The organism is Diplocloster agilis (genome assembly GCF_019042275.1).
In the GTDB taxonomy this organism is placed as follows: Bacteria; Bacillota; Clostridia; order Lachnospirales; family Lachnospiraceae; genus Diplocloster; species Diplocloster agilis.
Genome location: NZ_JAHQCW010000012.1, coordinates 1 through 57671, shown reverse-complemented (window position 1 = coordinate 57671; position 57671 = coordinate 1). Strand labels below are relative to the sequence as shown.

General features: G+C 50.2%; 56 protein-coding genes and 2 tRNA genes (1 of these 58 running past the window's edge). 43 read left to right on the top strand and 15 right to left on the bottom strand.

The window, feature by feature from the left end; all coding sequences use genetic code 11:
- From KTH89_RS09105 to KTH89_RS09030, 16 genes are all read left to right on the top strand, one after another.
- On the top strand, positions 1 to 810 hold the 3' portion of the coding sequence (locus KTH89_RS09105; protein ID WP_158345653.1) for an ArsA family ATPase. 354 nt of this gene lie to the left of the window's left edge; the window shows 810 of its 1164 coding nt (coding positions 355-1164); its start codon lies beyond the left edge, outside the window; the stop codon is at positions 808 to 810.
- A 164-nt stretch (positions 811 to 974) separates the two neighbouring features.
- On the top strand, positions 975 to 3260 hold the full coding sequence (locus tag KTH89_RS09100) for a hydratase (RefSeq protein ID WP_158345652.1): 2286 nt from the start codon (positions 975 to 977) through the stop codon (positions 3258 to 3260).
- 299 nt (positions 3261 to 3559) lie between these two features.
- Positions 3560 to 3633, top strand: a tRNA-Met gene (locus KTH89_RS09095).
- A 162-nt stretch (positions 3634 to 3795) separates the two neighbouring features.
- Entirely contained in the window at positions 3796 to 4671 is an 876-nt protein-coding gene (gene srtB / locus KTH89_RS09090) for a class B sortase (protein ID WP_238721440.1), read from the top strand.
- A 30-nt stretch (positions 4672 to 4701) separates the two neighbouring features.
- Positions 4702 to 5433 (top strand): NAD-dependent protein deacylase, encoded by a 732-nt coding sequence (locus tag KTH89_RS09085; protein ID WP_330656665.1) that lies wholly within the window; start codon positions 4702 to 4704, stop codon positions 5431 to 5433.
- Complete coding sequence (locus tag KTH89_RS09080) at positions 5434 to 5616, top strand: DUF951 domain-containing protein (protein ID WP_158351244.1); 183 nt, start codon at positions 5434 to 5436, stop codon at positions 5614 to 5616. It begins immediately after the preceding gene.
- A gap of 127 nt (positions 5617 to 5743) precedes the next feature.
- The gene (gene rpsF, locus KTH89_RS09075) at positions 5744 to 6031 is read left to right on the top strand and encodes a 30S ribosomal protein S6 (RefSeq protein ID WP_158345649.1); all 288 of its coding nucleotides are present in this window, start codon (positions 5744 to 5746) and stop codon (positions 6029 to 6031) included.
- 30 nt (positions 6032 to 6061) lie between these two features.
- On the top strand, positions 6062 to 6517 hold the full coding sequence (locus KTH89_RS09070; protein ID WP_158345648.1) for a single-stranded DNA-binding protein: 456 nt from the start codon (positions 6062 to 6064) through the stop codon (positions 6515 to 6517).
- A 41-nt stretch (positions 6518 to 6558) separates the two neighbouring features.
- Positions 6559 to 6822, top strand: a complete 264-nt coding sequence (gene rpsR, locus KTH89_RS09065) for a 30S ribosomal protein S18 (protein ID WP_158345647.1) — start codon at positions 6559 to 6561, stop codon at positions 6820 to 6822.
- 310 nt (positions 6823 to 7132) lie between these two features.
- The gene (locus KTH89_RS09060) at positions 7133 to 9181 is read left to right on the top strand and encodes a DHH family phosphoesterase (protein ID WP_158345646.1); all 2049 of its coding nucleotides are present in this window, start codon (positions 7133 to 7135) and stop codon (positions 9179 to 9181) included.
- Positions 9182 to 9628, top strand: a complete 447-nt coding sequence (rplI, locus tag KTH89_RS09055) for a 50S ribosomal protein L9 (protein WP_238721439.1) — start codon at positions 9182 to 9184, stop codon at positions 9626 to 9628.
- Between the two features lie 12 nt (positions 9629 to 9640).
- Positions 9641 to 10972, top strand: a complete 1332-nt coding sequence (gene dnaB / locus KTH89_RS09050; protein WP_158345644.1) for a replicative DNA helicase — start codon at positions 9641 to 9643, stop codon at positions 10970 to 10972.
- Positions 10973 to 11272: 300 nt separating this feature from the next.
- Positions 11273 to 11344: transfer RNA gene (locus tag KTH89_RS09045), tRNA-Gln, on the top strand.
- A 125-nt stretch (positions 11345 to 11469) separates the two neighbouring features.
- Positions 11470 to 12174: an acyl-[acyl-carrier-protein] thioesterase gene (locus tag KTH89_RS09040; protein ID WP_158345643.1), complete on the top strand. Its 705-nt coding sequence runs from the start codon at positions 11470 to 11472 to the stop codon at positions 12172 to 12174.
- An 89-nt stretch (positions 12175 to 12263) separates the two neighbouring features.
- The gene (locus KTH89_RS09035; protein WP_238721438.1) at positions 12264 to 13097 is read left to right on the top strand and encodes a CvfB family protein; all 834 of its coding nucleotides are present in this window, start codon (positions 12264 to 12266) and stop codon (positions 13095 to 13097) included.
- 99 nt (positions 13098 to 13196) lie between these two features.
- On the top strand, positions 13197 to 13430 hold the full coding sequence (locus KTH89_RS09030) for a polya polymerase (protein WP_158345641.1): 234 nt from the start codon (positions 13197 to 13199) through the stop codon (positions 13428 to 13430).
- Positions 13431 to 13620: 190 nt separating this feature from the next.
- On the opposite strand, the gene KTH89_RS09025 is transcribed toward KTH89_RS09030, so the two are convergent.
- Complete coding sequence (locus KTH89_RS09025) at positions 13621 to 14484, bottom strand: MurR/RpiR family transcriptional regulator (protein ID WP_158345640.1); 864 nt, start codon at positions 14482 to 14484, stop codon at positions 13621 to 13623.
- Positions 14485 to 14530: 46 nt separating this feature from the next.
- Positions 14531 to 15400 (bottom strand): ketose-bisphosphate aldolase, encoded by an 870-nt coding sequence (locus KTH89_RS09020; RefSeq protein WP_158345639.1) that lies wholly within the window; start codon positions 15398 to 15400, stop codon positions 14531 to 14533.
- A gap of 297 nt (positions 15401 to 15697) precedes the next feature.
- Between KTH89_RS09020 and KTH89_RS09015 the strand changes: the two genes are divergently transcribed.
- The 5 genes from KTH89_RS09015 (at position 15698) to dhaL (ending at position 20012) form a co-directional block, all read left to right on the top strand.
- Positions 15698 to 16891 (top strand): hypothetical protein, encoded by a 1194-nt coding sequence (locus KTH89_RS09015; RefSeq protein ID WP_238721437.1) that lies wholly within the window; start codon positions 15698 to 15700, stop codon positions 16889 to 16891.
- Positions 16892 to 16956: 65 nt separating this feature from the next.
- Positions 16957 to 17814, top strand: coding sequence for a sugar phosphate isomerase/epimerase family protein (locus KTH89_RS09010; RefSeq protein ID WP_158345637.1), 858 nt, complete (start codon positions 16957 to 16959; stop codon positions 17812 to 17814).
- A gap of 39 nt (positions 17815 to 17853) precedes the next feature.
- Positions 17854 to 18345 (top strand): ribose 5-phosphate isomerase B, encoded by a 492-nt coding sequence (gene rpiB, locus KTH89_RS09005; RefSeq protein WP_238721436.1) that lies wholly within the window; start codon positions 17854 to 17856, stop codon positions 18343 to 18345.
- 8 nt (positions 18346 to 18353) lie between these two features.
- Positions 18354 to 19352, top strand: coding sequence for a dihydroxyacetone kinase subunit DhaK (locus KTH89_RS09000; RefSeq protein ID WP_238721435.1), 999 nt, complete (start codon positions 18354 to 18356; stop codon positions 19350 to 19352).
- 15 nt (positions 19353 to 19367) lie between these two features.
- Positions 19368 to 20012, top strand: coding sequence for a dihydroxyacetone kinase subunit DhaL (gene dhaL / locus KTH89_RS08995; RefSeq protein ID WP_238721434.1), 645 nt, complete (start codon positions 19368 to 19370; stop codon positions 20010 to 20012).
- A gap of 144 nt (positions 20013 to 20156) precedes the next feature.
- On the opposite strand, the gene KTH89_RS08990 is transcribed toward dhaL, so the two are convergent.
- The 5 genes from KTH89_RS08990 to KTH89_RS08970 all read right to left on the bottom strand — a co-directional run bounded on the left by KTH89_RS08990 (position 20157) and on the right by KTH89_RS08970 (position 26690).
- On the bottom strand, positions 20157 to 21236 hold the full coding sequence (locus tag KTH89_RS08990) for a substrate-binding domain-containing protein (protein ID WP_158345633.1): 1080 nt from the start codon (positions 21234 to 21236) through the stop codon (positions 20157 to 20159).
- A 73-nt stretch (positions 21237 to 21309) separates the two neighbouring features.
- Positions 21310 to 22290, bottom strand: coding sequence for an ABC transporter permease (locus tag KTH89_RS08985; RefSeq protein WP_158345632.1), 981 nt, complete (start codon positions 22288 to 22290; stop codon positions 21310 to 21312).
- Between the two features lie 12 nt (positions 22291 to 22302).
- On the bottom strand, positions 22303 to 23814 hold the full coding sequence (locus tag KTH89_RS08980; RefSeq protein WP_238721433.1) for a sugar ABC transporter ATP-binding protein: 1512 nt from the start codon (positions 23812 to 23814) through the stop codon (positions 22303 to 22305).
- 26 nt (positions 23815 to 23840) lie between these two features.
- The gene (gene xylB / locus KTH89_RS08975; protein ID WP_238721432.1) at positions 23841 to 25349 is read right to left on the bottom strand and encodes a xylulokinase; all 1509 of its coding nucleotides are present in this window, start codon (positions 25347 to 25349) and stop codon (positions 23841 to 23843) included.
- 18 nt (positions 25350 to 25367) lie between these two features.
- Positions 25368 to 26690, bottom strand: a complete 1323-nt coding sequence (locus KTH89_RS08970) for an ADP-dependent glucokinase/phosphofructokinase (RefSeq protein WP_238721431.1) — start codon at positions 26688 to 26690, stop codon at positions 25368 to 25370.
- 430 nt (positions 26691 to 27120) lie between these two features.
- On the opposite strand from KTH89_RS08970, the gene KTH89_RS08965 reads away from it, so the two are divergent.
- Positions 27121 to 27813 carry a zinc ribbon domain-containing protein gene (locus KTH89_RS08965; RefSeq protein WP_238721430.1) on the top strand — a complete coding sequence of 231 codons (693 nt, stop codon included), beginning with the start codon at positions 27121 to 27123 and terminating at the stop codon, positions 27811 to 27813.
- A 128-nt stretch (positions 27814 to 27941) separates the two neighbouring features.
- Positions 27942 to 28529 carry a class I SAM-dependent methyltransferase gene (locus KTH89_RS08960; protein WP_238721429.1) on the top strand — a complete coding sequence of 196 codons (588 nt, stop codon included), beginning with the start codon at positions 27942 to 27944 and terminating at the stop codon, positions 28527 to 28529.
- A 104-nt stretch (positions 28530 to 28633) separates the two neighbouring features.
- Here the strand turns inward: KTH89_RS08960 and KTH89_RS08955 are convergent, their stop codons facing one another.
- The gene (locus KTH89_RS08955; RefSeq protein WP_238721428.1) at positions 28634 to 30643 is read right to left on the bottom strand and encodes a BglG family transcription antiterminator; all 2010 of its coding nucleotides are present in this window, start codon (positions 30641 to 30643) and stop codon (positions 28634 to 28636) included.
- A gap of 369 nt (positions 30644 to 31012) precedes the next feature.
- Here KTH89_RS08955 and KTH89_RS08950 point away from each other — a divergent pair, with 369 nt between their 5' ends.
- Genes KTH89_RS08950 through ptsP form a run of 6 tightly spaced genes read left to right on the top strand, consistent with a single transcriptional unit; the run spans position 31013 to position 35707 of the window.
- Positions 31013 to 31732 (top strand): ribulose-phosphate 3-epimerase, encoded by a 720-nt coding sequence (locus KTH89_RS08950; RefSeq protein WP_158345625.1) that lies wholly within the window; start codon positions 31013 to 31015, stop codon positions 31730 to 31732.
- Positions 31733 to 31772: 40 nt separating this feature from the next.
- Complete coding sequence (locus tag KTH89_RS08945) at positions 31773 to 32246, top strand: PTS sugar transporter subunit IIA (RefSeq protein ID WP_238721427.1); 474 nt, start codon at positions 31773 to 31775, stop codon at positions 32244 to 32246.
- Positions 32247 to 32250: 4 nt separating this feature from the next.
- Positions 32251 to 33348: a PTS fructose transporter subunit IIC gene (locus KTH89_RS08940; RefSeq protein WP_238721426.1), complete on the top strand. Its 1098-nt coding sequence runs from the start codon at positions 32251 to 32253 to the stop codon at positions 33346 to 33348.
- Positions 33349 to 33378: 30 nt separating this feature from the next.
- Positions 33379 to 33714 (top strand): PTS fructose transporter subunit IIB, encoded by a 336-nt coding sequence (locus KTH89_RS08935; protein WP_238721425.1) that lies wholly within the window; start codon positions 33379 to 33381, stop codon positions 33712 to 33714.
- A 14-nt stretch (positions 33715 to 33728) separates the two neighbouring features.
- Positions 33729 to 34010 carry an HPr family phosphocarrier protein gene (locus KTH89_RS08930; RefSeq protein ID WP_158345621.1) on the top strand — a complete coding sequence of 94 codons (282 nt, stop codon included), beginning with the start codon at positions 33729 to 33731 and terminating at the stop codon, positions 34008 to 34010.
- Complete coding sequence (gene ptsP, locus KTH89_RS08925; protein WP_238721424.1) at positions 34007 to 35707, top strand: phosphoenolpyruvate--protein phosphotransferase; 1701 nt, start codon at positions 34007 to 34009, stop codon at positions 35705 to 35707. Before KTH89_RS08930 ends, ptsP begins: the two co-directional genes overlap by 4 nt.
- 109 nt (positions 35708 to 35816) lie before the next feature.
- Here ptsP and KTH89_RS08920 read toward each other — a convergent pair whose 3' ends face one another.
- The 6 genes from KTH89_RS08920 to alsK all read right to left on the bottom strand — a co-directional run bounded on the left by KTH89_RS08920 (position 35817) and on the right by alsK (position 41538).
- Entirely contained in the window at positions 35817 to 36839 is a 1023-nt protein-coding gene (locus KTH89_RS08920) for a hypothetical protein (RefSeq protein WP_238721423.1), read from the bottom strand.
- Positions 36829 to 37389, bottom strand: coding sequence for an RNA polymerase sigma factor (locus tag KTH89_RS08915; RefSeq protein ID WP_158345618.1), 561 nt, complete (start codon positions 37387 to 37389; stop codon positions 36829 to 36831). The genes KTH89_RS08920 and KTH89_RS08915 overlap by 11 nt, the downstream gene beginning before the upstream one ends.
- 135 nt (positions 37390 to 37524) lie before the next feature.
- Positions 37525 to 38595 carry a LacI family DNA-binding transcriptional regulator gene (locus KTH89_RS08910; protein ID WP_158345617.1) on the bottom strand — a complete coding sequence of 357 codons (1071 nt, stop codon included), beginning with the start codon at positions 38593 to 38595 and terminating at the stop codon, positions 37525 to 37527.
- A 384-nt stretch (positions 38596 to 38979) separates the two neighbouring features.
- Positions 38980 to 39798, bottom strand: coding sequence for a glucose-6-phosphate isomerase family protein (locus KTH89_RS08905; RefSeq protein ID WP_238721422.1), 819 nt, complete (start codon positions 39796 to 39798; stop codon positions 38980 to 38982).
- Between the two features lie 15 nt (positions 39799 to 39813).
- Positions 39814 to 40470, bottom strand: a complete 657-nt coding sequence (gene rpe / locus KTH89_RS08900; RefSeq protein ID WP_158345615.1) for a ribulose-phosphate 3-epimerase — start codon at positions 40468 to 40470, stop codon at positions 39814 to 39816.
- 147 nt (positions 40471 to 40617) lie between these two features.
- Positions 40618 to 41538, bottom strand: a complete 921-nt coding sequence (gene alsK, locus KTH89_RS08895) for an allose kinase (RefSeq protein ID WP_238721421.1) — start codon at positions 41536 to 41538, stop codon at positions 40618 to 40620.
- A gap of 341 nt (positions 41539 to 41879) precedes the next feature.
- Here alsK and KTH89_RS08890 point away from each other — a divergent pair, with 341 nt between their 5' ends.
- The 14 genes from KTH89_RS08890 to KTH89_RS08825 all read left to right on the top strand — a co-directional run bounded on the left by KTH89_RS08890 (position 41880) and on the right by KTH89_RS08825 (position 56736).
- On the top strand, positions 41880 to 42860 hold the full coding sequence (locus tag KTH89_RS08890) for a 1-phosphofructokinase family hexose kinase (protein ID WP_158345613.1): 981 nt from the start codon (positions 41880 to 41882) through the stop codon (positions 42858 to 42860).
- A 24-nt stretch (positions 42861 to 42884) separates the two neighbouring features.
- On the top strand, positions 42885 to 43943 hold the full coding sequence (locus KTH89_RS08885; protein ID WP_158345612.1) for a sugar ABC transporter substrate-binding protein: 1059 nt from the start codon (positions 42885 to 42887) through the stop codon (positions 43941 to 43943).
- Positions 43944 to 44176: 233 nt separating this feature from the next.
- Positions 44177 to 45145 carry an ABC transporter permease gene (locus KTH89_RS08880; RefSeq protein ID WP_158345611.1) on the top strand — a complete coding sequence of 323 codons (969 nt, stop codon included), beginning with the start codon at positions 44177 to 44179 and terminating at the stop codon, positions 45143 to 45145.
- A 31-nt stretch (positions 45146 to 45176) separates the two neighbouring features.
- On the top strand, positions 45177 to 46688 hold the full coding sequence (locus KTH89_RS08875) for a sugar ABC transporter ATP-binding protein (RefSeq protein WP_238721420.1): 1512 nt from the start codon (positions 45177 to 45179) through the stop codon (positions 46686 to 46688).
- On the top strand, positions 46688 to 47668 hold the full coding sequence (locus KTH89_RS08870) for an ABC transporter permease (protein ID WP_158345609.1): 981 nt from the start codon (positions 46688 to 46690) through the stop codon (positions 47666 to 47668). Before KTH89_RS08875 ends, KTH89_RS08870 begins: the two co-directional genes overlap by 1 nt.
- Positions 47669 to 47724: 56 nt before the next feature.
- Entirely contained in the window at positions 47725 to 48519 is a 795-nt protein-coding gene (locus tag KTH89_RS08865; RefSeq protein ID WP_158345608.1) for a DeoR/GlpR family DNA-binding transcription regulator, read from the top strand.
- A gap of 34 nt (positions 48520 to 48553) precedes the next feature.
- Entirely contained in the window at positions 48554 to 50032 is a 1479-nt protein-coding gene (locus KTH89_RS08860) for a rhamnulokinase (RefSeq protein ID WP_238721419.1), read from the top strand.
- 207 nt (positions 50033 to 50239) lie between these two features.
- Entirely contained in the window at positions 50240 to 51214 is a 975-nt protein-coding gene (locus tag KTH89_RS08855) for a sugar phosphate isomerase/epimerase family protein (protein WP_158345606.1), read from the top strand.
- A 20-nt stretch (positions 51215 to 51234) separates the two neighbouring features.
- A complete protein-coding gene (locus KTH89_RS08850; protein WP_238721454.1) occupies positions 51235 to 52320 on the top strand; it encodes a M24 family metallopeptidase in 1086 nt (361 codons plus the stop codon).
- A 50-nt stretch (positions 52321 to 52370) separates the two neighbouring features.
- Positions 52371 to 53231, top strand: a complete 861-nt coding sequence (aroE, locus tag KTH89_RS08845) for a shikimate dehydrogenase (RefSeq protein ID WP_158345604.1) — start codon at positions 52371 to 52373, stop codon at positions 53229 to 53231.
- Between the two features lie 18 nt (positions 53232 to 53249).
- A complete protein-coding gene (gene rpiB, locus KTH89_RS08840) occupies positions 53250 to 53705 on the top strand; it encodes a ribose 5-phosphate isomerase B (RefSeq protein ID WP_158345603.1) in 456 nt (151 codons plus the stop codon).
- A gap of 47 nt (positions 53706 to 53752) precedes the next feature.
- Positions 53753 to 54418: a class II aldolase/adducin family protein gene (locus KTH89_RS08835; protein WP_238721418.1), complete on the top strand. Its 666-nt coding sequence runs from the start codon at positions 53753 to 53755 to the stop codon at positions 54416 to 54418.
- A gap of 22 nt (positions 54419 to 54440) precedes the next feature.
- The gene (locus KTH89_RS08830; protein ID WP_238721417.1) at positions 54441 to 55694 is read left to right on the top strand and encodes an L-rhamnose isomerase; all 1254 of its coding nucleotides are present in this window, start codon (positions 54441 to 54443) and stop codon (positions 55692 to 55694) included.
- Between the two features lie 214 nt (positions 55695 to 55908).
- Entirely contained in the window at positions 55909 to 56736 is an 828-nt protein-coding gene (locus KTH89_RS08825) for an aldo/keto reductase (RefSeq protein WP_158345601.1), read from the top strand.
- A 16-nt stretch (positions 56737 to 56752) separates the two neighbouring features.
- Here the strand turns inward: KTH89_RS08825 and KTH89_RS08820 are convergent, their stop codons facing one another.
- Positions 56753 to 57376, bottom strand: a complete 624-nt coding sequence (locus KTH89_RS08820) for a thiamine diphosphokinase (RefSeq protein ID WP_238721416.1) — start codon at positions 57374 to 57376, stop codon at positions 56753 to 56755.
- Positions 57377 to 57671 lie beyond the last annotated feature (295 nt).

Genomic DNA, 57671 nt, shown 5'->3' with positions numbered 1-57671 from the left:
ATTTACGAACAAAAAAGCTGGGATGTCCTGATCGTAGACTGCGCGCCTACAGGAGAGACCCTTTCCCTTCTCAAATATCCCGAGATGCTGTCCGGCTTTATGGAAAAAATCCTCCCCTTTAAGCGTAAAAGCGCCAAAATCGCCGGACCGGCTATAGAAAAAATAACGAAAATTCCAATGCCCGCGGACAATGTATTTGACGATATCGAATATGTGATGGACAAAATGCAGCGTCTTCAGGCTCTGCTGTCGGACAAAGACACGCTCAGCATCCGCCTGGTAACCACGCCCGAAAAGATAGTCATTCAGGAGACCAGGCGGACCTTCACCTGCCTGTACCTGTTCGGCTACAATGTAGATGCCGTCATCATCAACAGAATCTATCCCGCCAGGGCTATGGAAGGTTACTTCAGCAAATGGATCGAACGCCAGGAAGACGGGCTGCGGGAAATCCGGGAAAGCTTCTCGGAAATCCCCCGCTTCTATCTGGAGCTGCAGACTCAGGAGGCCCGCGCCGTTCCCCAGCTTCTGGCCCTTGGCCGTCAGTTGTTCAGGGACACCGATCCCTCCGCTATTCTTTTTAAAAAAGAAATCTTTCATCTTCAAAAAGAGCCGGGCTGTCTAACCATAAAAATCTTCCTGCCTTTTGCGGACAAAGGGGATCTGGATCTGAAACAAAGCGAGGAAGAATTAATCTTAAGCGTAAGAAACGAGACACGAAGATTTCCGCTTCCGCTGGAATGCCGTCATCAGCCCATCCTTTCGGCGCAATATAATGAAGTTTACTTTGTGATTAAATTCGAGGCTTAAGGCTTGGAGGAAGGCCGGGATTATTTTTTTGATGCGTTTTAAAGGAGAATGATGTATAATGTTAGATGGCTGTGGAGCCAAAATGGCGATAAGGCATGCCTTAAGCTGTTTTTAGCATTTTGAAACTAAGCGTTTATTAACGTGTTGAAGGAGGATATGTTTTTATGGTAAAACTTTATGACAGCGGAGTATATCTGGTTCACGGGACGGAACTGGTTGAGGACGGCCCGCAGGCCGCAGCGGTTCTGCAGAATAAGTACGGACAGACGGCGACCAGGGAAGAAGCGGCCAAAAACACCATGGCTTATGGTATTTTGAAGGATCATAATACTTCGGGAAATATGGAAAAGCTGCAGGTTAAGTTTGATAAGCTGACTTCACATGATATTACTTTTGTGGGAATCATTCAGACGGCGAGAGCTTCCGGTCTTGAGAAGTTCCCGGTGCCTTACGTGCTGACCAACTGCCATAACAGCCTGTGCGCGGTGGGCGGTACGATTAATGAGGATGACCACATGTTTGGCCTGACCTGCGCTAAGAAATACGGCGGCGTCTATGTACCCCCTCACCAGGCGGTTATCCATCAGTATGCCAGAGAGATGCTTTCCGGCGGCGGAAAGATGATTCTGGGTTCGGACAGCCATACCCGTTATGGCGCGCTTGGCACCATGGCTATGGGAGAAGGCGGACCGGAGCTTGTGAAACAGCTTTTGAACAAGACTTATGATATCAATATGCCGGGAGTCGTGGCGGTATATCTGACGGGGACGCCGGATAAAGGCGTCGGTCCCCAGGACGTGGCGCTGGCCATCATCGGGGAAGTGTTCGGCAACGGCTATGTGAATAACAAGGTGATGGAATTCGTCGGGCCCGGCGTGGATCAGCTGAGCGTGGACTTCCGGATCGGCATCGATGTGATGACCACGGAAACGACCTGCCTGTCCTCGATCTGGAAGACGGATGAGAAGGTAAAAGAATATTATGACATCCATGGACGGGTGGAGGAATACAAGGAGCTGAATCCCGGAGCCGTAACTTACTACGATGGGTGCGTCTATGTGGATTTGAGCCAGGTGAAGCCGATGATCGCCATGCCGTTCCATCCGAGCAACACCTATACGATAGAGGAATTAAACGCGAACCTGATGGATATCCTGGAGGAATGTGAGAAGAAGGCGCTGGTCAGCCTGGACGGCGCTGTGGATTTCAAATTAAGGGATAAGGTAAGAAACGGAAAACTGTATGTGGACCAGGGTATCATCGCGGGATGCGCCGGCGGAGGCTTTGAGAATATCTGTGACGCAGCGGACATTGTCCGGGGCAGAAGCATTGGGGCCGATGAATTTACGCTGAGCGTATATCCGGCCAGCACCCCGATCTATATGGAGCTGGTGAGAAACGGCTGTATAGCCGACCTGATGGAGACCGGCGCCATAGTGAAAACCGCGTTCTGCGGGCCCTGCTTCGGTGCGGGCGACACGCCCTGCAACAACGGATTTTCCATTCGCCATACCACCCGGAACTTCCCTAACAGGGAGGGTTCCAAGCTGCAGAGCGGACAGATCTCTTCCGTAGCGCTGATGGATGCCCGTTCCATCGCCGCCACGGCGGCCAATCAGGGTTACCTGACCGCGGCCACCGATCTGGATGTGGAATACCGCGGCCCGAAATATCATTTTGACAAGACAATTTACCAAAACAGAATCTTTGACAGCCATGGAGTGGCAGATCCGTCCGTAGAGATCAAGTTCGGCCCCAACATTAAGGACTGGCCGGCCATGTCCGCGCTGCCTGAGAATATGGTTTTAAAAGTGGTTTCCGAAATCCACGATCCCGTAACAACCACCGATGAGCTGATCCCCTCCGGAGAGACCTCATCCTACCGTTCCAACCCTCTGGGTCTGGCTGAGTTCACGCTTTCCAGAAAAGATCCCGCCTACGTGGGACGCGCCAAGGAAGTTCAGAAGGCGCAAAAAGCCATCGAAGCCGGCACCTGTCCGCTGGACGTTCTGGAAGAGTTAAAACCCGTCTTCCAGGCGATCCACACCCAATATCCGGAAGTGGGCGAAGGAAATGTGGGGATCGGAAGCACCATCTTTGCCGTGAAACCCGGCGACGGCTCCGCCAGAGAGCAGGCGGCATCCTGTCAGAAGGTACTGGGCGGATGGGCTAACATCGCCAACGAATACGCGACCAAGAGATACCGTTCCAACCTGATCAACTGGGGTATGCTGCCCTTCCTGATCGAAAAAGGGGATCTCCCCTTCAAAAACGGGGACTATCTGTTCATCCCGGGCATCCGTGAAGTGATCGAGCAGAAGAAGGGACAGCTCAAGGCCTACGTAGTAAGCGGCGGTCTGAAAGAATTCGAATTAAAATTAGGCGAGCTAACCGACGACGAGCGCAGTATCATTCTCAAAGGCTGCCTGATCAATTATTACAGAGGCTGAATGATTGAGGGTGAATTACAGAGGCTGAATAATTGAGAATGAATTAAAAAGATTGAGCTCCGAAATAAGTTAACATAAAACGAAAAGAGTATAAAAAGGGACAGGCGCAAATCGATTCGAAACGGCGGAAAGCCCCATGGAATGGGGCTTTCTGTCAACCAGGAATGGCTTGCGCCTGTCCCTGATGTATTCCATCGCAAGCCGGAAAATCAGGAATAATTCCTGAAATTCCGGCATATAATAAGATATAAACTTGACATTACCAATGAAACGTACTATACTAATAAAGCATCAAGCGACGCGGGGTGGAGCAGTCTGGAAGCTCGTCGGGCTCATAACCCGAAGGTCGTAGGTTCAAATCCTACCCCCGCTACTATAGAACAGCCTATGAACAGGCTGTTTTTTTTATATGGAAAATTCTTGATAGTAAGCGGTAAGCTATTTTAATATGGAAGAAGATGTGGTATATTTGATAAGAAAAGATTTACTACGGCTGCGCAGAAACTAATGAGTAACGGCAAGAAAGGAGAGCCTAATGGACATTCTGGATCTTGATGATGATATAAAGGAAGAAAGAGAAAAACGCGAAGAGGAGCATAAGCCGCAAAAACACTCGCAGGGGAAAAAGAGCGGAAAGGGGTGGTCGGCAGCCAGCAAGGCAGTGCTTGTGATCGCTGTGTTGGTATTTTTGTTTGCCGCCTGGCAGCTGGTCTCCATCTTTGTGGGGTACAAACAGGGTACCGATGAATACAAAGAACTGGAACAATATATTTCGGAAGAAGAACCGGAACCCCAAAAGATCGAAGCGTCGGGGGGAATCGCGGCGGAGACAGAGGACGAGAAGCCGTTGACCGAGACCATATCCCGAGCCAGTTTTGACGAGCTGAAGGCCATTAATTCAGATATCGTGGGCTGGATCGAGTTTGAAAATATCGATATCAACTATCCGGTGGTTCAGACCGGGGACAATGATTATTACCTGACCCATACGGTGAAAAACACCAGAAACAGCGTGGGCGCTATCTTTGTGGAATACACAAACAACCCGGATTTCCAGGATGATAACACCTTCATCTACGGACATAACATGAAAAACGGTTCCATGTTCGGACTGCTGAAAAAATATAAGGACCAGTCCTACTATGAGGCGAACCAGTTCTTCTGGATCTACACTCCTCAGGGGGATTACATGTATCAGATCTTCTCCTGCCATGAGGCGGAGCCGGAGTCTGAGACCTACACCAACGGGTTTGGCTCCAAGGAAAGCTATGCGTCGTACCTTCAGACGATCAAAGATTTATCTCTGTATGATACCGGGGTGGCGGTGACTTCCGATGATAAGATTGTCAGTCTGTCCACCTGTACCAAAGACAAGGGCGTGCGTTTTGTGGTTCACGCCAAGAGGCTGTAACAGAAACGGCCTGAATAAGAGGTGAAGATAGTGGATAGCATCAAAATATTACAGGAGTGGATCGACAGCAGCGATAACATCGTATTTTTCGGAGGCGCGGGGGTGTCGACGGAAAGCGGCATTCCCGATTTCAGAAGCGTGGACGGACTGTACCATCAGGAGTATGACTATCCGCCCGAAACGATGCTGAGCCGTACCTTTTATGAGAGAAAGCCGGAAGAATTCTACCGGTTCTACCGGAACAAGATGCTCTACCTGGATGCCGTGCCCAATGAGGCCCATAAGAAACTGGCCCAACTGGAGCAGGCGGGCAGGCTGCGGGCGGTGATTACCCAGAATATCGACGGCCTTCACCAGAAAGCGGGCAGCCGGGAGGTGCTGGAGCTGCACGGAAGCGTGCTGCGCAATTACTGCTCCCGCTGCGGCCGATTCTACCCGGTTGAGGCTATTACGGAATCCCGGGGGGTGCCTCATTGCGAGTGCGGCGGCAAGATTAAGCCGGATGTAGTATTATATGAAGAGGGACTGGATCAGAAGATCCTTTCCAAAGCCGTAAGATATATAGAAAAAGCGGACATTCTGATCATCGGAGGCACGTCTCTGGTCGTATATCCGGCGGCCGGACTGATCGATTATTACAGAGGCGGCAAACTGGTCCTGATTAATAAGGCGCCCACCGGCATGGATTATAAGGCGGACCTGCTGGTACAGGGCAGTATCGGAGAAATTATGAGCCAGATACAGGTACATGGAGGCAGATAGATGGACTATGAAGTGGGAGATATCGTAAAACTGAAAAAGCAGCATCCCTGCGGCAGCCAGGAGTGGGAAATACTCCGGGTGGGAGCAGACTTTCGTCTGAAATGCATGGGATGCGGACATCAGATCATGATCGCCAGGAAAATAGTGGAAAAAAACACGAAAGATCTTCGCAAAAAACCTTGAAATCACGGACAATCTGTGCTATTATAGTAGCTCGTGATATATTATTCGTTCCGCAAGGAACCGATGATTTAATCCTTGTTCCCTGCGCTGACAGGGGGCCAAAGACCATAAGGAGGTGTAAGAACACATGAACAAGTACGAATTGGCAGTCGTCTTAACTGCAAAGATTGAAGACGAAGAGAGAGTCGCTACCATCGAAAAGATCAAAGGGTACGTGGAACGCTTCGGCGGAACCATCACCAAAGTGGACGAATGGGGCAAGAAGAGACTGGCCTACGAGATCCAGAAGATGAGAGAAGGCTTCTATTACTTTATCCAGTTTGAGGCGGATTCTGATGCTCCGGCAGAGATCGAGAGACGTATCCGGATCATGGAAAATGTAATCCGCTATTTGTGCGTAAAACAGGGTGAATAAGACGACTGTGCACATATAGGAGGAGTCAGTATGAACAAAGTTATTTTAATGGGGAATTTGACCAGAGATCCTGAAGTTCGGTATTCCGGTGGAGAAAACTCCATGGCGATCGCCAGATTTTCACTGGCTGTCAGCCGCCGGTTCAGCCGTAACAGCGATACCGATACGGATTTCTTTAATTGTACTGCATTCGGCAAACAGGCCGAGTTCGTAGAGCGTTATTTCCACAAAGGAATGCGGATGCTGCTGAGCGGCCGTGTCCAGAATGACAATTATACGAACAGAAACGGCGAGAAAGTCTATTCCGTACAGATCATTGCGGATGACATTGAATTCGCTGAAAGCAAAAACTCCAGTGCAAATAATGCAGGGGGCTTTAATGCAGGTGGATTTCAGGATGCGGGCAGACCGGAACCCAGCCAGGCGGTTGGTGACGGCTTCATGAATATTCCGGATGGAATCGATGAAGAGCTGCCGTTTAACTGATGAAATTGAGCGGTTTTTAATCTGATAGGAGGTAATGAACAATGGCATATAACAGACCTGATGGCCAGGGTGGTCCGATGAAGAGACGCGGCGGCCGCAGAAGGAAAAAAGTCTGCGTGTTCTGTGGTAAAGAGAACAACGAGATCGATTACAAGGATGTAAACAAATTAAAAAGATATGTCTCTGAAAGAGGTAAAATTCTTCCCAGAAGAATTACCGGCAACTGTGCAAAGCATCAGCGTGCGCTGACGGTTGCGATCAAGAGAGCAAGACATATCGCTCTGATGCCGTATACGGTTGATTAAAAAGGATGGGCTGCCCGATGGGCGGCCCTTTTTGCCCCATGAAAAAACGCGCCTAATGGGAGGGGACAGGTCCTTTCTCTATGCGGCTCCTGAAGGTTCTGCTTTGCGGCCGAAAGGTGCCGGTCCCTCTCTAAATCATTATTATAAGTAAACCTTAAGGCGGCTAAAGAAAATCTTAAGGGTTCCATAATCTTTCAAAAAATGATATAATACAGTTTATCAGAATTCGCATTGTGCAGACTGATAAATATTTTATATATGGAGGGCGGAGATTTGAGAAGTTCCGCCTGTGTTTTATAGGAGAAACAGCATGAACGAGAAAATCCGATTAAAGGGACAATTGAAATCCTATATGCGATGGCCGTTGCTGCTGACGATTCTGCTTGTACTGATGAATATATGGATCTATGTGATCGATCTACGGGCCGGCGCGTTGATGACGGCTTTTGTTATCGTCTATGTTCTGGTCGTATTCGTCCTTTATATATACAACAAGCCGCTGATCGTCAATGAACTTATTTCATTTGCCACCCAGTACGGACAGGTTCAGAAGAAACTGTTGAAGGAGCTGGCGATTCCCTATGCGCTTCTGGACGAGAAGGGGAAGGTTATATGGATGAATCACGCCTTCAGCGAAGTGACGGAGCGGGAGCGGACCTACCGGCGGTCTGTGACGAATATTTTTTCGGAGATTACCCAGCAGCAGCTTCCGGCTCAGGACGAGATGAAAACCATGCACGTGCATCTGGAGGAAAGGGATTTCCGGGCGGACTTAAAATACGTGGGAATGGAAGAGATGGCGGAGTCCAACACACTGGTGGACGCCCCGGATTATGAGGGTTATCTGGTTGCCCTGTATCTCTATGACGAGACGGAGATTAACCGCTATATTCAGGAAAATGAAGAACAGAGGCTGGTGTGCGGCCTGATCTACATTGATAATTTTGAAGAAGCGCTGGAAAGCGTGGAGGAAGTCAGAAGATCCCTGCTGATCGCGCTGGTGGACCGGCGGGTGAATAAATATTTCTCCGGCTATGACGGACTGGTGAAAAAGCTGGAGAAGGATAAATATTTCGTGGTATTCAAACACAAATATGTGGCCCAGCTCCAGGAGAATAAGTTCGATCTGCTGGATGAAGTGAAGACGGTTAATATAGGAAATGAAATGGCTATTACGTTAAGTATCGGCCTTGGCATGGACGGCGACAGCTACAACAAAAATTATGAGTATGCCCGTATTGCCATAGATCTGGCCCTGGGCCGCGGCGGAGATCAGGCCGTGGTGAAGAAGGGCGAGAAGCTAGAATACTACGGAGGAAAGACCAAGCAGGTGGAGAAGAGCACCCGCGTCAAGGCCAGAGTGAAGGCCCATGCCCTGCGGGAGGTTATGGAGAGCAAGGATAAGGTGGTCATCATGGGCCATCAGATCACCGATGTGGATTCCTTCGGAGCCGCTGTGGGTATCTACCGCGCGGCCAGGGTGCTAAACAAGCGCGCTTATATTGTCATCAATGAGGTGACCACTTCCATCCGGCCTATGATGGAAGGGTTTATCGTAAATCCCACGGAATATGAAGAGGATATGTTTATCCCCGGCGAGCGTGCCGAGGAACTGGTGGATAATAATACGGTGCTGGTGGTGGTGGACACGAACAAACCCAGCTTTACGGAATGCCCGCGCCTGTTAAATATGACCAAGACCATCGCGGTATTGGATCACCACCGGCAGGGGGCTGAGGTGATATCCAACGCGATCCTGTCGTACATCGAACCGTATGCTTCCTCCACCTGTGAGATGGTAGCTGAGATCCTTCAGTATTTTGAAGAGGGAATTAAGATCAAGAACCTGGAAGCGGACTGCATTTATGCGGGGATTATCATTGATACGAACAACTTTATGAGCAAGACGGGCGTGCGCACCTTTGAGGCTGCGGCGTTCTTAAGACGCTGCGGCGCGGATGTCACCAGAGTGCGCAAGCTGTTCCGGAACGACATGGGAGCTTATAAGGCCAGGGCGGAAGCGGTGCGTCATTCCCAGGTTTACAGGGATGCCTTTGCGATCGCGGTCTGTCCCAATGAGAACATAGAGAGCCCTACCATCGTAGGCGCCCAGGCGGCCAATGAGCTGCTGAACATCATAGGGATCAAGGCTTCCTTCGTGCTGACGGAATACAACAACAAAATATACCTGAGCGCCCGGTCCATCGACGAGGTGAACGTCCAGCTGATCATGGAACGGTTGGGAGGCGGCGGCCATATGAACATCGCAGGCGCGCAGCTTACGGGTTATACCATGGAGCAGGCGATCGAATATTTGAAAAATACACTGGATCAAATGATAGAAGAAGGAGCGTTATAAATGAAAGTAATTTTATTGCAGGATGTAAAGTCACTGGGAAAGAAAGGCGACACAGTCAATGTCAATGACGGCTACGCCCGGAATTTTATTTTACCGAAGAAACTGGGTGTGGAAGCAACCACTAAAAATATGAACGATCTGAAATTACAAAAAGCCCACGAGGAAAAGCAGGCGCAGGAGATATATGACGAAGCGGTGCTTTTGAAGGCCCAGATCGAAAAAGCACAGATTAAGCTTTCCGTTAAGACCGGAGAAGGCGGAAAGACCTTTGGAAGCGTCTCCTCCAAAGAGATTGCGCAGGCCGCGAAAGAACAGATCGGACTGGATATCGACAAGAAAAAGATGCAGCTGCCGAATCCGATCAAGACCGTCGGCACCCACGAAGTGCCCATCAAGCTGCATCCGAAAGTAACCGCTGAGTTGAAAGTGATCGTGGAAGAAGCTTAGGAGGAATCCTTTATGGATGAAGCACTCATAAAAAGAGTACCGCCCCACAGCATCGAGGCAGAGCAGTCAGTGATCGGCTCTATGATTATGGACAAAGAAGCTATCGTCATCGCATCGGAATTGATATGCGGTGACGATTTCTATCAGAGCCAATATGGTATCCTCTTTGAGACAATGGTGGAGCTGTACAATGAAGGAAAACCGGTGGACCTGGTCACCCTACAGGACCGCTTAAAGGCCAAGGACGTGCCGCCGGAGGTCAGCAGCCTGGAATTCGTCAGGGATCTGATCACGGCAGTGCCCACTTCGGCCAATGTCAAATACTACGCCAATATCGTCAGTGAGAAATCCCTTCTCCGCCGGATGATCAAGACCACGGAAGAGATCACCAACGCCTGTTTTTTGGCGAAGGATAAAGTGGAAGACATCATGGAGGATACGGAAAAGAAGATATTCGAGCTGCTTCAGACCCGGAATTCCGGAGATTTTGTCCCGATCCGCCAGGTGGTTCTGGACGCGTTGGAGAAGATCAATCTGGCCTCCAAGACAAAGGGAACCGTAACCGGCATCCCCACCGGCTTCCTGGATCTGGATTACAAGATGTCCGGCCTTCAGAACTCCGACCTGATTCTGGTAGCGGCCCGCCCTTCCATGGGAAAAACCGCGTTCGTCCTGAATATCGCCCAGCACGTGGCTTTCCGGGCCAACGTACCCACTGCTATCTTCAGCCTGGAGATGTCCCGGGAACAGCTGGTGAACCGTCTGTTCGCCCTGGAATCCAGGGTGGATTCCCAGTCGATCCGTACCGGTAATTTGTCCGACGCGGACTGGGAAAAACTAATCGAAGGCGTGGATGTGATCGGAAAATCAAAGCTGATGATCGATGATACCCCCGGTATCACCATAGCCGAGCTGCGCAGCAAATGCCGGAAATTCAAGCTGGAGCAGGATCTGGGCCTGATTATCATCGACTACCTGCAGCTGATGTCCGGCAGCGGTCGGGGCACGGATTCCCGCCAGCAGGAGATCTCCGATATCTCCCGGTCCCTGAAGAAACTGGCCAGGGAGCTAAACGTCCCGCTCATCGCCCTCTCCCAGTTAAGCCGTGCCGTGGAACAGCGGCCCGACCACAGGCCGATGCTCTCCGATTTGCGTGAGTCCGGGGCCATCGAGCAGGATGCCGACGTCGTCATGTTCATTTACCGGGACGACTATTACAACAAAGACACAGAAACGCCCAACATGGCGGAGATTATCATAGCGAAACAAAGAAACGGCCCGATCGGTACGGTCAACCTGGCCTGGCTGCCCCAGTACACCAAGTTCGCCAACATGGCAAAATAACCCCGCCCCAAGCAGCTTAACGGATCAGAGAGGGGACTGGCTCCTTTCGGCAGAAAAGCAAACCCGTAAGAAACAACGGGAGAAAGGTGCCTGTCCCCGGATGCCGGCCCAAAGAGCCTCCCTGCGCATTCACAATCCCCATTTCCACAAACCCCGTCAAACAACCGGGTACGGAAAAAGACTCCGAAAAGTAAAAGGAAAAGTAAAAAACCCAAAAAAAATATTTTTTTGGAAATTTTTTAAAAAAAGGGCTTGAAATTCAAAAAAGGATCATGTATAATACACGTTGTTGAGCGTTAATGGGCTATCGCCAAATGGTAAGGCAACGGACTCTGACTCCGTCATTTCAAGGTTCGAATCCTTGTAGCCCAGGTTAAGAAAAGGTTGTCTTAATCAATTAGGACAATCTTTTTTCTATATAGGAAAACATTTGAAGACCGATTTTTTTACAGATATAAGTGACCTATAGGCGAAATGGCCGGAAAGAGGGCGTAAGAATGTATCAGTTTGAGAGCAGAGTGCGATACAGTGAAGTAGGGGCCGATGGGCTGTTGACCTTAAATGGGGTGTTGAATTATTTCCAGGACTGCAGTACGTTTCATTCGGAAGATGTGGGGCTTGGAGTGGAGCACTTAAAGGAAAAGCACAGGGCCTGGCTGTTAAGCTCCTGGCAGGTAGTGGTAGAACGGTATCCGGGGCTTGGGGAGAGGATTGTGGTGGCGACCTGGCCTTATGATTTTAAACTGTTCTACGGATACCGTAATTTCGCCCTGTTCGGACAGGATGGGGAGCGGCTTTCGTATGCCAATTCCATCTGGGCATTTATCGATACATCGACCGGGCATCCCACGAAGATCGGGGAGGCGGACGTGGCGGCTTACGGAGAGGATCCGAAGCTTGAGATGAATTACGCGCCCAGGAAGGTGACTGTGCCGAAGGATTGTGTTCCGGTGGAGGAATTCCCGGTGCGCAAGTACCATATTGATACGAATCAGCATGTAAATAATGCGCAGTACATCCAGATGGCGAGAGAATGCATTCCGCAGATCTATCCGGTTCATGAAATGCGCGCGGAATACCGAAAAGCGGCGGTCCTGGGCGATATGATATTTCCTGAGATTCACAGAGGGGACGAAAGCGATACGGTCCTGTTGTGTGACGGACAGAAGAATCCGTACGCAGTGGTTCAACTGATGAGATAGAGGAAGGAAACGTGAAGTAACCGTAATGTGGCCTTGCGCCGCATTAGCGGATGGTTTTGTGCATGAGATGCACGGGACGGAGGAAGACGATGTTTGAATTAGGTAAGAGGCAGACGCTGAAGATGGTAAAAAGAGTGGATTTCGGCGCCTACCTGGGAGAACAGGAAAATGCGGAAGACCGGGTATTGCTGCCGGTCCGGCAGGTGCCGGAAGACTTGGAGCATGGAGATGCGATTGAAGTATTTCTCTATAAGGATTCCAAGGACAGGCTGATCGCCACGACCAGCCGGCCCCTGCTGCAGATCGGGGAGGTTGCCAGGCTTAAGGTGGCCGAGACCGGTAAGATCGGCGCTTTTTTAGACTGGGGGCTGGAAAAAGATCTGCTGCTTCCGTTTAAGGAGCAGACGGCGAAGGTCAGCGAGGGCGACGAAGTGCTGGTGACCCTGTATGAGGATAAAAGCAGCCGTCTGTGCGCCACAATGAAGATCTATGAATACTTGTCGAAGCATACGCCTTATACCATCGGCGATACGGTGGAAGGCACGGTCTACGAGCTGAGCGACCGGTTCGGCGCGTTTGTGGCGGTGGACGACCGGTACTCCGCGCTGATACCGGCGAAGGAATGCTTCGGGGAATTCCATGTGGGGGACCGGGTGCGCGCCCGTGTGACCGCGGTGAAGGAAGACGGCAAGATGGACTTAAGCGTGCGCCAGAAGGCCTATCTGCAGATGGACGCGGATGTGGAAACCGTCCTGAAAGTGATGGAGGGTTATGGCGGAAAGCTCCCGTTTAACGACAAAGTGTCGCCGGAAGTGATCAAAAAGGAATTCCATTTAAGTAAAAATGCCTTTAAACGGGCGGTGGGCAGACTTTTAAAAGCCGGGAAAGTGGAAATAACCGATAATGAGATTCTATTAAAGTAACAAATATCAACAAAGATTCACAAAGTTGCAAAAAATAGTTGCATTCCCGCTGATTTCAGCTATACTGTAGGTAGAATAAAAAGAGAGGAGGAGAATTGAATGAAAGTCCAAAACATAACTGATATTGATAAATTCTTCCAGGTAGTGGACAGTTGTAAAGGTAAAGTAGAGTTAGTAACAGGCGAAGGCGACAGACTGAACCTGAAATCCAAGCTTTCCCAGTATGTATCGATGGCAAATATCTTTTCTAACGGAGAGATCCCGGAATTAGAGATCATCGCTTACGAAAAGGAAGACATTGATAAATTGGTAGCATTCATGATCAATGGTTGAGAAAATGCCGTGAACCCAAGTTTCATTGAAAGGGATCACGGCATTTTTTTATACATTATTGAGCAGCGAATGCTGCGAACCTGCCCGAAGGGCATGTATTAATGGGATACTGTTAAGTATACATGATTGAGCAGCGAATGCTGCGAACCTGCCCGAAGGGCATGTGTTAATGGGATACTGTTAAGTATACCTATAATTTTGTTTCTGCGAGTATCAGTTCGATTTCGTCTAAATGGGAATCCAAACCCTCCGGCAGACTGTCCATCCGAATCTTTTCCCGGTGTTTGATAAAATACAAGAGCGCATCGCTGACCGCAATCTCACAAAGGGGCGAGTCCGGCCCTTTTGTTCCGAACAGACTGTTTTCTGCGGCAGAAAGCAGAACATAGTCCGCATCTTTGGATAAGAGGGAATGTTCTTCCGCTGTAATGGCGATGATTTTCATTCCGATTTTTGTGGCTACGTTAACAGCCTGCAGAACCTGCTTAGATATTCCGGATCGGGATATGGCGATCAACACATCGTCCTGCTTTCCCAGGCTGATGTGATTGAGAAAATGTTCCGAAATGGCGGTACAGTAGGAAGCGATTCCGAAACGTTCCAGCCGGAAGCTCAGATCCAGGGCTATCGGAATGGTGTTGCCGACTGCGACCACGTAGACCAGTCTGCTCTTGCTGATGATAGAGGCGCATTCCAGCAGCAGCCCGGACTCCAGCCGGGGAATCATGGCGCTGATATTTCGGGCGCTCTGTTCAAATACCTGCTTTACGGAATCCATGTCAGGGCTTGTATTGCCGTCCTTGAACCGGCCGTCCCTTCCCAGATCCCCCGACAGGATCAGGCGCATCTGGTAATATCCCTGATAGCCGATATGTTTGCACATCCGGATCACGGTCGCTTCGCTGGCGCCGCTTTCGGTGGCCATTCCGGTTACGTTCAGCATAACCGCTTTCTGCGGATTTTTCCGGATACAGTCGGCCACCTTTTTTTCTGCGATAAAAAGCTGGTCATAATAGAGATCGATATTCTCTAACACTGTTCTATGTTCTTCCATGCAGCCTCCATCGGCCCGGTATCCGCAGTCATCTGTACAGTCTGGCTTACAGCGTATAATACTTCATCTTATCGTCATCATTGAAAAGTTCGATTTTATGATAAATGATCTTCTTCATAGCGGCAACACTATCCGGATAAAGTTCAAAAGGCTCTCTGATTTTTGAATCATTGTTAAGCGTTATCCTAAGCTGCTGATAGAAAGCGTCTTTAATATCGGAAGATATGTTGATTTTGTTTATTCCGCGCTTGACCGACTCCGCAATCTCAGAATCTTTATTCGCGGACCCGCCGTGAAGAACGAGCGGTACCGAAACCTTACTCTTTATTTCGGATAATAATTCCTGTTTTAATTCGGGTTTGAAACCAGGAGGATATATGCCATGGGCGGTTCCGATCGCCACAGCCAGGGTATCGCATCCTGTCCTCTCTACAAATTGCACCGCGTCAGCCGGGTTCGTATAGATAATATGGTCCGTACCGCCTTCCGTATCACCCTGGGTCGTGCCGATGGTGCCTAACTCAGCCTCCACAGATACGCCGAGAGGATGGGCGATGGCCACGACTTTTTTAGTGATTTCGATGTTTTCTTCGAAAGGCAGATGGGAAGCATCTATCATAACCGAAGTAAATCCATCCCGGATCGCTCTTTGGATCTGTCCGACCGTGCTCCCGTGATCCAGATGAATTACCATGGGGACATGGGATTTGTTGGCCCGGTCGATACACATTGAAACAAAGCTGTCACCCTGAAAGGACAGCTCATCGGGATGGAGGGCTAATATTACAGGCGCTTTTTTCTCCTCACAACATTCTACAACAGCATTTAATATTTGTCCAGTACCGATGTTGAAGGCCGGAACTGCAAAATTGTGCTGGTTTGCCACCGCTAAAAGCTCTTTCATGTTCATTAACATAATAACTCTTTCCTCCTGAAATAAATTTTCTCTGAAATATTTTTTCTTAGAAACCCCCATTTCTAAGTATAAGTAACCTTTTGCCACCCTTATAGCTCTATATTAGCGGATATACTCTATCTTTGTCAATGATTTCGTGAAAATTTATTTTATATCCTGTTTACTTTCCCTGTATATCATGCTAATATCAAAGCAGAAATCCCCATTTCGTGAAATTTTATTTTTTCAACATGGTATTCAAATAGAAGCGGAAATTGGAACAGACGGTACGCAAATATAATCAGGAGGTAATTTGATATGTCCGAAATTAAAAAGGTATTTCATAACGGTGGTGGAATATTACAGTTGACCCCAACCTGGGTCCCCCGGGGATTCAATGAACCGGGGCACAGGCTTAGGCTGCATCCGGATGACTACTATGCATTCGGTATGGATCGGGGAGGTATCTGCGAACGCTGGCTGGGAAGCGTCACCGTGGCGCTTAACGGACCCAAGACCGGACCCACGGAGGGGATGAGCTTTGTACTGGCCGACCGGGCATCCGGTTCCAGGATCCTGTTTGCCGACTTTGTCAAAGAACTGGGGGCCGACCTGATTGGGGCAGACCTCCAAAAGGCCTATGGGACGTGGCCGACTTTCGCTAAGATTTATGATTATGAAAAGCCTTTGTTTCATCACCTTCATCTTAAGGAAGAGCAGGCAAACCGGATCGGTATGCACGGGAAGCCGGAAGCCTATTATTTTCCGGTGCAGTATAACGCCTATCTGGGCCGGTTTCCTCTGACCTATTTCGGGTTTGATCCCTCCACTACAAAGGAAGAGGTCATGGAATGCCTGCGTAACTACGATGTCCGCGATAACCGGATCACCGAACTTTCCAGGGCGTACCGCATCCGGCTGGGGACCGGATGGTATACACCTGCGGGGGTAATCCATGCCCCTGCGTCTCTGGTGACCTATGAGCCCCAGTGGAACAGCGATGTAAATACCATAATGGAAAACGTGACCATGGGGGAGGTAAATCCGCATCATCTTCTGACCGACTGCGCCCCGAAAGAAGAAAAAGAAGATCTTGACGCGATCTTCGCACAGATCGACTGGGAAGAAAGTACCCGGCCGGATTATAAAGAGACGTATTTCCGGGCTCCGAAGACTAAATGCGAAACAACCGCAGGAGTTGAAAAATGGGTTGCTTACGCCAATGAGTGGATAGCCGCGAAAGAGACTACCATACTTCCGGGTCAGACCTATGAGCTTCGGGATAAGGCCTGTTACTGCGCGCTGGTTGTCCAGGGGCATGGAAGGTTCGGCAATTTTGAGTGCGAGGCTCCCGGACTGCTGCGTTTCGATGATATCTCGGGGGATGAATTTTTTATATCCGAGAAGACGGCAAATGACGGTGTGGTGATTACCAACACCAGCAGTTATGAACCGTTGGTGATCCTGCAGAATTTCGCGAATAACAATCCGGAGGTTCCCGCGTCCGTTTAACCCGGCAAGTGTTTGCCTGAGTGTGTGAAGGCGGAATTTCCTATCATTCAGAACGGAGGATTCTTATGTATTTTAAATTTGGCGTGGACAGCTTTATATGGGCTGAAAACTTCAGCGAAAAAGACTTGTGGATTATCCAAAAGGCTAAGGATCTAGGCTTTCAGGTGATTGATTTTGCGATAGCTAATCCCTTTACATTTCCGGTTGATGCTGTTGAAAAAGAACTGGAACGTGTGGGGATCGACTGCGTATGTACGACCACTCTGACCCTTGAGACGAATCCGATTTCGCCGGATGCGGCCGTCAGGGAGAATGCGTTAAAAGCGATGAAGAAGGCGGTCGATATCTGCAGAAGGCTGTCGGCCCCGATCTTAGGAGGCGTTAACTATGCCGGGTGGGGATATCTGACCAAAAAACCCCGGACGCAGCAGGAGTGGGAGTGGGGCGTGGAAAACATGCGCAAGGCGGCCGCCTATGCAAAGGAAACCACAGATGTGACAATCTGTGTGGAATGTGTGAACCGGTTTGAAACCCATTTCCTCAACATCGCGGAAGATGCTGTGCGTTTCTGCAAAGAGGTTGGAACCGGCAACGTGAAAGTCCACCTGGACTGCTTCCATATGATCCGGGAGGAGAAAAGCTTTGCCGGCGCTGTGCATACATGCGGAAAGGAATACCTGGGTTACATCCATGTGAATGAAAATGACCGCGGTATTCCCGGAACCGGGCTGGTGCCCTTCCGGGAGTTTTTCCTGGCGTTGGCTGAAGTGGGGTATGAAGGCCCGCTGGTCATAGAATCCTTTGATCCAAGCTTCGAGGAACTGGCGGGCAACTGTGCGATCTGGCGGAAATTTGCCGATACCGGGGAGGAACTGGCGGTGAAAGGACTTGCCAACTTAAAGGCGATCGCCGCCGGGCTGTAGTCTTAATAGAATCAATTATACATAGTCAAGGAGGCTGTCATGAATATTGCTATTGGCTGCGATGAAGCGGCCTATCAGTTAAAAATGGTGATGATCCGCCATTTAAAAACCAAGCCCGGGGTTGCGGTGACGGACTTCGGGGCCCAGGCGGGTGAAACCGTGCTGTACCCGGATGTGGCGAAAGCGGTCGCGGAGGCGGTGGCCCGGGGGGACTATGACCGGGGAATTCTGTTTTGCGGCACAGGGATCGGGATGTGTATTACCGCCAACAAGGTTCCGGGAATCCGCGCGGCTGTCTGCCACGACCCTTTCAGTACGGAGCGCGCGAGAAAAAGCAACGATGCCCAGATCCTTTGTATGGGAGAACGGATAATCGGTCCCGAGCTGGCCCAATACCTGGTGGATATCTGGCTTCAATGCGACTTTTCGGGGGGAGGCAGTACCCCGAAGGTGGAACGGATCAAGGAGATTGAGCACACTTATTATGAACAAAATAAAAATGAACAAAATAAAGATGAAAAAGGGGAGTGATGATTCCAATGAACCGGATCTTTAACAAGGCGGACTATATGGTGGAGGACATGTTAAAAGGGTTCCTGGAGGCGAATAAGGATATCGTAGCGCCTACGGAAAACCCCAGGGTCCTCAAATATAAACAGGCGCCTATTCCCGGTAAAACAGGCGTCGTAACCGGCGGGGGTTCCGGACACAAACCGGCCTTTATCGGATACATCGGCATGAACCTCTGTGACGCGGTTGCGGCAGGAGAGATTTTCTCATCTCCCACCGCCGCTGCGTTTCTGGATGCCTTCAAAGCGGCCGACGCAGGGAATGGGGTAGCCTGCCTCTATGGCAATTATGCGGGAGATAATATGAATGTAAGGATCGCCGTGCGCAAAGCGAAAGCACTCGGTATTACGGTAAAAACGGTAGTGGCCAACGACGACTGTGCTTCGGCGCCTAAAGACCAGGCGGAGAAACGCCGCGGTGTAGCCGGGGAAATACTGATGTGGAAGGTGGGGGGAGCCAAAGCCGCAATGGGGGCGGACCTGGACCAGGTCATAGCCGCTGCCCAGAAGGCCATAGACAACACCCGCTCCGTGGGGATCGGCACTGCCCCCTGCACGATTCCGGCCGTGGGCCATCCGAATTTTATCATCGAGGACGGGACCATGGAAGTGGGGATCGGCCATCACGGGGAACCGGGCATCAAGATAGAACCGCTTAAATCCGCCGACGGGATCGCGGAGGAAATGCTGGACCTGATCCTGCCTGATCTTCCGTACGTCTCCGGGGACGAAGTCGTGGTGCTGCTGTCAGGCCTGGGCGCTACCCCGGTCATGGAGCAGTATATTGTCTACAAGAAGGCAGCGCAGATCCTGGAGGACCGCGGTATCTCGGTCTACAAATCCTATGTGGGAAATTATTTTACCTCTCTGGACATGATGGGGGTTACGCTGACGCTGATGAAGCTGGATGAGGAATTAAAGGAGTGCATAGATCTGCCGGTAAATGCGGTCGGCCTGAAACAATTTTAGAAAAGGAGATGTGACATGACATTTCGCAATGAAACTGCCGGGACGGTTATCCTGGACCTGATCCGGACCATACAGTCGAATAAGGATTATTTAAGCGAGGTTGACGGGAAAATGGGGGACGGCGATCACGGCATTAATATGAACAAAGGATTTACCATTACCGAAGAGAAGCTGGGTAACCGCGCTTTCTCCATGTCAGATGGGTTCCGGGTGCTGGGAGAGACGCTGATGGAGGATATCGGCGGTTCGATGGGCCCGCTCTACGGCGTATTCTTTGAAGAGCTTTCATTGGCCAGCGGTAAAAAGGTAAGGATCGACGAAAAAGTCTTCGGCAATATGCTCCAAAACGCAGCCGACGCCGTCCAGGAGATTGGGGACGCCCAGGTGGGGGATAAAACCCTGATGGATACGCTGCTGCCCGCCCTGGACGCGTATAACGCGGCCTGCGCGGAGGGGAAAAGCTTTGCCGAAGCCCTGGAGGATATGCGGCAGGCGGCGAAGGACGGATGGAGGTCCACAGAGGATATGGTGGCCAGAATCGGGCGCGCCAGCCGGTTGGGAGAGCGCAGCCGCGGAGTTCTGGACGCGGGGGCAACCAGCTGCTATCTGATCCTGGATACCATGGCCCGTTCTATGATAAAGATGCTCAAGCAGGAATGAATAATCAGGAATGAATGATCAGAAATGAATGACTTGAAAAAGAGGGTACCGTCCAATCATCTGTAATAATGATTTCGCGGTACCCTCTTTTGGCGCCTGGTCCTTCTTTAGATTTTTAGAAGCCGATCAGAAACTTAATCGTTTTTATTTCAGGTATTGGTCTACATTATCTTTTGTGACCAGTACGAACGGAACGATATTTTCTTTCTCAAAGGACTGTCCGGCGATAATTGCATCGATAACGCTGACGGCTGCCTTTACCTGTCCGACACCGTCCTGGAGAACGGTTGCGCCCATTTCACCGGCTTTTACCATTTCCAAAGGCTTCTGGTTTCCGTCAACACCAACGCATACGATATCTTTTCTGCCGGCATCGTTGCATGCTCTTTGTGCTGCGGAGGACATATCGTCGTTGTCACAGATGATGGCTTTGAGGTCGTCGCCGTATTTATTCATCATATCTGTCGCCACGTTAGCCGCTTTGTCGGCTGCCCAGTCACAGGGGAAATCGCCAACGGATTCGAATTCGGGATGGTCCTTCATGGTGTTGGCAAGACCCTCGCCACGCTGGATCTGTGCGGAGTTGCCGATGATACCCTGGCAGTGTGCGTATTTTCCGCCGTCGGGAACCTGCTCGATCACCCACTTCGCTAGAAGCTCGCCTGCGTATACGTCGTCGGAACCGCAGTAGGACACGGCGACTTTATCGGTGCTGTCTGTCTTGGAGTTTACAACGATCACATGGATGCCGGCATCCGCCATTTTGGTTACGGCCGGATCGGAAGCGGTTGCTTCGGCCGGAAGAATAATGACCATATCACAGTTTTTTGTGATACATTCGTCGGCGCGGTCGATCTGCTTGTTGGGATCGGTCTCACCATCCAGAATACCGGTCCAGTCGTCGATCTTGCCGTCTTTCTTCATTTGGTCAAAGATTTCCTGAGCTGCGGCATTGATGGGGGCATGGAACGGGTCCACCAGGTTCTTGGAAATGTAGCCGATCGTTATCTTGCCGTCCCCGTTGACATCTGCCGGTATGGCTGAATCGGCGGGAGCCGCTGCGTCGGTTGCCGCAGGAGCGGGGGTCTCAGCTTTTGCCGGGGCCTCTGTCTTGGCAGGTTCGGGCGCGGCTGCCGGGGTTTCTTCCTTCGCGCCGCAGGCGGTCATACCGAGTACCATAATACCTGCTAACAATAGTGCCAAACCCTTTTTCATGTTTTTCATTTCTTTTCCTCCTTTTGGAATGGTTTTATCGTAAATCCCCGTTTTTGGGGCCTTTACTTCTTGCGTCGGACATCTACCCTTTTTTCCGGTTCAGCACCATATCCAGTAAGACCGCGCCGATAATAACTGCGCCTTTGGTCATGGATTGGTAATAGGATTCGATTCCGATCAGGTTCATGCCGTTGTAAATAAAGCCGATAATAAAGATACCCATGACAACGCCCGGAATGGTAGCGACGCCTCCGGCAAAGGATGTGCCGCCCAATACACAGGCAGCCACCGCATCGGTCTCATAGCCGATCCCGATATTGGACTGGGCTGATGAGGTTTTAGCGGTAAAGATGATGCCTGCGATACCGGCCAGCAGGCCGCTGATGGTGTAGGCCCCGACCTTGGTCCAGAACTCACTGACGCCGGATGCGATGGCCGCATGGACATTACCGCCCACTGCGAAGATATAGCGGCCGAATTTGGTCCAGTGGAGCATAATATATACGATGACGGTCACGACAAATAAAATCACAATGGGCAATGGGATCGGTCCCACCTTGGACGAATAGATATGCTGAAAGGTCTCGCTGGTCAGCGGTATCGCATTGCCGCCGCTGATTACCTGCGCCAGGCCCCGGATGATCAACTGGGTGGACAGGGTGACGACGAAGGGGAACATGTTAAATCTGGCTACGAAAAATCCGTTCAGGAACCCAAAGGCGGTGGAAGCCAGCAGGGCAATCAGACAGGCCAGAAACGGGTTTACGCCGAAGTTCGTAATAAACTGGCCGAGAATACAGCTGACCAGAGCTAACTGGGCGCCCACCGACAGGTCGATACCGCCGGTAGTGATTACCAGGCACATACCGTAGGAAATCATACCGTTGATGGACACCTGGGTCGCCACATTGATAAAGTTCTTTGCGCTGCGGAAGGCAGGTTCCATAATTGAAATAACGATAATCATAATGAACAGGACTACGCCGATTCCATATTTACCCATGAACATTCGGAACTTATCCCTGTCTACTCCCAACACTTTCTTTTCTTCTTTAACCGCCATTGCTTTCTCCTCCTATTTACCGCCAAATTCCTTGGCCAGAATTTTTTCCTGTCCCATGACACCGCTTACGATCTCTTCCCTCAAAACTTCCCCGTTCAGCTTTCCCTCATGATAAATGAGGATCCGGTCACTCATTCCCATGACTTCGGGAAGCTCTGAAGAAATCATGATCACCGCCATGCCCTTTGCTGCGAATTCGCACATAAGGGAGTGTATCTCTGCTTTTGCGCCTACATCCACGCCCCGGGTCGGCTCATCCAGAATCAGAACTTTGGGGTTCGCCATAAACCATTTGGCGATGACGACCTTCTGCTGGTTCCCGCCGCTCAGGGAGAATCCGTCATGTTCGATGCTGGCGGCCTTTACCGTCAGCATTTTAGCCACTTCGCCGCACTCTTTTTTTTCGCGCTTCTGGTTGATCAGCAGGCCCCGCTGCCTGGCCGGCAGATTTGGCAGGGAGATATTTTCCCGGATAGAACGGAACAGGCAAAGGCCGTATTCCTTTCTGTCCTCGTTAACCATGCAGATCCCTTTTTTGATGGCTGCCCTGGGGCTTTTATTCGTTATTTTTTTGCCGTCTAAATACATGGAGCCGCTTTTGATCTTGTCAAGCCCGAAGATAGCACGCATCGTCTCACTCCGCCCGGAACCGACCAGGCCGGAGATGCCCAGGATCTCCCCTTTATGTACCTCGAAACTGATATTTTCAAAACCGTTTCCGGTCAGATTCTCAACTTTGAAAACTGTCTCCCCTATCTCGCAGTCTGTCTTTGGGAATACATTGGCCACATTGCGGCCGACCATCATGGATATCAGCTCATCCTTTGTTACTTCCCCCAGATTGCAGCTGTTTACGAAGGTGCCGTCGCGGAATACGGAGACCCGGTCGCAAATCTCAAAGATCTCATCCATCCGGTGGGAGATATAGATAATAGCCACTCCCTTGTCCTTTAATTCCCGGATGGTGCGGAACAGATGCTCGGTCTCCTCGCTGTCCAGGGAAGAGGTGGGCTCATCCATGATAATCAAATGTGCGTCGCAGGAGACGGCCTTGATGATCTCGATCATCTGTACCTGGGCCAGGGTCAATTCCTGCATCAGCGTTTTGGGGCCATAGGGAAAATCGAACTTGTTCAGGATTTCCGCAGCCCTGCGGTTCTGCTCCTTTTTGTTCAGAAGAACGCCGCCAACTGTATTTTCCCTTTTCAGAAAGATACTTTCGGCAATACTGAGAAAGGGTTCCGGGTTCAGTTCCTGATGAATCATGGATATGCCGGCGGCGATTGCCTCCACAGGGCCTTTTACCGAATAGGGTTTTCCCTCGAACGTAATCGATCCGGCGTCCGCCTTATACAGGCCTATGATGGTTTTCATCAGTGTGGATTTTCCGGCTCCGTTTTCACCCAGGAGCGCGTGCACCTCGCCCCTGCGCACGTGCAGCTGTACGTTGGAAAGCGCCTGGGTACCGCCGAATGCCTTGGATATCCCCTCGCATTCCAAAATGTAGTCCTCTTTTTTCTCCATACCTGTTCACTCCTATATCGTATTCGTTAATTCAGGTTTCTTCCTAATAATGTCACCTGCTCTATGATGTTCCGGCTTTCCCGGTAGGCTTCTTTGAACAGCCGGTAATATTCCTCATAGATGCGGTGGTTACTCTCACTGGGAGTGACCGTCAGATCCCGGTACCTTACCGCCTGCCTGCAGCCATCCTCTATGCTTTGGTATATCCCGGTTCCGGTCCCGGCGGCGATTGCCGCGCCCAGGCAGGCCTGTTCTTCCGTGTCCGCCACTTTCAGGGGGAGACCGTAGATGTCGGACTGTATCTGAAGCCAGGGGATGCTTCTGGCGCCTCCGCCGGACGCGATGATGTGGTCCGCCTGAAGCCCCAGCCCTCTGCAGACCTCCATGCAGTCCCGGAGGGCAAATGCCACTCCCTCCATTACGGCCCTCGTCATCTCGGCCCGTCCGGTGTTCAGGTGTAACCCCAGAAACAGGCCCGTCAGGTTCGGATTAATGTGAGGGGTTCTCTCGCCGGTCAGATAAGGCAGGAACAACAAGCCGCCGCTCCCCGGCAGAACCGCGGAGGCCTCTTCGTTCACCTGCCGGTAATCGGTCTGCCGGAGGACTCCGTTGATCCATTTAAGGGAAAGGCCTGCGCTCATAATGGCGCCCATGGTGATCCACCGGTCTTTGGAGTACCCGCAGAAGGTATTCGTATTTAGGTCCGGGTTGGATACCGGGTGAGCACTTTGGAAACAGACTTGGCCGCTGCTTCCCACATTTACCGTAGCAAAGCCCGGCCCTATGCTTCCGTTTCCGATCGCCTGCATGACCTGGTCGCTGCCTCCGGCGACGACTCTTGTGCCCGCGCATAATCCGGTCTCTCCGGCTGCCTGTTCCGTTACGGTTCCGGCGGTATCCGCTGTGCCGAAACATTCGGGAAAATAATCAACCGGCACATCCAGAGAATTCAAGATGTTTGCGGACCAGCAGCCTTTTTTGATATCGAAGGCCAGGGTCGCAGATGCGTCCGAATAATCGGAGGCGATCACCCCTGTCATCCGAAAACGGATGTAGTCTTTGGGGAGCATCACGTAGCGTATCTTTTCATAATTACCGGGTTCTTCCTCCCGCACCCACAGCAGGGAGGGGAGCAGAAATCCCGTATAGACCGGATTCATGAACCACTCCCGGATCTTCTCCATTCCCAGCTGATCCTTGATCTCTTCCACTTGCCTGGAGGAACGGGCGTCGCAGTGGAGGATCGCCGGCCGCACCGGCCGGTAAGAGCTGTCCAGCATTACGACGCCGTGCATCTGACCGGAAAAACTGATTCCACGGACTGCGTGAGGCGGTATCCCGGATATTCTGAGCGCCTCCGCCGTGGTTTCGCAGCAGGCCTGCCACCATTGGCCGGGATTCTGTTCCGCGTAGCCGTTATGGGGAGAAGCAAACTGATATGATCTGGCGCTGATTGCCTTTACATGACCGGATACATCCATGATGAGCGTCTTTAAGCTGGATGTTCCCAGATCAATTCCCATCAGATAAGACATGGAAGGCACCTCCTTTGCTTATTTCAGAAAGCTGGTATGTACCCCTGCTACAAAGGTATCTCCCAACCCTATCGTATACTTTGGCTTTTCCAGATAGCGAGACGGCACAAGGCAGACATACTCGTCAAGCTGCATCTGTGACAGTTCTTCGAAGAACCGGAGGCCGGCCCGGCTTAAATCCATCTTCAGACTGTCCGAACACATCTTTAGGCTTCCGTAGCTTCCAAGGCGCGCTCTGGTCGCCGACATCAGGTTCCCTATGGTCAGCCCTTTTTCTATATCGATGCCCGGAAGCCGGGAACCAAAATACATGGCGTAATCCTTCGTATGGAGAACGATCCCACATACCGGAAATCTGTGCAGCATAGCCCGAAGTCCATCCAGTACGCTGGGCAGGCTCTCCTTGTCCAGTACCTTTCCGAATCTTCGAAGCTGAGTGTCCAGTTCTTCCTCATTCATACCCAGGATGTCTACGTATCGGCTGATGGAACGGTACAGCAGTTCCTTTACATCCAAGTTCATATAATCCGCGCCTTCGAAATAGAGGACGAAATCCGGGTTCGCTTTTTTGAGTCTCTCATAATGAGGGCACAGCGTATCCAGCCGCTCCTGCATAATCTGTTTGTCTACCACCGCGTCAAACCCGGCGACCAGGTAGGCGGAGATATCACAGGGATGCTCTTCCAGATACCTGAGAAAATAATCAGGGACCGGAACCGATTTATGTACGGAGTCGCAGAACAGGATCAGCCGGTTTGATACCGGGATATCATATTCCTTTCCGCGGATCTTTAATTTATCTCCTTTGGTAAACTGGAGAATCATATGGTAGAGCGGCGGTTCCTTCTGCGCATGCCCTTTTACGGATACCAGCTGCCCCTGTTCATCGACGAGCCGGATATCCCCATGTTCCAGTTTTTGGCAGACCTCGGGGGAACGGTCGGTCAACTGAACGACTACCGGAATTCCCAGCGCTCCCAGGGCTGCCGCTCCCTGCGCCCCGTTTCCGCCCAGACCGTATTCCAGGTCAAAGGCGTTCTCCAGGTATTCACAGACAGCGATATCAGCCACCTCGATGCTTCCGCCCATCCCTTTTATCAGATACCCGCTGGTGATGCGCGCGAAGTCTTCCATACTGTTGATGATATCTTCGGTGTCCCCGGTGGGCTTCTCCGGCAGAAATTCATCCAGAATCCGGTTAAACTTTTCGATATCCCATTTAAAAATAACGTCCAGATTACTTGTATAACCGAATACCAAATGCTTCCGCAGAGTATCGATATTTGCGATGTCTTCTTCGATTTGTCTCAGATACGTTTCATAAGCATCAAGATAAGCCATTTTTTTCTCCATTTTCAGGTGATTCCCTTATTTTTGAATTGATGGTATATAAAAAGTATATTCACGGTAAAGCCATCTGTCAATAAAATTATGAAATATTTTTTTATAGAAAATGAATAAATTGGTAAAATAAATAGTATATTTATGAATTTGCAATGCATTTTTGTTGAAAATCTCCATTAAATGTAAAATTTTATTTCGTACAGACGGTTTCATGCTCTACTTCACGAAACTGAAAAACGCTTGAGAATATCATGGAAATCCATTGAAGTGTATCTCTGTGCAAAGATAAATTGCTTAAGAAGAAGCGTAACGCACAGATGGGGAAGCAGCTTTTGAAGGGGGATTCGGATCTGGGATTTGGCGGTGGACTGCAGGTTAAAAATAGACTACAATGAAAATATAATAAATAGAAAAGGGGAGGATTTTTATGTATTGTACGAAATGCGGAGCAGAGATTACGGAGGGCAGCAGCGTCTGTCAAAATTGTGGTGCAGATACATCTTACTCGGGAGCAGAAGCTGGTCAGGATGTATACCGGCAGGATAATCCCGCATCGGAAGGCTTGACGGGCGGATATCCGGCTCAGGAACCGGCTCCATCCCCGAATAAGAAGAAACTGGGTCTTATATTGGGAGCGGCAGGGGCCGCGGTTGTTATTCTGATCATCATCGCGGCCTTATTGCTGTCCGGGGGTAAAAAAGACGGATATTACAATGGGGTTAAATGGGGAACATCCATGGATGACGTTATGGATAAAATTGAAGGAAAGTATGAGTTGGGCAAGGACGGCAATACTGTCGTTGAATATTTCACGGGATTTGAGAGCTTGAAAACAATGGAAGGCGGCGCGCAATACATTTTTCAGGAGGGAAGGCTCGTTGCGGTATATGTGATTCTCAATGTCGGAGGCTCTGATATGGATTATGATGAGGCCATGCGTACCACGCGGAAGGATTTGGAAAAATTATACGGAGATGCTAAGACAGATGACATATACAGCGGCATGAATATCGACTACTACCAATGGGAGACGAAAAAGAGCGATATCGCTTTAACCGGAATGGATGATATCTTGGCCATAATGTATAAGGACATTCGTGTGGAGAATGTGGAAATATAATAATAGAGCGGTTGTCGCACGCGGATACGCTCTTCGATAGCGATTGCATTTTTATAACAGGCTTGTTATAATGATTCTATCTAAGTTTTTCTGTTATAGCATATAAAGGAAGGGTGTAGGAGATTACATTGGATTCTATTGATTATTACAATAAGTACGCTGCGGCCTATTACGAAAGCACAGTTGATCTGGACATGTCGGAGGCGCTGGACCGCTTCATCAAGTATCTGCCTGAAAACGCAGAGGTGATGGATCTGGGATGCGGATCAGGACGGGACTCGTTGTACCTGGAGGAAGCAGGCTTTTATGTAACCGCGGTAGACGGATCGGAAGAAATGTGTAAGCTGGCGGAGATCAATCTTGGAAAAGAAGTTCTGAATATACGGTTTGAGGAACTGGATTTCGACGGTGTATTTGACGGGATCTGGGCTTGCGCTTCCCTGGTGCATGTGGAGAAGGACAAAATGGAAGGCGTGCTGAACCGGGTGTTCCGGGCGCTGAAGCCGGACGGTGTATTGTATATGTCCTTCCGTTTCGGGGATTCCCATGGATTTGACAACGGCAGATACTATTATGACTATACGATCGCCTCGCTGGCGAAGGTACTTCAGAAGTCTGATGATGTGGAGACGCTGGAGATCTGGAAGTCCAATGATGTGCGCAGCGAGAGAAATACAAAATGGGTAAATGTAATCGTTAAAAGGATTATAGAATAAAAGGTGCAAAAGGGGACATGTCCAAATTGAAATGGACATGTCCCAAACTGATTTGGACATGTCCCAAACCGGAATGGACATGTCCCCTTTCGAAGTTTTGTCTGCTAGAAATATGATAGGAAGGTATTATAAAAGGCATCCGGGTCCTGCTGTTTTCTAAGTTCGTTCATCCTGTCATTTTCATTGGTAATGTCTATAAAGATCGAAAAAAAGTCATCCATCTTAATGCTATTTCTTTCTAAATCCTCTAAATTAAAGGCATAGACGAAAATCAAATCGACTTCCGCGTCGTCCCAGGGAATCGGGGTATCGAGAAGGGCGATGGAGAGCGCGGATTGGTGAACTTGCTCACTGTCGCCGTGAGTGAAGACCAGACCGTTTCCGATGTAAGTGCTGCATAGAGATTCCCGGTAGAGCACGGTATTATAAAAAGCGTTTGTGACGTTTCCGGATGTTTCCATAAGGGTACAAAGTTTTTTGAGTATCTCATTTTTGCTGCAGGAATGCACACCTGTGAGAATACCGGAAGGGCGAAGCAGGTAATGTATGGCCGCTCTGGTCCTGGCGGTCTGTTTCTCGCGTTCTGTGATGTCCAGCATAACTTTCTGGATGGCGTCAATGTCATCGGGAGTCAGGATGGAGTTCACCTGTACCACGGTTTTACCGGAATGTGCAATGGCGCAGTTGGAGATGACGAAATCGTAGGCGCTGTGGTGATAGGGATTCGTGTCCAGTTGGTGCAGGGGAAGTACATCGATCAGGGAGAGGTTTGGTATGTTTTTTTCGATGACGGCGTTTAACAATGCGATTTCGCCCAGTCCGGTGCCGGTCTTCCAGACCGCTATGGCCCGGAGGTGGTTGGCTGCCCGTTCAAGGGCGGCGGCAAAAAACAAGACCAGGCAGCAGCTCTCCTCTTTGTTGAGTTCCACGTGAAAATAGTGATTGAACAGAAGATTAGTGGACCAGATAATCGCGAATAATCTGGAATATTGTTTTCTTATGGTATCATAGGAACCTTTGAAGGAAGTGTGATGAAACTGCAGACGGCACACGGCGGATGGGATGTAGTGTACCAGGTCATCGTAAAGTTTACGGTCTTGGGCGATGCGCCTGTTCAGCATGTTGCCTGTCCTCTCCAGCAGTTCATCCAGAAAATCCCGCAGCAAGGAGGGAACAATGCTGTAACGGTAATCCGAATTGAGATATTCCAGGTTGCTGCACAAAAATAAGGATGAGATCAGGGCGGATTCCTGAGGCGGCAGTTTCAATTGGAGGTTTTCTGCGAAAAGAGCGGTAAATTCCTGACTCAATGCGTAAGCGGGATTATGCTCCGAAACAGTCACGGTATGAGGCTCCCGGTATTCCAAAAGGTGATGCTGCCGCATTCGATACATGGATATGGCCAGGAAGATGCACATTCGTTCAAATGAATAATCAATAAAACGGATTCCCTGTTCTTTTTCAAAACGCAGCATAAGGTTTATAATTTTACGAATGCCGGGGCCCGGAAATAACCCCTCCAGGATTTCGACGGAGACCACATCAGCAGTTGATATGGGGGTGGCTTTGATCCGGGAAGCGTTGATCTGATAGCCGTGTTTTTTTAATTGATGATATAAGGTAGCTGCGGCAGTTCTCCACGAATACTCGCAGTAGGACAGCGAAAGTCCGCTGGGGGACCCCTTTTGAATGGTTATATCGTACTCCGCCAGTACATTTTCTGCCGTATTCAGCAGATGATAGGCAGTGGGACGGCTGACAAAAAGCAGATCCGCCAGTTTCTGCATGCTTAAGGTCTGCGGAGGGGAAAAGAGCAGGAGGTAAATGAGCAGGAGAAGCCGGGACTTTATATTGGGATCTGTGGAGAAGCTGAAGGGCAGCTGCGCTTTTATCAAAGTACGGATGTCCTCTTTTTCCAGAAAAAACTGGTTGGAAGAGTCTCTGTGAAAGCTGATCTGATACTGCTCGGCCAGATAATTGCCGATATAGCGCATGTCATTGCGCGCGGTACTCAAGGAGATGTTATAGGTTTCAGCGATTTCCAGATAAGACAGAGCTGCTTCCCGGGTTACGAAATGTTTCAGAAGCCGCTGCTGGCGTGTTGTCAGGTTCATGAGCGGATGCCCCTTTCCTGTTCAGACAATTGCTAAATGCGGGTTACATGGATGCAGGTTATACAGATGTTTTGTAAATAAGAATCGCTATTTTTGAAGCAGGTAGTTGATAATCCAATCATAACCTGTTTATATTTGGATTTCAATCATTCATCTGCATGTAAAAATGAAAAAAGCACGGGAAAATCTACAAATATTATACAATTTAACGAAATATTTGACGGATAAGACGTTAAAGCTCCAAATAAAAAGGTAAAGTGTAAATTTATTTAAAAATTTTACTATTATCTTAGAAACTATGCACAATCCCAAATGTTATGATTTGAATGCAAACATTAAAAAGAACCGTTCTGGAAGGAGGATGTATTCATGAAACATATTAAAATCTCAGCAGGTATTGCCCATTTTGACTACTCAAAGTTAGGCGAGAACATGAAGGAAGCCATGGACGCCGGTGCGGACATTGTCCATGCCGATGCGGCCGATATGGTGGAGCTTCCGATTAATCTGCAGCTGATGGGCGGTCCCCAGATCATCGAGGGATTCCGCAAGGTGACGGATAAACCCATCGAGTGTCATTTCTACACTTCGGAATGCGATAAGATATTTATAGACAGAATCGCGGAAGTGGGATGCAATATGCTGATTCTCCCGGCGGAGAGGTTTATCGGGGCTACTCTGGCTTACCGGATAGAATGGTGCAAACGGCTGGGAATGAAGATCGGACTAACCATCGGCTGCTATACGCCTCTTTGTTTTCTGGATGAGGCCATCTACGACATCGACCGGCTCCATATCGTCACACACGGAACATCGAATACCGATGGAAAAGACAATTGGTACTGGAGAGATTCCGTGCTGGATCTGGTGCATCGGGCCAGAAAGATGATCGATGAGAAAAATCCGAAGTGCGAACTGGCGGTCGATGGCGGAATCCGGACCGATAATGTGGAGCCGCTGATCGAGTGTAATCCGGACGTGGTAATTCTTTCCACCGCTATTTTCAGAAACGAAAAGGGAATCACCTATGCAGTGAAAGAATTCCGGGAAATCCTGGATCAGCTCTCTGAGAAGTATCACCTGCAGTAGGGACCGGACAGTTGAGCCGAAGCACATAAGGAGGACTTCAATGAAGATACGTGAGGTAATCGACGAAAATACAGTAAATCTGGAACTGGAAGCCAATGACAGGGACAGCGTAATCTGGGAACTGGCTAAAATGTTAAATCATAACGGATTGATCCAGGACCTGGAATGTTTTATACAAAGTGTGTTGGAACGGGAAAAAATCTGTTCCACCTACAGCACCTCGGAGCTGGCGGTGCCTCACGGGATCAGTCCATCGGTAAGAAAGGCCGGACTGTGCTTCGGCCGCTTGACTTCCGCCATTGACTGGGACGGGGATCAGGAGACACCGGTAAGATATGTCTTTCTGATCGCGATACCCCAGGCGGAAGATGAGGCGGTTATTAACCGTCATCTGGAGATGATTTCCTCTATCGCGGTTTCGGCGCTGCAGGAAGATAATTTGGAAAAATGGGGTAAAGTGAAGGATGCAGAAGAGTTTTTAGCCACGCTGGAAACAGCGGATGGAAGGGGTTAGAACTATGGCAGGCAATGATCTTACGTTTGAATTTGATAATGTGGAAAAATCCAGGAAGCAGATTGTAAAAGAAATATTTTCCAAACCGTTTGACCATTTACGTTCCGGAATATCTTATATGCTGCCGTTTATACTGATCGGGGGGATTATAACCGCAGTCAGTTCGATCAGCAATATTTCAGACGCTCCCATATGGTCAATGGTTGCGTCGATCGGGCAGGTGGGCATGACCTTTTTTATACCGATCTTCGGCGCTTACATAGCATTTTCTATCGCGGACAAGGCGGGTATCGCGCCTGGATTTATCTGCGCCTATCTGGCCAATACCAATGGGTCCGGATATATCGGGGCGCTGCTGGCCGGGTTTCTGGTCGGATATGTGGTGGCGCTTTTAAAGAAGCTGATTAAGCCCAATAAGATCCTGCAGGGAGTATGGGATTATTTTGTCCCCGCTTTCTCGACCCTGGCCGTCGGCCTGTTTATTATTTATGTAATTAACGCGCCGGTCGCCCGTTTTACGGATTTTATGGTGGCGAAGCTCTCCGGCATGGATGCTGCCCAGGGAGGGATCGCAGGGCTGATTCTGGGCGCTCTTGGCGGGGTTGATTATGGCGGCCCCATCAGTAAGATCGGGACGGCAATCATGTTCGCGGGATTTGACAAAGGCATCTATCTGTTTGTGGGCATTGCGATCGCCATCGCTATGGTACCGCCTTTTGGATTCACAGCCGCAGCGTTTATCGCCCCGAAACTGTTTACCAAGTCTGAGAGGAGATATGCCAGGACATCCTGGCCCATTGTTCTGATCGGCGGCTTTACGGAGTTGGCGCTTCCGCTGGTAATCAACGATATTATCCGGTGCACCATTGCAAGTTTCCTGGGCTGTCTGGTCAGTGGTTTTCTGGCTGGGTTCTTCGGCCTGGAGTTAAGCGTCCCGGCGCTGGGATTGGCGTCCTGGTTCTTTATCAGTTCCGTGCCTGTGTATGCGCTGTGCGTAGTGGCGGGCGCCGCGGTGACGGCGGCGGCGCTGATTTTCCTTCGAAAAATCTGGCCCAGGAAAAATTTCGATCCGGACAGCGACGATGAGGTCATGAGCCTGTAACCCGCGATTCCGCGAAAGAAGGGTATGTATATGAAATTGGTCATAATAACTTCCTGCGTGGCGGGAGTGGCACACAGTGAAATGTGCGCGGCCGCGCTGAAAAAAGAAGCGACAGCCCGGGGGCATTCGGTACGTGTGGAAATGCAGGGCGGTTCCAATCTCTCGGATATGCTTCCAAAGGAGATCTGCCAGTCCGCAGATGTGATCCTGATCGCTTACGCCATAGCAGTTGCCAGGAAAGAACGGTTTGAGGGAAAACCGGTGGTGAAGGTTCCCATCGATCAGGCCATCCGTCATATCAAGCAGGTTATAGATAAAGCGGAAGAGGTATATGGGCAGACAGCGGGTTCCGAAAGAAAAGGCTGAACATGGAGGTAAGTATGGTTAGCGCAACGATAGAAGTCAGAAATAAGTCAGGGCTGCATATGAGGCCCGCGTCCGAATTATCCAGGATCGCGAGACAATGCAGATCCAACATTATCATCCGGTCGGGGGAAAAACTGGTGAATCCCAAAAGTATCCTGGTTCTCATGAGCGCGGCAATCAAAAAAGGCACGGTTGTGACCGTGGAGTGTTCCGGAGAGACGGAGGAACAGGATTTGGAGACGATCCTTCATGCGATTGCCTCCGGCCTTGGCGAAGGGGTGGACGAAACGGCGTGAACATATGGAATGATGGAAAGATAGCTTCGGAAGGATATGCGTCGGGACCGGCCTTTATTGTGCAGCGGGACGAGAGGCCGGCCTGTACGGATAAGATCCGGGAGGAAGAGATCGAGGAAGAAATCCTGCGATTTGACCAGGCGGTGGAAACTGGCGTGGAACAGTTGAGGAAACTGCTGGAAGAAACGCAGAGTTTGCCCGTTGGCCAGGCGGGTAATGCTGATATTTTTGCCGGGCATCTGGAAATACTGACGGATTGTACCCTTTATGAAGAAGTTACGGGGAGAATCCGCCGGGATCTGGAGAATGTCCAGATGGCGCTGCAGCTTTCCGCCGATCACTTTGCCGCGGCGTTTGAGGCGATGGACGATGCCTATATGAGGGAGCGGGCTGATGATGTCAGGGATGTGGAACGCCGGCTTATGCTGATTCTTCAAGGCGTGGAGGAAACCGCTTTTCATACGTTGCGGGAGACATCCGTGGTAGTGGCAGCGGACCTGACTCCTTCGGATACCGTCCGGATGAACATGGATCTGGTGGCGGGTATCATAACCGAAAAAGGCGGTGTCACAGGACATGTGGGTATTATAGCCAGAAACAGTGGAATCCCCAGTCTGGTATGTGTTGGCCCCATCCTTTCTAAAATCAGGAACCGGGAGCAGGTCCTATTGGACGCAGAGAGGGGGAGCATAATAACCTCACCGGATCGGGAGACACAGGAAAAGTTCTGCCGGAACGCAGCCGCATATCGTGATTTGTGTAAAAAAGCAAAAGAGAATGCGGATCTGCCCTGTATCACCGTAGATGGAAGAAAGCTTTCCGTCTGTGCAAATGCAGGCAGTCCGGAGGAAGCCGAACAGGCGGCGGCCTATTCTGTGGACGGAATCGGCCTGTTCCGCAGTGAATTTCTCTATATGCGGCAAAGGCGTTTCCCCACGGAAGAAGAGCAGTTTGAAGCCTATCGAAGCGCCGTCCGATCGATGGGAGGCAGAGAGGTGACGATTCGGACCTTGGATATCGGCGGCGATAAGGGCCTGGATTATTTTCAGCTGCCGAAGGAAGAAAATCCTTTTCTGGGCTGCCGCGCCATCCGGATCTGCTTAAAACGGCCGGATATTTTTAAAACACAGCTGCGCGCCATACTCAGAGCCAGCGCGTTTGGACGGGTGAGAATCATGTTCCCGATGATCGCATGGGTAGAGGAGCTGGAAAAGGCCCTGGAAATCCTGAACGTCTGCAAAAAGGAGTTAAGAGAAGAAGGGAAGCTGTTTGATGAAGGAGTGGAGACGGGAATAATGATTGAGACACCAGCGGCGGTGATTCTGGCCCAAGAGCTGGCTTCGCGGGTGGACTTCTTTAGCATTGGGACCAACGACCTGACACAATATATGCTGGCCGCGGACCGCGGCAATCCGGAGGTGGCCCCGCTGTATAATCCTTTCCATCCGGCGGTGCTCAGAAGCATACACCATGTAATCCGTGCGGGTCATGAACGGCATATACCGGTGGGGATGTGCGGGGAGCTGGCTGGGAATATTGAGGCGGCTCGCCTGTTGCTGGGATTGGGACTGGATGAATTCAGTATGTCTGCGCCCAGCACCCCCCGTATAAAGCAGGAGCTGCGGGCAGCAAACTACGGAGAAGCGGTGGGGGCGGCTGCGGAAGCTTTGAAAAGTCCTTATACAATTTTAGGCTAGTATTTGGGACATGTCCCAAACCGGAATGCACATGTCCCAAACCGGAATGGACATGTCCCAAACTGGAATGGACATGTCCCAAACCGAAATGGACATGTCCCCTTTTGCATTACGGCCTTTGCAGGCCGTCGACAAATCTCAAGAGCTCCTCCTTTTCGATAGCGGAACTTTCGATATAATAAGCAAGCTGGTCATATGTCTCCTCAAAAGGCTCCCGGTTGTCTTCGATTCCAGCCGCCGCATTGCGTTCCGTCCGCCCCAGGTCCATGAGGTTTACGGCAGTGACAACAGGAATATCACTGTTCATTGCCAAAGAATAGTAAGAACCATTCTTCCTGCTTTCATCACAGATCAGCAGAGCCTGGTTATAACCGTCTAAATTCAGCTTCTCGCTGTAAGCAGTGTCGGGAGCCCCAAAAGATACGTTCCAGCTGGCGGCGGCCAGACTTATGGTCATTCTTATAAATTCCCCGGAGCTGTTGACATATCCCACATAGATATCCTGAATATTTTTCTGGTAACCGTCCGGCAGCTTTATCGCCTGCCGAATGGTTTTTTCCTGTTCCCCCTCTACCGTCAGACTTTCCGAGGGTGTATTCAGCATATCCGCATCCGCATAGAACTGGACCACGGCCTCGTCAAACACATAACCGTCCGGTAACTGGGTAGGGATGGCGTAGGGGATGGAGCATAGAAGCAGCATATCCTGAAGAGCCTGCTCGCTGTCCGTTCGGAATACGCCGCAGGCCGCGTTGGCGCTGCTCTGACTTCCATCCTGCAGATGGGTGACGATGAGCACCTCCCCTGGCTGCAGCTCTGACGGATCGAGAGACAGCTCCTGCGTGACGGTGCTGCTGAATTCCGTATCTTCACTGAGCGAGGTATCTGTCGGGGCAGCGCTTCCATCACTCACGGAACCGTCGAAACCGAAAGATTTCCATTCGTAGTAAGTGCCGGCGCCTATCAGTCCGAATATTCCGATCATGACGGCGGCCAATATAAGAACTGATTTTCCGGCGAAACGCCGGGGATGCCGGATTCGGTCCGCAAGGGCTAGCTGAATGTCATATTCCGGTGTGCGCACCTTGCCCAAATGTTCTTTTATAATTCGTTCATCCTGTTCAAATTTCATGTTGATTCCTCCAATCTACGATACTGCTTTCTTCCTGCCGGTTGTCCTTTCTGAGCAGCCCCGCCAGTTTTTTTCTGGCGCGTTCATACCGTTTTCGGGCGGCAGCTTCTGTGATACGATGAATTTCAGCCAGTTCCCGGTAACTTCTCTCTTCCATAATCCGCCCATAAATTAGGGATCGCTCCATGGCGGACAGACGGCTGAGAGCCTCGAACAGCTCATCACTGATCCCGGTATGGGTTTTGGGCGCGCCGGAGGCAGGTGTGAAGAAAAAGAGTGTTTTCCGGCGGATCGTATCGATGCAGGTGTGATAGGCGATCCGATACAGCCAGGCGGACAGCGATGTCCCGTTCCGGTACTTCGTTCGGTTTTCGTATGCTTTGAGAAAAGTTACCTGCACAGCGTCCTGCGCTTCGTGATAATCACACAGAATATTGTGACAGTAGCGCAAAAGCGGCTGCCCATAGAATTCTATGGCAAGGCCTAATTCCGCTTCGCCGCCGTCGGCAAAAGTCTGGTCCAGTAAATCTTTTTCCTGTAATATATCCATAGTTGCACATCCTTTATATGCGGTACCGCTGATTCGTTACACATTTATAACGCAGCTGATTCGGAATTTGTGACATGGCAAATAAAAAAATCCGTCTATTCTCATTATAATAAACGGATTTTGACTGCGTCGCTTTTATTTTAAAAACTGATAAGACAGTGTAGGATCAAAAATATAATCGTCGATGGTTTCCTTTAAAACAATGCGGGGCTGAAGCATCAGATGCTTTTTGCCGGGCAGGACGCCCTGGAGCAGATAATCCGCCAGGAGCATCAGACTGTGGTAGGCCTGGGCGGAGGGATTCTGATAAATGACAAAAGTACACAGATCTTTTTTGGTCAGTGTACAAAGCTGCTGTGTCACATCAAAACCGCTGACGACGGGACGCGGGACATCCGGATGCTTATCCAGATACCAGCCCACGCCGATTGCGCCGGGGGAACTGGTTGTATAGACACCCCCGATGCCCGGATTCTCCCGGAACATTTTTTCGGAAATCTCCTCTGCCATCTGGTCGCTGTCCAGATACTCAAATTCCCCGGCCACCGTAATCCCCGGATAATCCTCGGAAATTTTGTCAATAAATCCCCGCATACGTTCCGTATGGGCATCTACGGAGTGAAAACCGGACAGGCAGCATACCGACCCTTGGTTCCCCATGATCTTCCCCATCAGTTCGCCGGAAATTCTGCCGGCCAGATAGGGATCTACCCCGACATGAAATAGCCTTTTACTCCCCCGGACATCCGAATTAAATGTAGCCACGGTTACGCCGGCATCCGCCAGACGGTTAATCGAGGGGATCAAAGCGCTGCCCCCGGCGTTTAAAACAAACCCGTCGTAATCCTCGGGCTTTAATTCATCCAATAGCGGCAGTTGGCTGGCCGGATTCAGGTAATCGCAGCGAAAGGCCCGGATATCTACATTATAATCCGTCAGTGCATGAGCCGCCTGTTCCACTCCCGCCGTCATCTCATCGAAAAAATAGGTGGGATATTTCGGATACAATATTCCCAAGTGGAGCTGTTTGTTCCTGCTCAGGTTACTGGCCAGTTTGTTCGGCCGGTATCCCAGATCATCCGCGATCTGTAGAATTCTCTGCTTCGTCAACTCGTTAATTCTGCCCCGGCCATTCAGCGCGCGGTCCACCGTACCTATCGAAGTATCCGCTAATTCCGCAATCTGTTTCAAAGTTACTTTTTTCATACCCAATTCCTCTGCTAGTCTCTCTATAGATTGTAATATGCCCCGGGAGGCTTGGCAAGCGGTAAATGATAAGTTTTTTGTTTGCTGCGGGAAAGCTTCATCCCCAGGTTTGGGTATGCCCGCCGTTTAAGGCCGGGGATGACGGCGGTATCCGGGGACACTCCGGGCGGCCGGGTTCTTTTGTATCTCCCTGGGAGCGCGGAGGGCTTGCGCTGGAATACGCTAAGTGAAATCGAAAAGCCGGGTTCAGGAACCGAGCCTATTCACCAGGAACACGTGATGTGTTCCCGGTTCAGAGGCTCTTGCCCGTCGGACGTGAAGTCCGCCGTGCATCCTGAACCCGGCTTTGGGTTTGCCTGGATGAACGGAAACCTTTGCCGGAGCCTACAGTGTCTTGAGAAGGGAGAACATGGCTTCCACTGCGGGAGCCGGATCGTTTAAGTAAGCGTATTTTTTAGGGTCCTGAAGGAAGGAGCGGTAGACGGGTACGTTCTTTTCAAGTCCGCATACCGGGGAATCCGTCGGCGTCGTGAGACGGGGCTCACAGGCAAAATCGTACCGGGGATTTTTCTCGATCCGGAAGCCGCCGTCCGGGGTCCGGAAGGCGTAGCAGCACATACCGGCATGGCGTTTTACGCTGTCGTAGTAGTTGGTGCTGTGACAGGATACCAGGTTTACGAATACCATGGTTTCTGCGCCGATGTTGATTGTGCAGTGTCCGTAATCGGGGGGGATGACTACAGATTCGCCTGCCTCGACTTTGGTCAGTATGACATCCTGAACCTGCATGCTGCCGTCTTCTTTCCGGTAGTCGTCTACCTTTTGCATGACGAACAGCGCGGTGCCTTTGATTACCTGGTATAATTCCGGATAACTGACGGACTGGCCGGGAATCGGCATGTGGAAGTGGCCGGCGGTTTTTTTGAATTCCCCTCCGGCGGTTCCTTCGATAATTACCGTGCTGTCATAGCGCAGATCGGTTGACTGGAATATTCCTTTTGTATCGTCCTCGACAATCGCTTTGTAAAAATCATAGTAGGGATTGTCTTCTATGTTGTATGTAGCGTCGGCTAAAAGCCCGAACATTCCTTTGGAATATTTGCGGGAATAGTCCTCGTAGTGGATGTTGTCGTTCGCCGGAACCAGCTTCTGGCTTTCCTCGCAGAACTGGATGGGCATGCCGAACATTTTTAATTCATTCATGGATTTCTCCCCCTTCTATAAGTTCTGATATTTTGAGATGACTTCGGGATACTCGGACGGATCATGGCAGAACAGACCGGAGGAGCCGAGGACGAGAACATTGGCGCCGGCTGCCACCAGTTTGGGAGCGGTCTCTTCTTTTACCTGGCCGTCCACCATGATGTCTACGTCGTAACCGGCCTCTGTGAACATACTGCGGATGGCCGTAATCTTCTCATAGCTGGAGGGGATCAGGGTCTGGCCGGCAAAACCGGGATCTACCGTCATGACACAGACCAGATCGATAAATTCCAGCATATATTTGAGCTGTCCGATATCGGTGGCGGGGTTGATCGCGATACCTGCTTTTTTACCCAGAGCGCGGATCTGCTTCAGAGCGCGGATCGGATGATCCAGCGTTTCCAGGTGCAAGGTGATAATGTCCGCGCCGCGGTCCGCACAGTACTCAATGAATTCTGTCGGATTGGTGACCATCAGGTGGACATCCATAGGGGTGTCGGATACTTTGCGGATGGCTGCCATCAGATCACCGTTCAGGCAATAATTCGGAACGAAATGGCCATCCATAATGTCGATGTGATAGAGATCCACATGCGCCTGGTCTAACGCCTCGAGCTGGTGCTTTAAGTCCATCATGTCAATGCACATAACGGAGGGGGATACTTTGTTCATAAAAAACAGTCCTTTCTAAGAGAGTTCTTTTATTACTGGAAATTTCCACCTCATTATGGCATAGAAGAATACGGGTGTCAAGAAATAAATGACCGAATTACGTTAAAAACAACAAAAAATGTGACCGAATATGTGCAAATACAAAAATCAAGAAATAAGATTCCACATATAAATTCCGGCGCCGGAAACACCGCTGAACGGGTCGTCGGTTCCTCGGATGAAGTTAAGGTTTTGTTCCGGGTAAGGCTTGCGGGTGTGGAAATGAATCCGGTCCAAAAGATCCTCGTATGGAAAATTTTTCATGCGGATGACGCCGCCGGACAGCAGGATGTGATCGGGGTCCAAAATATTGATTTCTGTGGCGGCGGCGATGGCGATGTTGTCCACATATTCCTTTAGTACGGCGGAATCCGGATAGTATCCGAAGATATCTTCCATGCCGGTTTCGGAATAATTATCCCTGTGTATCTGTTCCAGCCTTTTACCGGCGCAGTAGAGTTCCATGCATCCCTGGTTCCCGCAGGGGCAGGGATCTTTTTTGCCTATGACGGGAATGTGGCCCAGCTCTCCGGACACGCCGTTTTTTCCGTCGAGAAAACGGCCGTGGATATAGAGGGCGTTTCCAAGACCCGTGCCCACATAGAGCGCGATCACGCAGTCAGAGCCAAAGAGGTCGAACGCCTGCATGTCGTTTGCCAGCAGCAGGATGACATCGTGCTCCACGATGACGGGAATCAGAAATTGTTTTTTTAGCTCCGCGCCGATGTTCTGATTGGTGATCACCGGCAGATTCGGACAGGAGAAAACAGTCTGCTTCGTCTTGTCCACCGTTCCGGGAAAACCAAGGCAGATCCCTCTGCATTTTCCGGCCGGTATCGTTTCCATATAAGAGGAGAGAAAGGTAGAAATCGTATCGGAGGGCCGGTCGGATTCGAATAATTTCCGGCTGCTTTCCCGTCTGCAGTTGCTTAACTTTAAATCTTGCGTAATCGTTCCGATCCGGAAATTTGTGCCGCCGATGTCGATGCCGATGACATAATCAAAACTGGAAAATGAAGAAATTTTCATTAGAAATACCTCCTTTTAAGGTAACGTTTGATTTGAAGCATAGCACGTAAAAATCCGAAAAACAATGGAATCAAATGCATTTGACAAAGTTCGTGAAATATGTTAAATTTAAGAAAAGCGTAAACGTTAACGCAAAGATCGTGGAAATAACAAATTTATTAAAAGTGCACAAAAACGGTCACGACACAACGCAAAAAACGGGCTTAAATTTGCGTAAAATGACCGAGTCAACAGAAAATACAAAATAAATATTGATTTTTAACCGGAAATGCGCTACAATAACCACACAAACAAAAAACAAAAATGTGGATTTAGTTGTTTGGTAAGGAGAGGGCGCAACCGTGATTTGTACATTAACAATTAACCCGGCTATTGATAAGCTTCTGTTTGTTTCCAGGTTTCAACGGGATAATACGAACAGAATCGTGCGTTCCATGGATGTTCTGGGCGGTAAAGGTACCCATGTTTCGACCAACCTTCGTATTCTGAACTGTGATAACCGGGCTTATGGGATTGGTTTTGGGAAAACCGGCCGTAAAATTGAGGAGATGTTAAAGAGTCAGGGTGTGGATGTGCGCTTCCTGCACTATGAAACCGGAGAATCCAGAACCAATTATGCACTGATTGAGGAGAACCATAAGTGCAGCCTCATCACGGAACGGGGAGATATGATCAGTTCCGGGATATGCGAAAAGCTTTTGGATATTCTGGAGGAATCCTTAAAGGACGGTGATGATCTGGTTTTATCCGGGGATGCTTCGAACACAGAGATACCGTACATATATAATGTGATTATGGAACGGCTGGCTTTAGCCGGAAAGAAAATCCGGATTTATCTGGATACCAGTTCGGGGAATCTGATCCGGGGAATCGAGAAGAAACCATTTCTGGTAAAACCAAATGTAGATGAACTGTCTCAGGTCGTTGGAAAGGCTATAACATCGGAAGCGGATATTCTGGATGGGATATTTCAGATCGCTTCGAAGGGGATCGAATGTGTCGCCGTATCCAGAGGCGGGGACGGCTCTATTGTAAAGTACCGGGAACTCATCTATCAGGTAGAGGCTCTTCAGGTGGATGTTAAGAATACCATCGGCTGCGGGGACGCTTTCTTAAGCGGTATGGTGTACGGGTTCTCCCGGGAAATGGAATTTGAAGAGATATTAAAGTTAGCCACGGGAATCTCCGCGGCCACCGCGGAATCCGAGCTGACCGTGGGATTTGACTATGAGAGGGCCATGGAGCTTAAAGAGCAGGTCAAAATGAAACGGCTTACGGTACACAGAAACGATGGAAAAGAACAATTACGTTCTTTTTTATAAAAATCAGGAAAAGGAGAAATAGGTATGAGAAAGAGAATGTTAAGTATCTTATTGGCATGTACGATGGTACTGACTATGGTGGGATGTGGCACGAAGGAAGCGGCTTCGGAACCGGAAGCGAAACCGGCGGCCAGCGAGGCTCCCGCGAAAGCGGCGGAAGATGACGCACAGGCAGCGACGGATGCTGCGGGGGGCGGCGAAGACATTATGATCGGTATTTCCATGTGTGCGATCGAATCTCAGATGTGGGCGGAATACCAGACTGCCATGCACAAAAAATGTGACGAGCTGGGTGTGAAATACACCGAAGTTATTGCGGAAAACGACGTTCAGAAACAGAATCAGCAGATTGAAAACCTGATTTCCAGCGGCGCTAACGCGATCATCATTGCTCCGGCAGACGGCGAGGCCGTAGTATCTGCGATCAAGAAATGTAACGAAGCAAACGTACCGGTTATCATGGCAAACCGGGCAGCCGGTGAAGGCGCGGAAGTGGCCGGAACGGTTACCTCTGATAACATCGCTATGGTAGAAAGAGAAATGAACTATGTCATGGATCAGGCGAAAAAAGACGGCAAGACCTATAAGGTAATCAAACTGGTAGGAAGCCTTACCGACGTAAATGCCATCGCACGTGACACCGGATTCAAAAATGTAGCGGACGCGAATAAGGACATCTTCGACGTGGTATCCGAAGTTCCCACGGAGTGGAAAGGCGAACTGGCCCTGTCAGGAGTCTTAAGCGCATTTGAAGCAAACCCCGACATCAATATGATATTCAGCCCTTCGGACGCTCTTCTTCCTTCGATCATCTCCGCTTTACAGCAGATCGATAAATTCTATCCGATCGGCGATGAGAAACACGTGACGATCGTTACCTTCGACGGTGCGAAAGACGCAGTGGATCAGATTAAAGCAGGCTATGTGGATATCGTCTCCGTTCAGGACGCCACGAACCAGGGTACTCTGTGTGTGGAAGCTGCTGTAGCGGCTGCCAAGGGTGAGCCGGTAGAAGGTCTGGTAGATCCCGGATTTGAAGTTACTCCCGAAAATGTAGACACCGTAGGATTTGCAGGTTATTAATTTCCTCCTTTTAGACACGGATATTAGATAGAAAAGGGCTGCTGCGGGGAGGCTTTCCTCCGACAAGTGCGTGGGAAGCTCCCCGCAGCAGGTTTTTTATTCAAAAGGGAAATATCGGATAAAAAACCTGCCGCAGGCGGAGAGTTCCGCAAGAAGACTTCATTCTAAGAAGACTCTATTCTAAGCCGTAGAAAGTGGACGAGAAATCCTAAGTCAGATAGCGAGGTTTGATTATGGAACGGGTGAAAAAGATTTATGAATCGGTAGATGCGATTGTCTGGTTCATTTTGGTTTTTGTCATTGTGGCATTGATCTTTGTACCGAATTTTGCTACCGAGAGTAATATTACGAATATATTCAGCCAGGCCTGCGTTTTGCTGACCGTTGCCTGCGGTGTTCATTTCTCTGTGCTGAACGGAGGAGTGGATTTTTCTTCTACCTCTATTATCGCTTTGACCTGTGTGGTGGGCGCTTCTATTATGAGCACTACTTCCGGCCTGTTGGCCGGTAAATGGTACGCGATACCGGTGGCTTTGCTGGCAATGTTATTGATTGGCCTGGTTTTTGGTATTATTAACGGATTTGCGGTAACCAGATTTAAGATGCCGTCTTTTATTGTGACGATGGCGACACAGATGATCGGCAGCGGACTGGCGGTAGTCTATACCGGGGGAAGTACGATCTCCGGACTGCCGGAAAGTTTTACCATACTGGGGAACGGTAAAATATTTGTGATCCCCTTCGCGTTGATACTGGCTTTGCTGGTAGCGGTGGTGACGCACCTGGTGTGCAGCAAGACTTTATATGGCAGACAGCTCTATGCGACGGGAACGAATCCGAAGGCTTCCGTTATATCGGGCGTGCCTGTGAAGAAAACCATTTTTAAGATTTTTATTTTCAGCGGCGTCTGTTCCGCGGTTGCCGGAATTATCATGATGGCTCAGATGGAATCCGGCGCGTCCAGTTACGGAAGTACGCTGTTTATTGATATCATGGGCAGCATTATTGTGGGCGGTACCAGTCCGGCCGGCGGCGTGGGCAAGATTCCGAATACGGTAATGGGTGCGTTTCTGATTATTTTAATTAATGTGACTTTAAACTTGTTAAATACTCCATACTTTATCATTACGATAATAAAAGGCGCGATTATCCTGGTGGCCGGCGGTGTGGCGATATTAAAGAAGCGGAACGAAAAGGCGTAAACAAGTATATCATAGATTGGAAGTGAACAAGTTGGCTGAAAACCAGAACTACATACTGCAGTTGAAGCAGGTTACCAAATCTTTTGCTTCGGTACAGGTGTTAAAAGACATCACCATTAACCTGAGACAGGGGGAAATCCTGGGGCTGGTCGGTGAAAACGGAGCGGGAAAATCCACACTGATGAATATTCTGGGCGGAATCTATCAACGGGACAGCGGAGAGATATACTTAAATGGAGCAAAATTCGAACCGGTCAACCCGAAGGTCTCTCAGAATGCGGGTATCGCTTTTGTACATCAGGAATTGAATCTTTTTACGAATCTTACGGTATTTGAGAATCTGTTTATTACCGACATGGTCAAGAGCAAGGTGCATACCATCGACAAAAAGGCCATGAAAAAGATCGCGGCGGAGAAGCTTAAGGAACTGGGAATTGAAGATTTCGGCGTGGATGAGATCGTCGGGAATCTGCCCATGGGTCAGCGGCAGCTGATCGAGATCACCAAGGCGATTATGAAAGACGCGCAGATTATTATCCTGGATGAACCCACCACCTCCTTGTCTAACAAGGAGAAGGTGAAGCTGTTTGATATCATGCATCTGCTCCAGAAACAGAACAAATCCATTATCTTTATTTCCCATATTCTGGAGGATGTGTTTGAGCACTGTGATGAAATCTCCGTGCTGCGTGACGGGGAGATTATCTCCCAGAACCGGACTTCGGACATCAGCACCAACGAGGTTATTAAGCAGATGGTGGGTCGGGAGCTGAATAAGATCTATCCGACCGTGGAAAAGGAAATCGGCGAGGTGGCTTTTGAGGTTAAGAATATCTGTCAGGAAGGACGGTTTGAAAATATCAACCTTCAGATAAGGGAGGGTGAGATTGTAGGACTATTCGGGCTGATGGGAGCGGGGCGTACGGAACTGCTGCGCTGCCTGTTCGGCATCGATCCGGTTACGGACGGCAGCCTTATCTATAAGGGGCAGGAGATCAAACCGGTAACACCGGAGAACTGTATTAAGAACGGGATGGCGTTTATCACGGAGAACCGGAGAGAAGAGGGGCTTCTGATGACCAAGACCGTGAAAGAGAATATCGTGCTGGCGAACTTAAAAGAGATCGCGGCGTCCTTAAGCTTTATCAACCGGAAAGAAGAGCAGCGGGAGACGGATGAGATGGTGAAGGAACTGAATATCAAGACCTTCGATCCGGCCCGTCAGGCGGTGATCAATCTCTCCGGCGGCAATCAGCAGAAAGTGGTATTTGGAAAATGGGTGTTGAGAAAACCGCAGATTTTCCTGCTGGATGAACCTACCAGAGGCGTGGACGTAGGTGCGAAATATGAGATTTACAGTATTATCAATGATCTGGCGAAAAACAAATCAACCGTACTGTTAGTATCCTCCGAGATGGAGGAACTGATGGGAATGTGTGACCGGATTCTGGTCATGAGCCATAATGTGCTTACCGGCGAGCTTCACAAAGAGGAATATACGCAGGAACGGATCATGGAAGCCGCAATCGGAGGTGTTAACTGATGGAAAATTCACAGTCAAGAAAAGGAAAAGTATTAAGAGGAAAGCTTTTGAATCTGTTTTGCTCCTACGGCTTGTGGATCATCTTTATTATACTGCTGGCTTATTTTGCAATTCAGTCGCCCAAATTCCTGACGATCAGCAATGCGGTCAATGTCCTTAGATTGTCCTCCACACTGGGCGTCGCGGTAGTCGGTATGTTCTTCGTGCTGATTACCGGCGGAATTGATATTTCGGTTTCCGCCAATATGTATTTTTCAGCCGTGGTGGGAACCACGCTGCTGAATAACCTGGGAGTGCCGCTCCCGTTATGTTTTGTGGGAGCCTGCGCCAGCGGCCTGCTGATCGGGTCGATCAACGGATTCTTCGTGGCGAAGCTTAAGATGGTTCCGTTTATCACGACACTGGCGACCTACAGTGTGGCCAGAGGCTTAGGCCTTATGTTTACCAACCAGCAGATGCTGTTCCTGGACAGCGTGGTCATGAAATTCTCAGGGGCAAAACTGTTTGGAATCCCGCTGATTGTCTATATATTCCTGATCGTTGTACTGCTGGGACATTTCATACTGACAAGAACCCAGTACGGGCGGCAGCTGTTTGCCTGCGGAAACAACCTGGTCGGAGCGAATAAGCTGGGGATCAACGGGACAAAAACCGTGTTTATGGCTTACCTGTTCTGCGGCGGACTGGCCGGTATCGCCGGAATGATGAATGCCTGCATCCTGAGCGTAATCAATCCGAACTTCGCGATCAATGACGAATTCGTAGTTATTTCCTCGGCGGTTATCGGCGGAGCCAGCCTGTTTGGCGGAAAAGGGAAAATATTGCCGGGAGCCATTATCGGTATTGTTATGGTACAGGTAATTACCAACGGCCTGACGATTACAGGCGCTTCCGCTTACGCATTTACGATATTCAGAGGGATTATCATTTTTATCGCGGTTATGATGGACAGTATTAAGTTCAGCGGTGAAATTCGGTAGGACAAAGTATTCGTTTTATGCTATGCTGAAAGAAAAAGCGCGGAAGGTGTTGCAGGATGTTAGAGAGAAAGTATAACATTGAACGAAAATCTGAAGTCTTGAATTTATTAGAGGAACAGGGAAAGGTAAATGTCAATCAGCTGTCGGATTTATTAAACGTATCCAAAGAGACGATCCGCAGGGATCTGAAGGAAATGGAAGATTCCGGCCTGATCCGCCGTACCCACGGCGGCGCGGTACTGTCCGACACTTCCAAGGGAGTGAAGGAATATCCGTACCTGATGCGGGAAGTCCAGAATTATATGGAAAAAGACCGCATCTGCAGGGAGGCTGCCAAGACGATTTTGGACGGGGACACGGTATTTATCGATAACAGTTCCTCTACCTTGAATATGATCCACCATATCCATAAGGACTACCAGGTGACGGTGATCACCAACTCCATCCGTCTGTTGCTGGATGCCTCGTTAATCGAGAATTCCAATCTGACGCTGATTTCCCTGGGGGGTGTGTTCCGGGCGAAGAATTTCTCGCTGACCGGTATCATGGCCAATGAATGGATCAATAATTTCAGACCTAATAAAGTATTTCTCTCCTGCTATGGTGTATACGAGGGAGAGGGATTCACAGACAGCAGTATCTATGAGATCGATGTGAAAAGGCTTATGATGGAGAAGGCCCAGAAGGTATATATGCTGGCGGATTCCACCAAGTTCGGGAAAAAGGGAGTGGTGTTCCTTTCCGATTTTTCGAAGGTGGATTACATCGTCACAGACAGGGAGCTTTCGCCGGATAAAGCCAGGCTTATCGAATCCCAGGGAACCAGAATCGTGGTGGCCAGGGAGAATTAGACAGCAGCCGCATCGATGTGTGCGGAGGAATGATATGAAACAGATAGCATTTGATTTGGGTGCCAGCAGCGGTAAAGTGATGCTGGGAGAATTTGATGGAACCTGTCTCACCACAGAGGTGATACATCGGTTTCCGAACCGTCAGATCTGCGTAAGCGATCACCTGTACTGGAATTTCCTGGGGATCTATCAGAACCTTACGGAAGGAATCCGAAAGGGCTGCGCCGCAGCCGGAGGGACGCCGGTGAGTATCGGAATCGACGCGTACTGCAACGATTTTGGCCTGATCGGCAGAAACGGGGATCTCATCACTCAGGTCAGATGCTATCGTGATTTAAGGATGGCCAGAAATGAGGCTGAGATTTACCGCATCATGTCCAAGCGGGAGCTTCATTTTCAAAACGGGAACCAAAATGCGCTGTTCAACACGCTGATCCAACTGGCGGCTATGCGTCTGGAAGGAGACGGTTTTCTGCTGGACCAGTGCGAAACCCTGCTTCACATTCCGGATCTGCTCACTTATTTTCTGACGGGACAGCGGCATTCGGAATACACGCTGGCCAGTGTGAGCCAGATGTTCCGCTGGGAAACGTCGGACTGGAACCCGGAGATTCTGAGCCGGTTTGAGATACCCGCGAAGCTGCTGGCGCCAATTATTATGCCGGGAACGGTAGCCGGTGAAATGACCAAAGCTACGGCGGAGGAGATCGGAGTACCCCGGATGAAGGTGACGGCGGTAGGCGGGCACGATACGGCGTCGGCGGTGGCGGCGCTTCCCACCAACGAACCTCATGCGGCATACATAAGCAGCGGAACCTGGTCCCTGATGGGAGTCGAGATCCCGAAGCCGATAATCAATGAACAGACCTACCGGTACAACATCGCCATCGAAGGCGGCGTGGGAGGCCGGTACCGGATGTTAAAGAATGTGATGGGCCTCTGGCTGATCCAGGAATGCAGGCTTAAATACCGCAAGATGGGGATGGAATATGAGTTTGCGGAGCTGGTGGATCTGGCCCGGAGGGAGAAGTCTTTTGTATCCCTCATCGACCCGGACGATGAAGCCTTCTATATGCCCGGGGATATGCTGCGCAAGATCCGGGATTACTGTACCGGAACCGGACAGCCGGCGCCGGAGACACCGGGCCAGTTCATCCGTGTGATCGAGGACAGCCTGGCGCTTAAATACCGGTGGGTGATGGAAACACTGGAAAAGATACTGGGATACCGGATCGAGTCCATTTACATCCTGGGCGGAGGCGGCAAGGATACGCTGCTTAACCAGCTCACCGCCAATGCGTGCGGCCGGACGGTCTATGTGGGACCTCAGGAAGCGGCGCTGACCGGAAATTTCCTGATGCAGCTTAAGGCGGCCGGAGCGATTGGTAATCTGGAACAGGGCCGGGAAGTTATAGCAAGGTCCACGCAGATCGGGGTATATGAGCCTCAGGAACAGAAGGCGTGGGACGAAGCATATGAATATTTTTTGACACTCCTGCCACGATCGGAATAGAGAGATAGAGGGTGACAGGTCGGGTAGCTGTACGCTGTTTTGAAATGTTATGTAAACCAAACGGAAGAGACGAAAGGGGACATGTCCATTCCGGTTTGGGACATGTCCAATTCAGTTTGGGACATGTCCAAAAGGTACAAAAGGTCCAATTAGGATAAAGGAACAGTAACAAAACCATAAAACATTAAAATTCAGGAGGAAAAGATTATGGCGCTAAAATATGCATGTATTACAGGATCATTAGGAAACAGGGTAGACCGCTTCATGGCGGGAGGTTACAAGGAAGATAACACAGCGGCCGAGAGAATCGAAGGACTGGCCAAAACCGGCGTGGTGGAAGCGCTTGAGCTTTGCTACGATCCGGACGGCGATGAGAAAGACCCGGTTGAGATTCAGGCTCTTGCGGACAAATACGGTTTCAAAATATCCGGTGTCAACGCGCCGCTTAACGGGGATAAGCGCTTTGGTTACGGATCTCTTACGAACACGAACCCGGAATACCGGGCGCTGGCTGTTCAATATTGCAAGGACACCGTGGATTTTGCCAAAAAGGTTAACGCGGAATTCGTAAATATCTGGATGGGAGAAGACGGTTTTGACTATGTGTTCCAGACCGACTACACCAGACAGTGGAATCTGATGGTGGAAGCGGTGCGGGAGATCTGTGATTATGCGCCGGATATGAAGATCGCGCTGGAATTCAAGCTTCGTGAGCCGAGAAACCGCTGTACGCTGGACACGGCCGGAAGCACACTTCTGCTTGCAAAAGATGTGGACCGCAAAAATGTAGGGCTTACCGTGGATCTGGGCCATGTATTCCAGGCGCAGGGAAATGTGGCGCAGGTAGTGGAAATGTGCGCGAATCACGGAATGCTTTATAATCTGCATATCAATGACAATTACAGCGCATGGGATGACGATATGATGCTTGGAAGCGTCCGCTATACGGAATATATCGAGCTGTGCTATTCCCTGAGAAAGATCGGATATGACGGCTGGACTTCCGTGGATATCTTCCCGTTCCGTGAGAATGGCTACGCGGCTGCGGCGGAGAGCATCCGCATGATGCAGACCTTCGACCGGGCGGTGGATCTGATCGGTTATGAGAAACTGACGGAATGCATCAACGGCACGGACGCTACGAAAGTATTCGGATTGATTCGGGAAGCGATATTCAAATAAGGAGAGTGGTAGCTTTGAGAATGGAGATACAGGAAAAGCTGGCTCGGGTGCGGCAGTACCTGGAAGATCAGGCTTACGACGGCGTATTATTTACCACCAATGATAATTTCTGCTGGATGAGCGGCGGCAAATACGCGTATGTGGATAAAGGAACCGGCGCGGCGGCGTCCAAACTCCTGATTACGATGGACCATCAGTACGTGATCTGTAATTCCAGCGAGCAATACCGGGTTACACAAGAAGAATTGCCGCAGCAGGAATTCGAGTTAATCTCCTTTCTGTGGCATGAGTCGGAAGAAGAAGTGCTGAAGCCTTACCTGGAACAGAAGAATATCGTCAGCGACAGCGGCGCGTTTGGCACTTTGAACAGAGGGGCGGAGCTTCAGAAGCTGCGCTACACACTGACCAGGGAAGAGCTGGAGCGGTATCGGATGATCGGGCCGGAGAGCGCCGGGCTGTTGGAGGAATCCTGCCGGCGTATCCAAAAGGGCGAGACCGAATTAGAAATCGCGGGACGCACAACGGGAATGCTGATGGCGGCCGGATATCAGGTTCCGGTCTGCCTGGTGGCGGCGGATGAGAGGCTTAAGAAATACCGCCACCCGATCCCGACCCTGCACAGAGTCGGCCAATACGCCATGGTAGCCGTATGCGCCCAGAAGTACGGGCTGACCGTATCCATGAGCCGGATTATTTCATTCGGAGCGCCGGATGCGGACAAAGAGAAGCGCATGGATGCGGTGGCAAAAATTGATGCGGCTTATATCTGCGGCACAGAGCCGGGTGTTCCGGTCAAGGATGTGCTGCAGGCCGGATATGATGCTTATCAAAGACTGGGCTACGAGGAAGACTTTCATCTTCACCATCAGGGAGGCCCGCTGGGATATCCGACCCGTGATTTCTGCACCACCTTCCGGAATCAGGAAGTGGTGCTGGAGAGACAGGCGTTTTCCTGGAATCCCACGATCGCGGGAGTCAAGTCGGAGGATACCTTCCTGGTTACGGAGGACGGCCAGGAGATCATATCCCATACCGGAGGCTGGGTCTACCGGGAGGTTACATGCGGCGGCAGAACCATCTTAAGGCCTGATATTCTGGTCCGGTAAGTGAAAACAGAGGAATTTATGGAGCGGTAAATATACCGTTGGAGGAGAATATGGGAACTTGTTATCGGGAAGAATTAGTCGGCGTGTTCGGATGTCCGATCGATGAAAATCCGACCGTGGTGGTGGCTCAGGCGGCCTTTGAGGATCTGGGAATTCCGTACCGGTATCTGACGGTCCTGGTGTATCCGGAGGATCTGGGAACCGCGATGAGCGCGCTGAAAGCGCTGAACATGAAAGGAATCCATCTGACCATACCTCATAAAGTAGAAGTTTTAAAATATCTGGATCATGTGGCTTGTGACGCGCAGATTATGGGCGCAGTCAATACGGTCTATGTAAAAGACGGGGAGCTGTACGGGGAAAATACGGATGGAAAAGGATTTATCACTTCCCTGAAAGAGGAAGGCATAACAATAGAAGGAAAAACCGCCATGCTTTTGGGAGCGGGCGGGGCGTCAAGAGCGATCGCCGTAGAGCTGGCCAACGCAGGAGCCAAAAAACTGCTGATTGCAAACCGGCCCGCATCGGGACGGGGAGAAGTGCTGACCGATCTGATTCGGGAAAAGACAAAGGCCGAAGCGGAATATATCTGCTGGGATCACACCCTGGCGATACCGCAGGAGGTGGATATCCTGGTGAACACCACGAATATCGGTCTGTATCCCGATACGGACCAGAAGCCGGATGTGGACTATAACACGGTTTCCCCCCGGATGACCGTGTGCGACGTGATCCCCAACCATCCCCACACGCTGTTCCTGAAGGAAGCAGAAAAGCGGGGAGCCAAGAGCATCGACGGGTTGGGTATGCTGGTCAATCAGGCGATCATCAGCTTCCGGTTCTGGACCGGCCGCACATGCCGGGCAGAGGTGATGCGCAAAGCGCTGAGCCGGGAATATGGGATCGAATAACAAAAAGGAGGCGTTCAGATGATCGCACTGGCGAGTGACCATGTGGGTATAGAATTAAAACGGTCCATCATGGAATATCTGGATGAGAAGGGATATGCCTACGTGGATTATGGAACATATGATACGGTCCGCTGTAATTATCCGGAATACGCGCTGAAAGCGGCCAACGCAGTGGCGAACCAAGAATGCGACCGGGGAATCCTCTGCTGCGGGACCGGAGTGGGCATCTCCATAGCGGCCAACAAGGTAAAGGGCATCCGCTGTGTGGTTTGCAGCGATCCGTATTCCGCGCTTCTCTCACGGCAGCATAACGATTCGAATATGCTGGCCATGGGTTCCCGGGTGGTGGGAAAGGATCTGGCACTGATGATCCTGGAATGCTGGCTCAACGGAGAATATGAAGGCGGAAGACATGCGGTGAGAGTCCGGGAGATCTCCCAGATCGAGACGACCGGGGAAATCGAAGGAATCTGACAAAACGGGAAAAGGAACTGAAAAAAGCCCCGGAGAACGAGACAAAGATGGTATGGAAAGGTAAGGTTGAGAACATGGAACATCTATCCTATATGGAACAAAGAGAACAGATGGCGAAGGTAGCCCACTATATGTGGGACAGGAGGCTTACAAACGCGGCCGGAGGGAATTTTGCAGTCCTGGCGGAAGAAAACCGCGTCCTGATTTCTCCCTCCCTGATGTCGGAGCGGCATTTCTGTGAGATGAGACCGGAGGATTTTCTGCTGATCGATTATGATATGAACGTACTGGAAGGCACCGGAAAATTGTCCCGGGAAGGATATATGCATGTTCTTCTGCTTAAGAATTTTAAAAATATCGGCGCTACCATTCACGCGCATCCCCAGTATTGTATGGCTTTTGTGGCTCAAAGCAAGCCGATTCCCAATATCACGGAGGCCACCATGAAGCGGGGGCCGGTGGAATGTATCCCATATACACAGGCCTATACCACGAATCTGCACGAAGAAGTCTACCGGTATTTTGACGCGCGCCGGGAACTGGCGGAAAAATATCCCATCGGGGCGATCATGCCATTACACGGCGTGGTGGTATCGGGATCGGATCTGTTCATGGCGTACAGTATGCTGGAACGGATCGAGGCCGACGCTATGTGCAATATTTTCCGGGATCAGGTGAACAGCTGTGAATGCGTAAACGGTGTAAAGGGTTGAAATAGCGCCTCTGGAGGTAAATATGAACGCAGTAGAATTGGCTTATGAAGCGGCCAAAGAGCGCTACGCGCAAATTGGCCTGGATACGCAAAAAGCATTGGACATTCTGGGGAGAACCCGGATCTCCTTTAACGCATGGCAATTGGATGATGTAAAAGGTTTCCTGAAAAAAGATACGGCTATGAGCGGCGGGATTCTGTCCACGGGCGGCTATCCCGGAGTGGCCACGAATCCGGACCAGCTGCGCCAGGATGCCGATATGGCATTCTCCCTGCTGCCGGGGAAACATAAATTAAGCCTGCAGGCGACCCAGGTGGATACGGCGGAACAGATCGATCTGGATGAGATCGAGCCAAAGCATTACCAGGCTTATGTGGACTGGGCGAAGGAACGGGGAATCGGCCTGGACTTTAATCCAAGCTGTTATTCCCATCCCAACTCGGAGAATGGGTTTACCCTGTCCAGCCGGGAAGCGGACATCCGCGATTTCTGGATCGAGCACTGTAAGCGTTCCAGTCAGGTTGGCGCTTATTTTGGAAAAGAATTGGGTATCCAGGCGGTGACCAATCACTGGATCTGCGACGGATACAAAGATTATCCCGTGGACCAGGAGGCCCCGAGACGCAGGCTGATGGAAAGCCTGGATCAGGTATTTGCCACGCCGGTGGATCAGACGTTGAATCTGGACACCCTGGAGAGCAAGCTCTTCGGAATCGGAGTGGAGGCTTATACGGTGGGTTCCCATGAATTCTACATGATGTACGCGGCGAAGCGGGACAGAAGCCTGTGTCTGGACGCCGGGCATTTTCATCCGACCGAGGACGTGGCCAACAAGATCAGTTCCGTCATGCTGTTCTCCAAGGAAATGGCGCTGCATGTGACCAGGCCCATGCGTTGGGACAGCGACCATGTGGTATCCTTCGATGACGCGACCCAGGCGATGCTGTCCCAGGTAGTGCGCGGGGGATGGCTGGACCGGATACATATCGGGACGGATTATTTCGACGGCAGCATTAATAGGATCTCCGCCTGCGTGATCGGTATGCGAAACACCATGAAAGCGCTGCTTAAGGCGCTGCTGGAGCCGACCGCGATGCTGCAGGGGCTGGAGGATCAGGGCGATTACACAGGACGGCTGTCCTGGCTGGAAGAGCTGAAGACCTATCCGTATGCGGCTGTGTGGGATTATTACTGTTATAAGAACAATGTACCGTTGGGTACGGAGTGGATGAAAGATGTGCAGCGTTATGAGAAAGAAGTGCTGTCCTTGAGATAGCGGTGAGAAGGTTGGGCTGTCGTGCCGGTTAAAATAGTGAGCCGGCGCGGCAGCTTTTTTTATTCCTGAGGAAAGTGCGCCTATGGAATAAAAGCCCTCCCGGTCATTCCTATTCACTCATCGACAAGTCCGGCCGCATGGGGTAAAATAATGATATAATCGTTATATGTAAATTCAGATACGGACAGCGTAAAACAGAAAGGGGATTAGAAGTATGATAAACCAGACGGTGACATTGAATAATGGAGTGAAAATGCCGGTACTTGGCCTGGGCGTATATCTGGCGACGGATGCAGAGGAGATGCAGAATGCCGTCCGCTATGCCATGGAGGCCGGGTACAGGAGCTTTGACACGGCTCAGATGTATCATAATGAGGAGCTGCTGGGAGAGGCGCTTGAACTGAGCGGGGTACCCAGAAAAGAATATTTCCTGACCAGCAAGGTGGACACCTGCAATATGGGCTATGAAAATACCAGACGCACCTTTCAGGAGAGCCTTAAGAAGCTTAAGACCGATTACTTTGACCTGTTCCTGATTCATTGGCCCGGACAGCGCAAAGAGCGGCTGATCGAGTCCTGGCGCGCGCTTGAGGAATTCTACAAAGAGGGGAAGGCCAGGGCGATCGGCGTGTGCAACTGCCTGCCCCGCCACCTGAACTGGATCATGGAGGAATGCGAAGTGGTTCCGGCGCTGAATCAGATCGAGCGGCATCCGCTGTGGAACCCGACGGAATTGTTCGCATGGTGTAAGGAGCGGGGAATCCAGCCTGAGGCGTGGGCGCCCCTGATCCGGGGAAGCTTTGATATACCGCAGATTCAGGAGCTGGCGGCGAAATATAAGAAAACAGGGGCTCAAATCATCCTGCGCTGGGACGTACAGAGCGGTTATGTGGTCATCCCGAAATCAGTGCACAAAGACCGGATAATTGAGAATGCGGATATCTTTGATTTCGAGTTGGAGGAAGAGGATATGAAGCTGATCGACGGACTTCACACAGGTTTTACGACCGGATGGGATCTGGAAACCTACGACTATGAATGACAAGGTACGCGGGTTTTCAGTCTTTGGACAGGATCAGGAGCGCTGTGCCGGTGGCAAAGGTAATCTCGGCCTCACTGGAAACAAAAGAATTGCTGACGCCTAACGGAAAATCATTTGTCAAAGTGGCGTTGTTCAGGGGATATTTCAAACCGGTATAATAAATACCGGTACAGGTTTGCGTGAGGGCGAACAAAGAGAGCTGATATCCTTCCTTTTCTTTCAGGTGATAGGTTCCGGGAGATAAGATGCGGGCCGTATTTCCGGCATCCGCCATCTCGATATCGATTCCCCGGTTGTGGGCATAGAGCAAGGTCTGTATGTTAGCCATGGTGTGGTCCAGACGTCCTCCGATCCCGCCTATCATGAGAAATTCCCGATACCCCAGTTCCATGCCGTATTTCAGGCAGAGCAGCGTATCGGTGTCGTCCTTTTCCACCGGAACATGGATAATATCCGGGCAGGTTACCTGGGAACGTTCCATGGAATCAAAATCGCCCAGCACCGCATCAGGCGTGATACCCTCCTGACGGGCCAGCAGATATCCCGCGTCCGCGCAGATGATAAAATCCCCCGGCATGGGGACATAAGAATCTTTTATGTTACCGGTATGATACGCTGTGATAATAATACAGCGGGCCATAAGAATCACAACCTTTATAATTAGATTTAAACAATTGTTATAGTAACACATTTTCATAATTTCGAGAAGCGGAAGTTTAGGGGCGGCAGCTTGTTGAAGCTGGAATACTGGCGGACAGATGCGCCGACGGGGAAAGGTTCCGTGTAAAGGTTGGAGCAGGAAATAGCAGGAGCAGGAGATAAAAGGTAAAATTACAAAGTGAATTCGTGATTTCTACAGAACATTGATTTTGCAGCACTTAATTCACGTCATTTCGGTTTACGAGTGACAAAAATAGAGTTACAATAACCATACA

Bases quoted from the DNA above. Each gene is read 5' to 3' on its own strand.
- KTH89_RS09070 (WP_158345648.1), top strand. From the start codon at position 6,062: ATGAACAAAGTTATTTTAATGGGGAATTTGACCAGAGATCCTGAAGTT.
- KTH89_RS08915 (WP_158345618.1), bottom strand. From the start codon at position 37,389: ATGGATATATTACAGGAAAAAGATTTACTGGACCAGACTTTTGCCGAC.
- KTH89_RS08970 (WP_238721431.1), bottom strand. From the start codon at position 26,690: ATGGCTTATCTTGATGCTTATGAAACGTATCTGAGACAAATCGAAGAA.
- KTH89_RS09030 (WP_158345641.1), top strand. From the start codon at position 13,197: ATGAAAGTCCAAAACATAACTGATATTGATAAATTCTTCCAGGTAGTG.
- rpsF (WP_158345649.1), top strand. From the start codon at position 5,744: ATGAACAAGTACGAATTGGCAGTCGTCTTAACTGCAAAGATTGAAGAC.
- dnaB (WP_158345644.1), top strand. From the start codon at position 9,641: ATGGATGAAGCACTCATAAAAAGAGTACCGCCCCACAGCATCGAGGCA.
- KTH89_RS08855 (WP_158345606.1), top strand. From the start codon at position 50,240: ATGGCGCTAAAATATGCATGTATTACAGGATCATTAGGAAACAGGGTA.
- KTH89_RS09010 (WP_158345637.1), top strand. From the start codon at position 16,957: ATGTATTTTAAATTTGGCGTGGACAGCTTTATATGGGCTGAAAACTTC.
- KTH89_RS08935 (WP_238721425.1), top strand. From the start codon at position 33,379: ATGAAATTGGTCATAATAACTTCCTGCGTGGCGGGAGTGGCACACAGT.
- KTH89_RS08880 (WP_158345611.1), top strand. From the start codon at position 44,177: ATGGAACGGGTGAAAAAGATTTATGAATCGGTAGATGCGATTGTCTGG.
- KTH89_RS08865 (WP_158345608.1), top strand. From the start codon at position 47,725: ATGTTAGAGAGAAAGTATAACATTGAACGAAAATCTGAAGTCTTGAAT.
- KTH89_RS09080 (WP_158351244.1), top strand. From the start codon at position 5,434: ATGGACTATGAAGTGGGAGATATCGTAAAACTGAAAAAGCAGCATCCC.
- KTH89_RS08920 (WP_238721423.1), bottom strand. From the start codon at position 36,839: ATGAAATTTGAACAGGATGAACGAATTATAAAAGAACATTTGGGCAAG.
- KTH89_RS08885 (WP_158345612.1), top strand. From the start codon at position 42,885: ATGAGAAAGAGAATGTTAAGTATCTTATTGGCATGTACGATGGTACTG.
- KTH89_RS08985 (WP_158345632.1), bottom strand. From the start codon at position 22,290: ATGGCGGTTAAAGAAGAAAAGAAAGTGTTGGGAGTAGACAGGGATAAG.
- rpe (WP_158345615.1), bottom strand. From the start codon at position 40,470: ATGAACAAAGTATCCCCCTCCGTTATGTGCATTGACATGATGGACTTA.
- KTH89_RS08860 (WP_238721419.1), top strand. From the start codon at position 48,554: ATGAAACAGATAGCATTTGATTTGGGTGCCAGCAGCGGTAAAGTGATG.
- KTH89_RS08990 (WP_158345633.1), bottom strand. From the start codon at position 21,236: ATGAAAAACATGAAAAAGGGTTTGGCACTATTGTTAGCAGGTATTATG.
- srtB (WP_238721440.1), top strand. From the start codon at position 3,796: ATGGACATTCTGGATCTTGATGATGATATAAAGGAAGAAAGAGAAAAA.
- KTH89_RS08955 (WP_238721428.1), bottom strand. From the start codon at position 30,643: ATGAACCTGACAACACGCCAGCAGCGGCTTCTGAAACATTTCGTAACC.
- KTH89_RS09060 (WP_158345646.1), top strand. From the start codon at position 7,133: ATGAACGAGAAAATCCGATTAAAGGGACAATTGAAATCCTATATGCGA.
- KTH89_RS08940 (WP_238721426.1), top strand. From the start codon at position 32,251: ATGGCAGGCAATGATCTTACGTTTGAATTTGATAATGTGGAAAAATCC.
- KTH89_RS08980 (WP_238721433.1), bottom strand. From the start codon at position 23,814: ATGGAGAAAAAAGAGGACTACATTTTGGAATGCGAGGGGATATCCAAG.
- KTH89_RS08945 (WP_238721427.1), top strand. From the start codon at position 31,773: ATGAAGATACGTGAGGTAATCGACGAAAATACAGTAAATCTGGAACTG.
- KTH89_RS08825 (WP_158345601.1), top strand. From the start codon at position 55,909: ATGATAAACCAGACGGTGACATTGAATAATGGAGTGAAAATGCCGGTA.
- KTH89_RS09100 (WP_158345652.1), top strand. From the start codon at position 975: ATGGTAAAACTTTATGACAGCGGAGTATATCTGGTTCACGGGACGGAA.
- rpiB (WP_238721436.1), top strand. From the start codon at position 17,854: ATGAATATTGCTATTGGCTGCGATGAAGCGGCCTATCAGTTAAAAATG.
- alsK (WP_238721421.1), bottom strand. From the start codon at position 41,538: ATGAAAATTTCTTCATTTTCCAGTTTTGATTATGTCATCGGCATCGAC.
- rplI (WP_238721439.1), top strand. From the start codon at position 9,182: ATGAAAGTAATTTTATTGCAGGATGTAAAGTCACTGGGAAAGAAAGGC.
- KTH89_RS08930 (WP_158345621.1), top strand. From the start codon at position 33,729: ATGGTTAGCGCAACGATAGAAGTCAGAAATAAGTCAGGGCTGCATATG.
- rpsR (WP_158345647.1), top strand. From the start codon at position 6,559: ATGGCATATAACAGACCTGATGGCCAGGGTGGTCCGATGAAGAGACGC.
- KTH89_RS08905 (WP_238721422.1), bottom strand. From the start codon at position 39,798: ATGAATGAATTAAAAATGTTCGGCATGCCCATCCAGTTCTGCGAGGAA.
- KTH89_RS09020 (WP_158345639.1), bottom strand. From the start codon at position 15,400: ATGTTAATGAACATGAAAGAGCTTTTAGCGGTGGCAAACCAGCACAAT.
- aroE (WP_158345604.1), top strand. From the start codon at position 52,371: ATGGGAACTTGTTATCGGGAAGAATTAGTCGGCGTGTTCGGATGTCCG.
- xylB (WP_238721432.1), bottom strand. From the start codon at position 25,349: ATGTCTTATCTGATGGGAATTGATCTGGGAACATCCAGCTTAAAGACG.
- KTH89_RS08870 (WP_158345609.1), top strand. From the start codon at position 46,688: ATGGAAAATTCACAGTCAAGAAAAGGAAAAGTATTAAGAGGAAAGCTT.
- KTH89_RS09025 (WP_158345640.1), bottom strand. From the start codon at position 14,484: ATGGAAGAACATAGAACAGTGTTAGAGAATATCGATCTCTATTATGAC.
- KTH89_RS09040 (WP_158345643.1), top strand. From the start codon at position 11,470: ATGTATCAGTTTGAGAGCAGAGTGCGATACAGTGAAGTAGGGGCCGAT.
- KTH89_RS08830 (WP_238721417.1), top strand. From the start codon at position 54,441: ATGAACGCAGTAGAATTGGCTTATGAAGCGGCCAAAGAGCGCTACGCG.
- KTH89_RS08950 (WP_158345625.1), top strand. From the start codon at position 31,013: ATGAAACATATTAAAATCTCAGCAGGTATTGCCCATTTTGACTACTCA.
- KTH89_RS08835 (WP_238721418.1), top strand. From the start codon at position 53,753: ATGGTATGGAAAGGTAAGGTTGAGAACATGGAACATCTATCCTATATG.
- KTH89_RS09000 (WP_238721435.1), top strand. From the start codon at position 18,354: ATGAACCGGATCTTTAACAAGGCGGACTATATGGTGGAGGACATGTTA.
- KTH89_RS09015 (WP_238721437.1), top strand. From the start codon at position 15,698: ATGTCCGAAATTAAAAAGGTATTTCATAACGGTGGTGGAATATTACAG.
- KTH89_RS08965 (WP_238721430.1), top strand. From the start codon at position 27,121: ATGTATTGTACGAAATGCGGAGCAGAGATTACGGAGGGCAGCAGCGTC.
- KTH89_RS08910 (WP_158345617.1), bottom strand. From the start codon at position 38,595: ATGAAAAAAGTAACTTTGAAACAGATTGCGGAATTAGCGGATACTTCG.
- KTH89_RS09035 (WP_238721438.1), top strand. From the start codon at position 12,264: ATGTTTGAATTAGGTAAGAGGCAGACGCTGAAGATGGTAAAAAGAGTG.
- KTH89_RS08820 (WP_238721416.1), bottom strand. From the start codon at position 57,376: ATGGCCCGCTGTATTATTATCACAGCGTATCATACCGGTAACATAAAA.
- dhaL (WP_238721434.1), top strand. From the start codon at position 19,368: ATGACATTTCGCAATGAAACTGCCGGGACGGTTATCCTGGACCTGATC.
- rpiB (WP_158345603.1), top strand. From the start codon at position 53,250: ATGATCGCACTGGCGAGTGACCATGTGGGTATAGAATTAAAACGGTCC.
- KTH89_RS08850 (WP_238721454.1), top strand. From the start codon at position 51,235: ATGGAGATACAGGAAAAGCTGGCTCGGGTGCGGCAGTACCTGGAAGAT.